41 protein-coding genes (1 of these 41 running past the window's edge) are annotated in these 57,671 nt (G+C 52.9%); 21 read left to right on the forward strand and 20 right to left on the reverse strand.

Annotation, left to right across the window (positions count from 1 at the left end):
• Nucleotides 1–189: 189 nt before the first annotated feature.
• On the reverse strand, nt 190–1,707 hold the full coding sequence (locus tag ACMV8I_RS20230; RefSeq protein ID WP_498866982.1) for an MDR family MFS transporter: 1,518 nt from the start codon (nt 1,705–1,707) through the stop codon (nt 190–192).
• Between the two features lie 83 nt (nt 1,708–1,790).
• Between ACMV8I_RS20230 and ACMV8I_RS20235 the strand changes: the two genes are divergently transcribed.
• Together ACMV8I_RS20235 and ACMV8I_RS20240 are read left to right on the forward strand one after the other, a co-directional pair.
• Nucleotides 1,791–2,492 carry a TetR/AcrR family transcriptional regulator gene (locus ACMV8I_RS20235; RefSeq protein WP_498866983.1) on the forward strand — a complete coding sequence of 234 codons (702 nt, stop codon included), beginning with the start codon at nt 1,791–1,793 and terminating at the stop codon, nt 2,490–2,492.
• Between the two features lie 131 nt (nt 2,493–2,623).
• A complete protein-coding gene (locus ACMV8I_RS20240; RefSeq protein ID WP_498866984.1) occupies nt 2,624–3,826 on the forward strand; it encodes an MFS transporter in 1,203 nt (400 codons plus the stop codon).
• On the opposite strand, the gene ACMV8I_RS20245 is transcribed toward ACMV8I_RS20240, so the two are convergent.
• From ACMV8I_RS20245 to dcp, 3 genes are all read right to left on the reverse strand, one after another.
• Nucleotides 3,823–4,575, reverse strand: coding sequence for an isocitrate lyase/PEP mutase family protein (locus ACMV8I_RS20245; RefSeq protein WP_498866985.1), 753 nt, complete (start codon nt 4,573–4,575; stop codon nt 3,823–3,825). The genes ACMV8I_RS20240 and ACMV8I_RS20245 overlap by 4 nt on opposite strands.
• 15 nt (nt 4,576–4,590) lie before the next feature.
• Nucleotides 4,591–5,649 (reverse strand): bifunctional transcriptional activator/DNA repair enzyme AdaA, encoded by a 1,059-nt coding sequence (locus ACMV8I_RS20250; RefSeq protein WP_498866986.1) that lies wholly within the window; start codon nt 5,647–5,649, stop codon nt 4,591–4,593.
• A gap of 151 nt (nt 5,650–5,800) precedes the next feature.
• Nucleotides 5,801–7,960 (reverse strand): peptidyl-dipeptidase Dcp, encoded by a 2,160-nt coding sequence (dcp, locus tag ACMV8I_RS20255; RefSeq protein WP_498866987.1) that lies wholly within the window; start codon nt 7,958–7,960, stop codon nt 5,801–5,803.
• A gap of 189 nt (nt 7,961–8,149) precedes the next feature.
• Here dcp and ACMV8I_RS20260 point away from each other — a divergent pair, with 189 nt between their 5' ends.
• Nucleotides 8,150–8,806 (forward strand): Qnr family pentapeptide repeat protein, encoded by a 657-nt coding sequence (locus ACMV8I_RS20260; RefSeq protein ID WP_498866988.1) that lies wholly within the window; start codon nt 8,150–8,152, stop codon nt 8,804–8,806.
• A gap of 200 nt (nt 8,807–9,006) precedes the next feature.
• On the opposite strand, the gene mqo is transcribed toward ACMV8I_RS20260, so the two are convergent.
• The 5 genes from mqo to ACMV8I_RS20285 form a co-directional block, all read right to left on the reverse strand.
• Nucleotides 9,007–10,656 carry a malate dehydrogenase (quinone) gene (gene mqo, locus ACMV8I_RS20265; protein ID WP_498866989.1) on the reverse strand — a complete coding sequence of 550 codons (1,650 nt, stop codon included), beginning with the start codon at nt 10,654–10,656 and terminating at the stop codon, nt 9,007–9,009.
• Nucleotides 10,657–10,959: 303 nt separating this feature from the next.
• A complete protein-coding gene (locus ACMV8I_RS20270) occupies nt 10,960–11,733 on the reverse strand; it encodes an anti-sigma factor family protein (protein ID WP_498866990.1) in 774 nt (257 codons plus the stop codon).
• Nucleotides 11,730–12,185: an RNA polymerase sigma factor gene (locus ACMV8I_RS20275; protein ID WP_498866991.1), complete on the reverse strand. Its 456-nt coding sequence runs from the start codon at nt 12,183–12,185 to the stop codon at nt 11,730–11,732. Before ACMV8I_RS20275 ends, ACMV8I_RS20270 begins: the two co-directional genes overlap by 4 nt.
• Before the next feature lie 94 nt (nt 12,186–12,279).
• Nucleotides 12,280–12,816, reverse strand: coding sequence for a tetratricopeptide repeat protein (locus ACMV8I_RS20280; RefSeq protein WP_498866992.1), 537 nt, complete (start codon nt 12,814–12,816; stop codon nt 12,280–12,282).
• 32 nt (nt 12,817–12,848) lie between these two features.
• The gene (locus tag ACMV8I_RS20285; protein WP_498866993.1) at nt 12,849–13,439 is read right to left on the reverse strand and encodes a cytochrome b; all 591 of its coding nucleotides are present in this window, start codon (nt 13,437–13,439) and stop codon (nt 12,849–12,851) included.
• Nucleotides 13,440–13,692: 253 nt separating this feature from the next.
• On the opposite strand from ACMV8I_RS20285, the gene ACMV8I_RS20290 reads away from it, so the two are divergent.
• Nucleotides 13,693–14,439, forward strand: coding sequence for a flagellar brake protein (locus ACMV8I_RS20290; RefSeq protein WP_498866994.1), 747 nt, complete (start codon nt 13,693–13,695; stop codon nt 14,437–14,439).
• A 21-nt stretch (nt 14,440–14,460) separates the two neighbouring features.
• Here the strand turns inward: ACMV8I_RS20290 and ACMV8I_RS20295 are convergent, their stop codons facing one another.
• The gene (locus tag ACMV8I_RS20295) at nt 14,461–15,219 is read right to left on the reverse strand and encodes an SDR family NAD(P)-dependent oxidoreductase (RefSeq protein WP_498866995.1); all 759 of its coding nucleotides are present in this window, start codon (nt 15,217–15,219) and stop codon (nt 14,461–14,463) included.
• Nucleotides 15,220–15,346: 127 nt separating this feature from the next.
• Here ACMV8I_RS20295 and ACMV8I_RS20300 point away from each other — a divergent pair, with 127 nt between their 5' ends.
• The 4 genes from ACMV8I_RS20300 (at nt 15,347) to ACMV8I_RS20315 (ending at nt 19,941) form a co-directional block, all read left to right on the forward strand.
• Nucleotides 15,347–16,246, forward strand: coding sequence for a LysR family transcriptional regulator (locus ACMV8I_RS20300; protein ID WP_498866996.1), 900 nt, complete (start codon nt 15,347–15,349; stop codon nt 16,244–16,246).
• Nucleotides 16,247–16,383: 137 nt separating this feature from the next.
• Entirely contained in the window at nt 16,384–17,508 is a 1,125-nt protein-coding gene (yhjD, locus tag ACMV8I_RS20305; protein WP_498866997.1) for an inner membrane protein YhjD, read from the forward strand.
• A 287-nt stretch (nt 17,509–17,795) separates the two neighbouring features.
• On the forward strand, nt 17,796–19,118 hold the full coding sequence (locus ACMV8I_RS20310) for an MFS transporter (RefSeq protein ID WP_498866998.1): 1,323 nt from the start codon (nt 17,796–17,798) through the stop codon (nt 19,116–19,118).
• Between the two features lie 52 nt (nt 19,119–19,170).
• Complete coding sequence (locus ACMV8I_RS20315) at nt 19,171–19,941, forward strand: CDP-diacylglycerol diphosphatase (protein ID WP_498866999.1); 771 nt, start codon at nt 19,171–19,173, stop codon at nt 19,939–19,941.
• Nucleotides 19,942–20,006: 65 nt separating this feature from the next.
• Here ACMV8I_RS20315 and ACMV8I_RS20320 read toward each other — a convergent pair whose 3' ends face one another.
• Together ACMV8I_RS20320 and pdeH are read right to left on the reverse strand one after the other, a co-directional pair.
• Entirely contained in the window at nt 20,007–22,070 is a 2,064-nt protein-coding gene (locus tag ACMV8I_RS20320; RefSeq protein ID WP_498867000.1) for an AsmA family protein, read from the reverse strand.
• A gap of 106 nt (nt 22,071–22,176) precedes the next feature.
• Nucleotides 22,177–22,953, reverse strand: a complete 777-nt coding sequence (gene pdeH / locus ACMV8I_RS20325; protein WP_498867001.1) for a cyclic-guanylate-specific phosphodiesterase — start codon at nt 22,951–22,953, stop codon at nt 22,177–22,179.
• 286 nt (nt 22,954–23,239) lie between these two features.
• Here pdeH and ACMV8I_RS20330 point away from each other — a divergent pair, with 286 nt between their 5' ends.
• Entirely contained in the window at nt 23,240–23,443 is a 204-nt protein-coding gene (locus ACMV8I_RS20330; protein WP_140474908.1) for a 2-hydroxymuconate tautomerase family protein, read from the forward strand.
• 200 nt (nt 23,444–23,643) lie between these two features.
• Nucleotides 23,644–24,573, forward strand: coding sequence for a 2-dehydro-3-deoxygluconokinase (gene kdgK, locus ACMV8I_RS20335; RefSeq protein ID WP_498867002.1), 930 nt, complete (start codon nt 23,644–23,646; stop codon nt 24,571–24,573).
• 225 nt (nt 24,574–24,798) lie between these two features.
• Here kdgK and ACMV8I_RS20340 read toward each other — a convergent pair whose 3' ends face one another.
• The 3 genes from ACMV8I_RS20340 to ACMV8I_RS20350 all read right to left on the reverse strand — a co-directional run bounded on the left by ACMV8I_RS20340 (nt 24,799) and on the right by ACMV8I_RS20350 (nt 29,756).
• A complete protein-coding gene (locus ACMV8I_RS20340; protein ID WP_498867003.1) occupies nt 24,799–26,289 on the reverse strand; it encodes a M16 family metallopeptidase in 1,491 nt (496 codons plus the stop codon).
• A 335-nt stretch (nt 26,290–26,624) separates the two neighbouring features.
• The gene (locus tag ACMV8I_RS20345) at nt 26,625–27,908 is read right to left on the reverse strand and encodes a dicarboxylate/amino acid:cation symporter (RefSeq protein WP_498867004.1); all 1,284 of its coding nucleotides are present in this window, start codon (nt 27,906–27,908) and stop codon (nt 26,625–26,627) included.
• A gap of 282 nt (nt 27,909–28,190) precedes the next feature.
• Nucleotides 28,191–29,756: an EAL domain-containing protein gene (locus ACMV8I_RS20350; protein WP_498867005.1), complete on the reverse strand. Its 1,566-nt coding sequence runs from the start codon at nt 29,754–29,756 to the stop codon at nt 28,191–28,193.
• Nucleotides 29,757–30,336: 580 nt separating this feature from the next.
• Between ACMV8I_RS20350 and bcsO the strand changes: the two genes are divergently transcribed.
• From bcsO to ACMV8I_RS20395, 9 genes are all read left to right on the forward strand, one after another.
• Nucleotides 30,337–31,071 (forward strand): cellulose biosynthesis protein BcsO, encoded by a 735-nt coding sequence (gene bcsO, locus ACMV8I_RS20355; RefSeq protein WP_498867006.1) that lies wholly within the window; start codon nt 30,337–30,339, stop codon nt 31,069–31,071.
• On the forward strand, nt 31,062–31,865 hold the full coding sequence (bcsQ, locus tag ACMV8I_RS20360; protein WP_498867007.1) for a cellulose biosynthesis protein BcsQ: 804 nt from the start codon (nt 31,062–31,064) through the stop codon (nt 31,863–31,865). The genes bcsO and bcsQ overlap by 10 nt, the downstream gene beginning before the upstream one ends.
• A gap of 30 nt (nt 31,866–31,895) precedes the next feature.
• Nucleotides 31,896–33,995 (forward strand): UDP-forming cellulose synthase catalytic subunit, encoded by a 2,100-nt coding sequence (bcsA, locus tag ACMV8I_RS20365; RefSeq protein WP_498867008.1) that lies wholly within the window; start codon nt 31,896–31,898, stop codon nt 33,993–33,995.
• Nucleotides 33,992–36,496: a cellulose biosynthesis cyclic di-GMP-binding regulatory protein BcsB gene (gene bcsB / locus ACMV8I_RS20370; RefSeq protein ID WP_498867009.1), complete on the forward strand. Its 2,505-nt coding sequence runs from the start codon at nt 33,992–33,994 to the stop codon at nt 36,494–36,496. The genes bcsA and bcsB overlap by 4 nt, the downstream gene beginning before the upstream one ends.
• A 79-nt stretch (nt 36,497–36,575) precedes the next feature.
• Nucleotides 36,576–40,619, forward strand: coding sequence for a cellulose biosynthesis protein BcsC (locus ACMV8I_RS20375; protein ID WP_498867010.1), 4,044 nt, complete (start codon nt 36,576–36,578; stop codon nt 40,617–40,619).
• 18 nt (nt 40,620–40,637) lie between these two features.
• The gene (gene bcsD / locus ACMV8I_RS20380; protein WP_498867011.1) at nt 40,638–41,117 is read left to right on the forward strand and encodes a cellulose biosynthesis protein BcsD; all 480 of its coding nucleotides are present in this window, start codon (nt 40,638–40,640) and stop codon (nt 41,115–41,117) included.
• A 9-nt stretch (nt 41,118–41,126) separates the two neighbouring features.
• Nucleotides 41,127–42,146 carry a family 8 glycosyl hydrolase gene (locus tag ACMV8I_RS20385; protein WP_498867012.1) on the forward strand — a complete coding sequence of 340 codons (1,020 nt, stop codon included), beginning with the start codon at nt 41,127–41,129 and terminating at the stop codon, nt 42,144–42,146.
• Between the two features lie 135 nt (nt 42,147–42,281).
• A complete protein-coding gene (locus ACMV8I_RS20390) occupies nt 42,282–42,533 on the forward strand; it encodes a helix-turn-helix domain-containing protein (protein ID WP_498867013.1) in 252 nt (83 codons plus the stop codon).
• A 151-nt stretch (nt 42,534–42,684) separates the two neighbouring features.
• Nucleotides 42,685–43,782, forward strand: a complete 1,098-nt coding sequence (locus ACMV8I_RS20395) for a glycosyltransferase family 9 protein (protein ID WP_498867014.1) — start codon at nt 42,685–42,687, stop codon at nt 43,780–43,782.
• 84 nt (nt 43,783–43,866) lie between these two features.
• On the opposite strand, the gene dppF is transcribed toward ACMV8I_RS20395, so the two are convergent.
• From dppF to dppA, 5 genes are all read right to left on the reverse strand, one after another.
• Nucleotides 43,867–44,898, reverse strand: a complete 1,032-nt coding sequence (dppF, locus tag ACMV8I_RS20400) for a dipeptide ABC transporter ATP-binding subunit DppF (RefSeq protein ID WP_498867015.1) — start codon at nt 44,896–44,898, stop codon at nt 43,867–43,869.
• The gene (dppD, locus tag ACMV8I_RS20405) at nt 44,888–45,913 is read right to left on the reverse strand and encodes a dipeptide ABC transporter ATP-binding protein (RefSeq protein WP_498867016.1); all 1,026 of its coding nucleotides are present in this window, start codon (nt 45,911–45,913) and stop codon (nt 44,888–44,890) included. Before dppD ends, dppF begins: the two co-directional genes overlap by 11 nt.
• 10 nt (nt 45,914–45,923) lie before the next feature.
• A complete protein-coding gene (gene dppC, locus ACMV8I_RS20410) occupies nt 45,924–46,838 on the reverse strand; it encodes a dipeptide ABC transporter permease DppC (RefSeq protein WP_498867017.1) in 915 nt (304 codons plus the stop codon).
• 9 nt (nt 46,839–46,847) lie between these two features.
• Nucleotides 46,848–47,867, reverse strand: a complete 1,020-nt coding sequence (dppB, locus tag ACMV8I_RS20415) for a dipeptide ABC transporter permease DppB (RefSeq protein ID WP_498867018.1) — start codon at nt 47,865–47,867, stop codon at nt 46,848–46,850.
• 205 nt (nt 47,868–48,072) lie between these two features.
• Entirely contained in the window at nt 48,073–49,680 is a 1,608-nt protein-coding gene (dppA, locus tag ACMV8I_RS20420) for a dipeptide ABC transporter periplasmic-binding protein DppA (RefSeq protein ID WP_498867019.1), read from the reverse strand.
• A 945-nt stretch (nt 49,681–50,625) separates the two neighbouring features.
• On the opposite strand from dppA, the gene ACMV8I_RS20425 reads away from it, so the two are divergent.
• Together ACMV8I_RS20425 and ACMV8I_RS20430 are read left to right on the forward strand one after the other, a co-directional pair.
• Nucleotides 50,626–52,278 (forward strand): ShlB/FhaC/HecB family hemolysin secretion/activation protein, encoded by a 1,653-nt coding sequence (locus tag ACMV8I_RS20425; protein WP_498867024.1) that lies wholly within the window; start codon nt 50,626–50,628, stop codon nt 52,276–52,278.
• A 69-nt stretch (nt 52,279–52,347) separates the two neighbouring features.
• Nucleotides 52,348–57,671 carry the 5' portion of a hemagglutinin repeat-containing protein gene (locus ACMV8I_RS20430; RefSeq protein ID WP_498867020.1) on the forward strand. Its footprint extends 4,672 nt past the window's final position, so the window shows 5,324 of its 9,996 coding nt (coding positions 1–5,324); its start codon is at nt 52,348–52,350; its stop codon lies off the right edge, out of view.

Genomic DNA, 57,671 nt, shown 5'->3' on the forward strand with positions numbered 1-57,671 from the left:
TCTTGTTCGACCGTCTGATCCTTGCGTATTATGACAAAGCAGAACACCAAATCCTTCGTATCGATTAAAGGAAATGTGTTACCTATGTGGCCGGTCAGATCTGTAACCCATGTGACCGGTCTATACCCGACTGCGCCCCTTTTGGTCGATGTGGGCCGACGCCCACGAATTTGAATTTAAATTTAAAACTTACTCCTGTTTTAAAACAGGAACCCCGTTCAACGGCGTATTCTTCATCAACAACGCCAACCCAAACCCAATCACCATAATCACCGCCGCTATCTGGTACACCGAGTGAATAGCTGCCCCGAACGCTTGCAGATAATCGTCACGCAATGCGGCAGGAAGATCATGAATCGTCTGAGGCGCCAGTGAACGCGGCAGTTGAGTTCCTTCAGGGATTAACGCCGTTAGCCTGGTATGCAACACATTGGTGAAAACAGCGCCAAAGGCCGCCACACCTATCGACCCGCCAATCGAGCGGAATAAAGTGGTACTGGCGGTGGCGACGCCAATCATCTTCGGTTCGACACTGTTTTGCACGGCCAGAATCAACACCTGCATCACCATGCCCAATCCCAGCCCCAGGGTGCCAATGTAGATATAAAGCAGGTGCAGCGGCGTATTGAGTTTCAAAGTGCCGAGCAGCACCATGCCGACAAAGGCCACCAGCGTACCGATAATGGGAAAAATGCGGTATTTGCCGGTTTTACTGATCACCCAGCCACTGAGAATCGAACTGACCACGATCCCCCCCATTAGCGGTAACAACTGCATCCCAGCCTGCGACGGCGTAGAGCCTTTAACCACCTGCAAATAGAGCGGCAGAAAAGTAACCGAACCAAACAGCGACATGCCGATGATAAAACCGATCAGACAACTCAGCACAAAAGTGCGCTGGCGGAACAGATTAAGCGGGATGAGCGGTTCAGCCGCCAGAGTTTGCTCATAAATAAAGCCGCCCAAGGCCACCAGCCCAAAAGCCAAAATGCACCACAGCTGGCCGTTGGACCACTCCAGAACAGTGCCCCCTTCGCTGGTGAACAAAATGATACAGGTCAGCGCCGTCGCCAGGTAAAAGGCACCTATGTAATCGATCTCATGTTTAACCCGGCTCTTCTGCGACTGGAATGTCGCGCCAATCACCAGCAGGGCAAGCACGCCGAGTGGCAGGTTGATATAGAAAATCCAACGCCATGAAAAGTGTTCAACCAGGAAGCCTCCCAGCAGCGGGCCTACCACCGTCGCCAGGCCAAAAACGGCACCAAAGAAGCCCTGATATTTGCCGCGATCGGCCGGCGGAATGATGTCCCCGACCACCGCCATGCTCACCACCATCAAACCGCCTCCGCCCAATCCTTGCAGGGCGCGCATTAGGATCAACTGAGTCATGTTTTGCGCTATACCGCACAGTGCCGAGCCAAGCAGGAACAAGACAATCGCCGTTTGCAGCACGATTTTACGGCCGAACAAATCGCCAAATTTACCGTACAAGGGCACGACGATAGTCGATGCCAGCAGGTAGGAAGTCACTACCCATGACAGATCCTCCAGCCCGCCCAGTTCACCAACGATAGTCGGTAATGCGGTGGAGACAATCGTCTGGTCCAGTGCCGCCAGTAACATCACCAGCAACAGCGCGGAGAACAGAATGCGAATAGACGGCGCTTCTTTGTTGGTATGACTTGGTTGGTTCTCGAGGGTCATATGGGGTTTCAGACTTGTAATTAATTAACTAGATAATTAATATACGGGCAACCCTTTCGTCTGGTCAATGGATCACGCTAAATATGACGACGCAAAACGCCGGTAAAAAATCCGAATCTCATTCAGCCAGCTCAGAGCCGAAAAATAACGGACAACGTCGTCCGGGCAGACCATCGGGTTCAGCCAAAAACGTTGAGAAACGTGAACTCCTGCTGGACTCCGCGCTACAACTGTTTGCCCAACAGGGGATCGCTGAAACCCCCCTTAGCGCCATCGCCAAACATGCGGGCGTAACCACCGCCATGTTGCATTACTATTTCAATACTCGCGAACAGCTGCTGGACGTACTGATTGACGAACGTTTTCAGCCAGTACGCGCAGGGTTCACGGACATATTTAATACCCACGCTGAAGATCCGCTGATGGCAATCACTTCAATGGCGCAATGCATGATTGATGCCGCAGTAACATACCCGTGGGTGGCACCGCTGTGGGTGCGGGAAGTAATTAGTGAAAGTGGCCTGCTGAAAAAAAGGATGGAAGCGCGTAACGGCGATGCAAACCGCAAAATCGTGCAGCAGTCGATCGCACGCTGGCAGGCCGAAGGCCGCCTGAACCCGGATATCGATCCGGCCTTACTGTTTATCTCCCTGTTCGGCCTGACGCTGTTCCCGCTCGCTTCAATGAAAATGAGGCAAGGGGCCGCATCGCTCATTACCCCCGACATGCTGCGTAAACATGTCGCCGTTTTACTGTTCCACGGCCTTACGCCGCAGAAATCATAACTCAACCCCATCAGGCAGTGGGAATAGCCGCGCAACTCACTTTATTCCTCATTTTTTGTATCGAAAAATACTGCACAGACTCGACTATTATCAGTGGCTATCCGAAATGTTTTTAAAGGAATGCCTTGAGAATGAAAGGAATGCCGCCCCTGATCCTCGCGCTGCTCACCAGCTCGTTAGTCCTCACTATCGGCCGTGGGGTGACGCTGCCCTTTATTACCATCTATTTGACTGAGCATTATCATTTGCTGCCGGAAAGCGTTGGCGTGATTCTGGGCGCCAGTCTGGCTATCGGTATTCTCAGCAGTCTGTATGGTGGCTATCTGGTGGATAAATTCAGCCACCGAACGCTGATCACCCTTTCCATCTCGCTCTTCTCGCTGAGTTTCTTTCTGCTGCCGTGGCTACCTAATGTCGGCGGGGTACTGATCGTTCTGGCTCTGCTCAATGCCTCTTACGCGCTGCTCAGTATTACCCTCAAAGCCTGTATTGCCAGCTGGCTTCCGGTGGCAAAAAGAGTGAAAGCCTTTTCGATGAACTACACCTTGGTGAATGTGGGTTGGGCGGTGGGTGCGTCACTCGGTGTGTGGCTGGCGAGCTTCAGCCCTGTTTTACCTTTTGTTATCTCCGGCTCGCTGGCATTGATGACCGTGATCACTCTCGCCTGGGGACTCCGCAATATTCCTCAGCACCCGGCTACGCAGGAAACTCAACAAAACGCGCTGCCTAAACTCAATCTTCGCCAGACGCTCAGTATTCTGGCCCATGACCGCAGGCTTATCTATTTCACTCTCGGCAGCACACTTGGCTCGGTGGTGTTCGGCCAGTTCGCCGGCTATCTGTCGCAATATCTGATACGGGTCTCGAACGCCGCGTTTGCGTACAAAATCATCGGGTTGGTGATGATCACTAACGCCGTGATCGTCATCGCCTTCCAGTATGTGTTAAGCAGCAGGATGAAGCAGGCCAACCTGCTGAAATGGCTATTACTCGGCACCCTATTCTTCATCATCGGGCTGTTCGGATTTATGATCGCCGGGCAATCCGCGCTGTTCTGGATAGTCGCCATGGCGATTTTCACTTTCGGCGAGCTGATCGTCATTCCGGTGGAATATATGTTTATCGACTTTATCGCGCCGGAAAATATGAAAGGCAGTTATTACGGCATGCAGAATCTGAGTAATCTCGGCGGAGCCATTAACCCGGTGCTGTGCGGCTTCTTGCTCAGCTACGCCGCCCCACCGGTGATGTTCATCGCGCTGATCGCCGCCGCAATGGGCGGGTTGCTGTTCTTCTGGATGGGTCACCGGCTGGCGGCGCAGGGAGCGCATTAAACTGCGGCGAGCGCCTGTTTTTTGAGATGTGCCATCAACTCAATATAAGGACGCGGGCCGAAGCTTATCCGGCTGACGCCCAACTCAGTAAGCTGCCTGACCGGCGGCGTTAAATCGTTGACCATAATATTGACCGGCAAAGACGAAAACGCACAAAGCTCTGCGATCAGTAGCGGGTCACTTAAACCGGGAACAAAAAAACCACTGGCTCCCGCATCCTGATACGCCATCAGCCGTTTTTTGGCTTCATCCAACATTGCCGGATGTTTTTTGGTATCGGCGGCCTGCAAGAAAATGTCTGTTCTGGCATTGATAAACAAGGCGACTCCCTGAGATTCTGCCACCTTTCGTAGCGTCATCAGCATCTGACACTGCTCCGGGATGGCATTTAATGACGCTAACCCCATGCGCTGATCCTCGACGTTAATTCCTACGGTCCCCGCCTGTAATAATGCCGCAAGATGATCGCACTTGTTCGTGCCATAACCCGTTTCAAAATCCACAGTTAACGGCAGGCTGACCGAAGAAGCGATTCTCTGTACCGTATGCAAAAGAGCAGAAAAGGGCATTTCCTCGCCGTCCTGATATCCCTGCGCCGCCGCGCAAGACCAGCTCCCGGTCGCAATTGCCGTTGCACCTGTCTGCGCAATGACCTGCGCACTGCCTGCATCCCAGATGTTGTAGAGCATTACCGGAGTATGTTTTTTATGCTGCTGTGCGAAATCCAAAGCCTTACTTTGCTGACTCATACTTTGCTCCTTCTTTTACTGGCTCAGCGCCATTCTTCTTTCGTGTTCAATCAACCAACGTTTGCGCCACAATCCGCCACCATAGCCGGTGAGCGAACCGTCTGCACCAATGACGCGGTGACAGGGAATAAGAATCGAAATCTGGTTGGCACCGTTGGCTCTGGCGACCGCACGGGAAGCCGACGCCTGGCCGATATCAGTGGCCAGCGAGGAGTAACTGCGCAATTCACCCAGCGGAATAGCTTTTAATGCGTCCCAGACTTTGCGGGTAAATAAGGACCCAAATTCTGCCAGCGGCGTACTGAACGTCCCCGATGTTCCAGCGAAATAAGCCACGAGTTCACGTTCAACATGATTGACCGGCGCAGTGCGACCGAAAATAATCTCAGAAGAGGTCAGCTGTTTTAGCCGCTCGATCTCATTCGACAATGCAGGCCGGTCAACAAACTCCAGTAAGTACAGCGCATCACCGCTGGCAATCGCCAGCATCGAACCGATCGGCGTGTCCAGCCAGTCAGCTTTCAGAAACTGATGCTTTCTTGCCTGACTGGGATTAAGACCAATTTGACGACTGATTGCTGCCCGAAAACCGCTGCCAGACTCATAGCTGGCGTCAAGTTGCGCTTCTATCACCTGATCACCGCTGGCTAATGCATCAACGCCTTTCCCCACCCTGCGCAAACGGGCCATTTCGAGAAAAGTGATCCCAAACTGACGCTTGAAGGCGCGGCGAACCGTAGACGGATCAACATTCATTCCCTGCACATCACCTTCGCTCCATTTTCTGTTGGGATCCTCTTCCAGCGCCGCCAACAACTTCAGCACCAAGGGGTCTTTTTCACCGCCCTGCATAAGAGGACGACAACGCTTACAAGGACGGTAACCGGCTTCCATTGCGCTAACCATCGATGAGTAAAACACCGAGTTCTCGCGTTTCGGTTTACGCGCAGGACATGTCAGGCGGCAGAAAATGCCCGTGCTTCTCACACCCACAAACGCAAAACCGTCATAGGCGGGATCGCGGGCAATCAGCGCGGCGTAGAGAACATCGTCGTCGGGCAAATCGAATAGCATGATTCAACTCACAGGCTGGGTAGATGAGAAAAAAGGATAGAGGATTTTCAGAAATGGATGCGACGTTTTTCGGGCGTCAATTCTTTGACGGTACAGTAAGGGCAGCATAGGAAAAATAACCACGCCCGGCCTGACACCGGGCGTTTTAGATTTACTCCTCCAGCCCCCGATTCTTCAGCATGGGTTCAATCGACGGAGCCTTGCCGCGCCAGGTTTCATACAGTTTCTCCAGGTCTTCGCTGTTACCACGTGACAGGATCTGGTCGCGGAATTTTTGCCCGTTCTCCCGGGTTAACCCGCCCTGCTCTTCGATACCGACAAAGGCGTCGTCGGCCAGCATTTCGGTCCACAGATAGGCGTAATAACCGGCAGCGTAGCCGTTACCCCAGATATGCTGGAAGTAGCTGGAACGATAACGTGGCGGAACATAAGCGAGATCGATGTTGTCTTTTTTCAGCGATGCCGCTTCGAATTTATCCACGTCCTGTTCCGGTTCGCTGGCGCTCAGGCTGTGCCAGCGCATATCCAGCAGTGCCGCCGCCAGCAGTTCAGTCATCTCATAGCCTTTGTTGAATTTACTGGCCTTCACAATTTTGTCCTGCAACGCCTGAGGCATCACTTCGCCGGTCTGGTAGTGCTTGGCAAAGTGAGTGAACACTTTCGGATCGTTGGCCCAGTGTTCGTTGAACTGCGACGGGAACTCAACAAAATCGCGCGGCGTCGCGGTGCCAGACAGGCTCGGGTATTGCTGATCGGCAAACAGCCCGTGCAGTGTATGGCCAAACTCGTGGAACAGGGTGATCACGTCATCCCACGACAGGAGCGCAGGCTGGCCTGCGGCCGGTTTCTGGAAGTTGGCGACGTTGTAAATCACCGGTTTGGTGCCCAGCAATTTGGACTGATCAACGTAGTTGCTCATCCACGCCCCACCGCCTTTGTTGTCGCGCTGGAAGTAGTCGGCGTAGAACAGCGCCATCGATTTTCCGTCCTGGTCGAACACTTCAAATACCCGCACGTCTGGGTTATAAACCGGCAGATCGTGACGCTCTTTGAAGGTCACGCCGTACAACTGATTCGCGGCGTAAAATACGCCGTTTTCCAGCACGTTATTCAGCTCGAAATAGGGTTTGATCTGCGCGTCATCAAGGTCATATTTGGCTTTGCGCACCTGTTCAGAATAGTGCTGCCAGTCCCAGGCCGCCAGCTTGAAGCCGCCGTTCTGTTTATCAATAAGCGCCTGAATGTCCTGCGCCTCACGCTGTGCCCGCGCCGTCGCTGCCGGCACGATTTTATGCATGAAGTCCAGCGCGGCCTGTGGCGTTTTCGCCATCTGGTCCTGTATTTTCCACGCAGCATACGATGGGAAGCCGAGAATATTCGCCTGCTCTGCCCGCACTTTAGCCAGCCTGGCAATCAATTGGCGAGTATCGTTAGCATCGCCATGTTCGGCGCGGTTAATCGACGCGTCATACAGCGCTTTGCGCGTGTCGCGATCGTCCAGCGACTGCAACAACGGCTGCTGCGTGGTGTTCTGTAGAACCAGTAACCAGGCGTTATCCAGCTTGCGATCTTTTGCCGCCTGCGACGCGGCAGAAAGTTCAGCTTCGCTCAGACCTGCCAGCTGCTTTTGCTCTTTCACCGTCAGACCACCGGCCTTGGTGGCAGCCAGCAGTTTGTTGGTAAATTGGGTGCTGAGGGTGGCGGACTGCTGGTTAAGTGCCTTCAGTTTTTCTTTGTCGGCATCAGAAAGATTGGCACCCGCCAGCTCGAACTCGTTGTATGTCACCTCAATAAGGCGCTGGGATTCAGGGTCAAGTTTCAACGTATTACGCTGGTCATAAACCGCCTTTAGCCGTGTAAACAGCGCGCCGTTCAGATAGATGCTGTCACTCATCGCCGCCAGTTTCGGCGAGGTTTCTTCATCAATTTTTTGCAGGCCGTCGGAGGTATTCGCACCGGTCATCGCACCGAACACATTCATAACGCGGGTCAGCAGATCGCCGGATTTTTCCAGCGCCACATAGGTATTTTCAAAGGTAGGCGGCGCGGTATCGTTGGCGATTTTATTCACTTCTGCCAGTTTCTGTTTAATGCCTTCGGCAATGGCCGGCGCGTAGTCGCTTTCCTGATAGAGATTAAACTGTGGTGCCTGATAAGGCAGCGGGCTGGCCTTAAAGAAAGGATTTTCGGCTTTTTGCTGACGGTTCATGGTCGGCTCCTGCGGAGAGGTTGACGCGGCAACGGGGGTCGCTGCCACGGCGTAGTGACTGCAGGCCAGAGAAATGGCCAGAAAGAGGTTTGAAAGACGCATTGATGGTTTCCTTTGCCCAAAGAAAGAGAAATTCCGTTAAGTGTCTGAGCACCGTTAAGTCTCTGATCATAGTAACAACGGGGGAAATGGCAAAATTTCCCCATAAAAATTGCGGCGGAATGTGTAAAGTCATCACCCACTATGCTGGCCTGATGACGTGGGCAGATAACCGATATAACGGGCAGTGAAATGATAAAAAATCAGGTGTTCAGCGAGCAACGTTTTAACCAGAAGCAGTTCTCTGGAGAAGAGATCCACGACTGTAAATTTCTGCGCTGCTGTTTTGACAGCATAGACTTGTCCGAGACGACCTTCGTCAACTGCATTTTCTATGACGACGAAATGCAAAAAGGCTGCTCGTTTCAAAATGCGCAGCTCAAAGATGCCAGTTTTAAACACTGCGATTTAACCATGGCAGACTTCAAGAACATTCAGGCGCTGGGTCTGGAGATCCGCGAATGCAAAGCCACCGGTGCAGACTTCAACGGGGCCAGCTTTATGAATATGATCACCACACGCTCCTGGTTTTGCAGCGCCTTCATGACCAAAAACAACTTCAGCTACGCCAACTTCAGCAAAGTGATTCTGGAGAAGTGCGAACTGTGGGAGAACCGCTGGACCGGCGCCAACGTACGTGGCACCAATTTCAGTGGCTCAGACCTTTCCGGCGGCGAGTTCACCGAGTTCGACTGGAACGACGTCAACGTCACCCACTGCGACCTCACCAATTCCGACCTCGGTGAACTCAACCTGCGCAAAGTCGATCTCGACGGCGTAAAAATCGACGACTGGCAGCAGAGCCATCTGCTGGAGAAACTGGGTGTGATTGTTATTGTTTCTAAATAATCGCATTCGACGTGAGAATATTTGGCTCACGTTGCATTGTATTTCGACCAGAAGCTCGATTTACGCCCGTGCTTTGTTAAAATGCCGCCTCCCCACACAAAGAAAAACACCCTGTCAGCCTAAGGCTCACAGGGTGTTGATGATGGTCTTATTCCACCGCCCGGTTAAAGGCGATGGTTGTGTTTCTTTCCGTCAGCTATTTACAGCGCGACGTCAGCGACCTGCTTCTGCTCCTGCCCTTTTTTAGGTGCAGAGGAATTGTCCGCAGCCGGTGCCGGTTCGGCCGGTTTTGGCGTTGGGTTATCCAACATCAGTACGCGGCTGGTGTCGCCGAGTTCTTTTTCAGTGGCGTCAACATTGCCGTTCAGCTTGGTGCCGTAAGAGGGGATCATCTCCTTCAGTTTGGCCTGCCATGCTGGTGTGGCGACTTTGTCTTTGAAGACGGTTTCCATTAGGTGCAGCATGATCGGTGCAGCGGTGGATGCGCCCGGTGAGGCACCCAGCAGCGCGGTGATGCTGCCATCTTTTGAGCTGACCACTTCGGTGCCGAGACGCAGAACGCCGCCTTCTTGCTCATCTTTCTTGATGATCTGCACGCGCTGGCCCGCCTCCCACAGTCTCCAGTCTGCTTTTTTCGCATCCGGGAAGTATTCACGCAGCGCATCGAAACGATCGTCGTCAGACAACATCACCTGGCTGACCAGATATTTCACCAGATCGAAGTTGTCGATACCCACATGGGTCATCGGCATGATGTTGGAGAAGTTAACGCTGCCGAACAGATCCCACAGGGAGCCGTTTTTCAGGAATTTGCTGGAGAAGGTCGCGAACGGTCCGAACAGCAGAACCCGTTTGCCATCGAGCATGCGGGTATCGAGGTGCGGAACGGACATCGGCGGTGAGCCAACGGAGGCTTTACCATACACTTTCGCCAGATGACGTTGCACGATTTCCGGGTTGTCGGTCACCAGGAACTCGCCGCCAACCGGGAAGCCACCGTAGTTATCGCCTTCAGGAATACCGGATTTTTGCAGCAGTCTCAGAGACGCACCGCCCGCACCGATAAACACAAACTTTGCTTTAATGACGCTTTCTTTGTCGCCGTTTTTCAGGTCCGCAACCGTCACGTTCCAGGTGTTATCCGGGTTACGTTTGAGTTCACGCACTTCATGACCAAGGCTCAAAGAGAAATTAGGTTTCTTCTGCAAAGAGGCTACCAGCTGACGGGTGATTTCACCGAAGTTCACGTCAGTGCCGATGGGAATACGGGTTGCAGCGACTTTCTGTTTCGGGTCACGGCCTTCCATCACCAGCGGGATCCACTGTTTGATTTCCGCCGAGTCTTCTGAATATTCCATGCCACGGAACAGCGTGCTTTGTTGCAGCGCGGCGTAACGTTTACGCAGGAAGTTGATGTTGTCGTCACCCCACACAAAACTCATGTGCGGCGTGCTATTGATGAAGGAGCGCGGGTTATGCAGCACGCCGTGCTCAACCTGATAAGACCAGAACTGGCGGGAAATCTGGAAGGATTCGTTGATCTCAACCGCTTTAGAGATGTCGATGCTGCCATCGGTTTTTTCCGGCGTGTAGTTCATTTCTGCCAGCGCAGAGTGTCCGGTACCGGCGTTGTTCCAGCCGTTGGAGCTTTCCAGTGCCACGCCATCCAGACGCTCAACCATGTCGATTGACCAATCAGGTTCTAATTCCTGAAGGTATGTCCCCAGCGTCGCGCTCATAATGCCGCCGCCGATCAGTAACACATCTACGGGCTTTTCATCTTCTGCGAACGCTGACTGACTGAAGGCAACCACGTTAAGGCAGAGGATCATGGCGAGTATTTTTCTCATGACGTCTGTTTCTCTAAATGTTTAGTTTTAGTTTTGCAGGTGAAAGCTATCCGGATCTTCCCGGAAAAACGAAATCAACAACAGGATGCGCTGTGGAAGTAAGCGATTCTTTGCACAGCAGATGAAAGGACAATAATGCGGAGTAACGAAAACAGCGGCACACAACGACAAACCAACCACAAATATGTTACCGAATACTCATATTACCGAGATTTCGTAAATATTTTAACATTGTCGTTACGTGCATTAAAATATAGTTTACTGCTTTAAATAATTACATAAGTGAGTGTCGCGGCCTCTTCTTCAGGCAATGTTTGCCCGCAAAACCCCCGCATGCACCGCCATTTCCGCTGCCGGGCCGTGGCCAATTAACATAAAGTTGTAGCCCGCATTGCGCCAGTAAACCACGTTCATCCCCTGTCGAATTTCACTCTCCTGCGGCGTACTTTTCAGGTGTTCGCTGCGGGTAATACAGAACGCCATCGGCCCATAGCCCTCATCGAGATAAGAGATCTGCGCAATATCATACTCGTCGTAATGCAGTATGCGGGCATTCTTCAATGTCGCGCCCGGCAACGCCAGCGCTGCCGTACTTAACACGATGCCCAGCGTGTTTTTCACCCGCGAGAGCTGCTGTTGTTGCTGCTCGGCGGAGTCATTGACGTCCGCCAGCGTCTGCGTGGTATACAGCGACATATAACCGGCAACGTGCTCACGCCAGTTGCTATCGGCACCAGAAAACCGTGCCGAGTAACGTCCGGCGAGCAAGCCGACCGCCAGAAAACTCACCGATGCCGCCAGCAGCCTGCGGCGACTGATTCCGACCGGCCTGGCGGGTTCAGGAATGGCATCGAGCCGTGCCTGTAAATCAGCCAAGGGTGCCTGCGCCAGCATCGGCTCAAAGGCATCGTGGAAAGGTAAACTGCTGTGCGAAAGCAGCGTCAGGCGTTCGCTGAGGATCTCATCCTCCTGCAAACGCCTGACAAACTGTTCACGCTCGGCGCGGCTGAGCTGGTTATCCAGATAAGCCACCAGTACCTCATCAGAGAAAGGAACGGGAAGACACTTTTGCGTCATTTTCTCTCCCCCTGCTGCGCATGACATGACGCAACAGCCGTTTTCGCCAGCGTCTGCCGGGCGGTAGCCAGCCGACTCATGATAGTGCCCACGGGAACGGCAAGAGTATGCGCAGCTTCCTGGTAGGTAAAACCTTCGACGTAAACCAGAAATACCGCATTGCGCTGGGCCTCCGGCAAACTGCCGACCTGTTGCATAACCTGCCGCTGCCAGCGGCTGTCTTCGAAATAGCTGGCTTCACTGAACGAGTCCAGGTCATTAATATCAACAAAACCCTGCCCCTGACGAACCCGCTGCGCCCTAAGCTCATTGACCCAAATGGAATGCAGAATCGAAAACAGCCAGCGATCGATACGGGTTCCCTCCTCAAACTGCGGGCTGCGTTCCAGCGCCCGCACGCAGGTGGATTGAACCAAATCATCAGCCACATCGCGCTTACGCGACAACACCATGCCGTAGCGCCAAAGACGCGCCAGGCAGAGGCTCAGTTGGTGCCGGATTTCAGTGGGCGTGATTTTTCATAACCTCGTCGTCAGTCATAAAACATCAGGATTCAGGATGCCCTGCGATGGCAGCATTAAGGTCGCGATACTCTTCGCAACCGGTACCACAAATGCTTTTGATGGTTGCCAGTTGGGCTTTAGCTAAATCAGGACGGCCTTTGATCATATAGGCTTCGCCAAGGTATTCGCGCACTTTGGCGTAATGACCATCGAGTGCGATGGAACGTTGATAATAGCCGATCCCTTCATCCGTGCGGCCCAATTTGCGCGTCGCGTAGCCACGATAATTCCAGGCTTCGCGGGTATTAGGTTGTTGCAGGGTATCAAGCAGCGTCAGGGCTTCCTGATAACGGCCCGATTTTGCCAGATGGTAGGCGTACTGGGTTTTATCCTGATCGGAGATCATGCTGCCTTTTTCGACCATACAGCTTTTGGTTTTACTGTCGTAAACCTGGCCTTTCGGACAGTCCGGCGTTTTCTGCGCGTCATCGCCCATCGCGCTGGCAGCGTTGGAAAACAGCGACAACCCGGCGACCAGGCACAGCGCTGACAACGTTTTAACGGAACTGATAGTTTTCATGTTGGTGTCCTGAGATTCACTGCGTTGACGGTTTATGAGCGGCCGTGGCTGCCCGGTAACATGCGACGCAGAATGCCGTCGCGTAATACGTAATGATGGAACAGCGCAGCCAGAGCATGAATGCCCGCTACGATGATCAGCGCCCAGGCCACGTAGTTGTGTAACATCCCAAAGGTGCTGGTCATGACGCTGTCGAAATTGAAGACGTCGGGGATCGGGAATAAACCGAAGAAATAGAAAGGCTCAGCCTGCGACCAGCGGAACAGAAAACCGAGCACGATCTGCGCGACCAACAATAAATAGAGCGCCAGATGCGTCAAATGTGAAGCGGCTTTCATCAGCGTCGGCATGGCGATGGGTGCCTGCTTGCTGCGACCCGTGCTGACGGTAAACAGCCGCCAAAGCAAACGCCCGATAATTATCACCGACAGTAAAATACCCATCGAGATATGTACCGATTGCAACCCTTTGCGCAGCGGTGTGCCATGTTCCAGCACCTCCCAAATATGCGCGCTGCCAAACATAAAGATGACAATCAGCGCCGTTGCCCAATGTAAGATGATCGTCAGGCCGTCATAGCGATGACGAAGCGGTAAAGCGGAAGAAGCCGGGTGTTTTTGCATAATTGATGCGTCCGTAAATGTCCTGTTAATAAGTAAACACCTGAGGATGGGCTTTTATTCGATACTTTTGAAAATAAATTTCACGTCGTCGAAGGAAGAACGTTCAGCGGCATGGCGCTAATCCTAAAAAACAGTAATGCTGGAAAAGAGATAAAGCTTCTGCACCGGTTGCCGATAACCGTTTGTGGCCGCTTTTTAAGTCGAATTGAGCTCTGTACAACTAAAATAATAAAATACTGATGAGGTATAGCAGATGAGCGAAGCATCTAAAGAACCATTTGTTCGACGCAATAAGCTGGGGATCCTGGCCGTCCTGCGTGACCTGAAAAAGAAAGATACGCTGGTGATGGTGGCCCACGGACGCGGACAATTTATCAGTAAAATCCTCGATATCCTGCCAGACACCAACCAATTGCTGTTCGATCTGGGCAGCGGCGATTACGATAATCAGCTGGCGAAAGAAGCCCAGACGCTCAACTTTGTCGCAGAGCCCGCGGGGGCGAAAGTGGAATTCACCTGCGGTAAAATTCATCAAGTCACCTGGCAAAATCTGCCAACGTTCAGCTGTGAAATTCCGCCAGAGCTCTATTTTATTCAGCGTCGCGAGTATTTTCGCGTCAACATCCCGCTACAGCCAGCCTATATTTGCAGCGGAAAGTTCCCCGACGCCAGCGACTTTGCTCTTAAGTTGAAGGATATCTCGCTCGGCGGGTTGGGACTGCATGTGGATAAAGTGATGCCGCTGTGCATTGAGTCTGGTGCGGTGATCAAAGATACGGTGGTGGAACTGGCGGAGTTCGGCTCATTCAGGATGGACCTGGAGTTTATCAGTGCGATGGACCGTAAAACAGTGAGTAATAAAGGTGAAACCGTCACCACGCAAAGGCTGAGCTTTAAGTTTCCGTATTTATCGCCCGCGCAGGAACGCGATCTGCAACGGGCGATTTTCGAGCTGGAAAAGCAGCAGAATCAGAAAGCCAGGCGCTTTCAGGGTGACTGATTGAGAAAACCAGGCAAGCCGTTAGATAAACATACCGCCTGACGCTTCCACCCGCTGGGCGTTCATCCAGCGCCCTTCATCACTGAGCATCAAGGCCACCATATCGCCGATGTCGTCCGGCAGCCCAACGCGGCCCAACGCCGTGTTATCAGCCACCATTTTGTTCACTTGCGGGTTATCACGCACCATGCCGCCGCTGAAATCCGTTTCAATAGCGCCCGGCGCGAGCACGTTGACGGAAATTCCCCGCGCACCCAGCTCTTTGGCCTGATATTTGGTCAGCACCTCTATCGCGCCTTTCATGATGGCGTACGCTGATGACCCCGGCAGCGCAAAGCGAGTCAGCCCACTGGAGATATTCAGAATGCGGCCACCGTCAGCGATCAAAGGCAGCAGTTTTTGGGTCAAAAAGAACGGCCCCTTCAGATGGATGTTCATCATCAAATCAAACTGCGCTTCGGTGGTTTCACTAAACAGCGCATGGTTGCCCACGCCCGCATTGTTGACCAGGAAATCAAATGAGTCGCGCTGCCAAACCTGCGCCAACTGCTTTTTCACTTCGGTGATGAACGCATCAAACCCACCGCTTTCTGCCGTATTGAGCTGCAACGCGACGGATTTGCCGCCTTTGGCTTTTATCGATTCGACCACCGCCTGCGCAGCATCCGCTTGGTTGTTGTAGGTCAGAATCACATCAATACCACGCCCGACCAGCTTTTCAACCGCATTTTTGCCTAAGCCACGGCTGCCACCGGTCACTATTGCTATTAGATTGCTCATTTTCATACTCCGTAGTGAATACTGCAGATTTTCTCTGTACGAAATACAGACTATTAGACGACGGCGTAATGATAAAGAGTCCATAATGAGTTTCACTGTCTCAAATTAAACAACAATCTGGCAAAAAATGGATAAAATTCAATCAATGCAGGTGTTCATACGAGTGGCTGAGCTGAGTAATTTTACCCGTGCGGCCGAGAGTCTGGGCATGCCGAAAGGCAGCGTGTCGCGGCTAGTACAGCAACTGGAGACGCGGATGTCGGCACGTCTGCTGCACCGCTCGACCCGCCGCGTGCAACTGACGCAAGATGGCCAGGTGTTTTACGCGCGTTGCAAAGAACTGCTGGCCAATATGGACGAACTTGAATCGATGTTTCAGTCGCACCCGTCGAGCGTGAGCGGGCGTCTGCGCGTAGATATGTCAGTAGCGATGGCACGCGATCTGGTCTTGCCACGGCTGAGTGAGTTTCTCAACCGTTATCCGGCGATTGAAATTGAACTCAGCAGCACCGATCACCGCGTCGACGTGGTGCGCGAAGGCTTTGACTGTGTGGTGCGCGTCGGCGCGATGAAAGACTCGGGGCTTATCGCCCGCCCGCTGGGCGAGTTCAGCATCATCAACTGCGCCAGCCCAGGTTATCTGCAACGTTACGGCACACCTGAACATCCGGACCAGCTGACTCAACATGCCATGGTGCATTACGAGCAAGTCCTCGGTGGCCGGGCAATCGGCTTTGAATATCTGGCAGGTAACGTGCTGAAGGTGGTGAAAACCGGCGGTGCTGTGACGGTCAACAGCACCCAAACCTACTCCTCAGCCTGTCTTGCTGGACTGGGCATTATTCAGGTGCCGCTGACCGGCGTGCGCGAGGCGCTGGCGTCCGGCAAACTGGTGAAGATTCTGCCGCAATTTCTCGCGCCACCGATGCAGGTATCACTGGTCTACCCGCACCGGCTTAACCTGTCCCGACGCGCCAAAGTGTTCATGGACTGGTTGACGGAGATCGCCCGTGACTTTATTGCCTGACCCCTATCGCCTGAACACTAGGTGGGTTGCGGCGGTGTACAATGCGTGAGCAGTCAGGGCTTCCGGAACCGCTACGCCGCCTCTGGCGCGCTATACTGACGACATGGAAAATTTTCAATTAAGGAATGAGTGGATTAATGACGACCACAACAGAAAACAAACCACCCAAGCAGGAAGCTTCCAAGCCGTTGATCACCCTAAAAACCGGTAATCATACGGTGGATAAAAATATCACCCGCTTCTCAAAGCTGATCGCTCGAGTGCAGGCCTGGGGCTGGGTCGCACACCTGATACGTACCACCGAGCGATTTAATGACCGTCTCGGCAGCCAATTCGGTGCCGCCATCACCTACTTCTCCTTCCTGTCGCTGATCCCCATACTGATGGTGTCATTTGCCGCCGCAGGTTTTGTGCTGGCCTCCAATCCGGATCTGCTGGCTGAACTGGTCGGCAAGATAGTTAACGGAATCAGCGATCCAAATTTGGCTAACACGCTAAAAAGCACGGTGAATACCGCCATTCAACAACGCACTGCTGTGGGTTTGTCCGGCTTGCTGATCGCGCTTTATTCCGGCATCAGCTGGATGGGCAATTTACGTGAAGCGATCCGCGCCCAGTCGCGGGACGTGTGGGAGCGTAATCCACAGGACCAGGAGAAAATCTACCGCCGTTACGGGCGTGATTTCATCTCGCTGATCGGTCTGGTGCTGGCGCTGATTATTACACTGTCGCTGACATCGATTGCCGGTTCAGCGCAGAAAACCATCGTCGATGCACTGGGCCTGGGCGGCATTGAATGGCTGCGCCCTGCGCTGACCTTAGTTACACTGACGATCTCGATTGCTGCAAACTACCTGTTATTCCTGTGGATTTTCTGGATGCTGCCGCGCCACAAGCCGCGTAAAAAAGCGTTGCTGCGCGGTACGTTACTGGCGGCAATGGGTTTTGAGGTGATTAAGTTTGTGATGACCATGACCCTGCCCCGTCTGGCCAGTTCACCCTCCGGCGCGGCTTTCGGTTCGGTCATTGGTCTGATGGCATTTTTCTACTTCTTCGCCCGTCTGACACTGTTTGTGGCGGCGTGGATTGCCACCGCACAATACAAGGGCGATCTGCCGATGCCCGATCGCAAATCCAGGGCCGCGGATGAGCAGAAGAGCGCATCAGGAAACAACAGTGAATTCACGCCAGACAACCTTATTGCGCCAGAGGAAATCCATATATCAGCTATTAATTCTGATAATGAGTCTAAAGGGCAGTGATAAACACTAAATATGAGCCTCTGCCATTCTGAAATCCAGAATAACTGACTGAGACTGATCCTTTTCTTTTACGGTTTTTCAGTCAGTTGCTCTGCCTTTAAGCTATTCGACAACGTTATGATTGGCAAAATCCCAACAGAAGGAAACAATCCCCCGATTCGGCGTCAAGTGCCCTAACTCCCCGCTTTCATCGCGTTGTAATACCCTCGTGCTCTGCTTAAGATGCTTTTTCGCTATACATTTATTTACATTAGTTCCCTCTAACTCATTACAAATAAGAAACACTTATGCAAGCCACCCTCACTCCAGAATTAGAAGCTGACGCGAATTTGGTGAGCCAGAACTCCCGCGGCAAAGTCATCGTGGCATCGCTTATCGGTACGGCCATTGAATTCTTTGATTTTTATATTTACGCCACCGCAGCAGTGATTGTTTTCCCACATATTTTCTTTCCGCAAGGTGACCCGGCTGCGGCCACGCTGCAATCGCTGGCAACCTTCGCCATCGCATTTATTGCCCGACCGATTGGCTCGGCGCTGTTCGGCCATTTTGGCGACCGCGTAGGCCGGAAAGTGACACTGGTGGCTTCGCTGCTCACTATGGGGATCTCCACCGTGGTGATCGGCTTCCTACCCACCTACGCGACCATTGGCGTGTTCGCACCGCTGTTGCTGGCGCTGGCGCGTTTTGGCCAGGGTTTAGGGCTGGGCGGTGAATGGGGCGGCGCGGCTTTGCTTGCCACTGAGAATGCGCCACCGAAAAAACGGGCGTTGTACGGTTCGTTCCCGCAGTTGGGTGCACCGATCGGCTTCTTCTTCGCCAACGGTATGTTCCTGCTGCTGTCCTGGCTGTTGAGCGAAGAACAGTTCATCGCATGGGGCTGGCGGGTACCGTTTATTCTCTCGGCTGTGCTGGTGCTGGTCGGCCTGTATGTGCGCGTCTCACTGCATGAAACGCCGGTGTTTGCCAAAATTGCCAAAGCAGGTAAGCAGGTGCGGGTACCGATTGGTACGTTGTTCAGTAAGCATCTGAAAGCCACCGTGCTCGGCACGTTCATCATGGTTGCCACCTATACGCTGTTTTACATCATGACCGTCTATTCGCTGGGTTATGGCACGATGCCGAAACCGCTGGGCCTCGGTATCACCCGTAATGATTTCCTGCTCATGCTGATGATTGGCGTGATCGGATTTGGGGTAATGGTGCCGATTGCTGGTCAGCTCGCTGATGCGTTTGGCCGTCGCAAAACCATGATTTGTATTACGCTGTTGATGATTGTCTTCGCCCTGCTGTTCCCGACCCTGCTGGGTTCAGGTTCTCAGGCGCTGGTGATGGTATTTTTGCTATGCGGTTTTATCGTGATGGGGCTGACCTTTGGTCCGATGGGCGCACTGCTGCCGGAGCTGTTCCCGACCGAGGTTCGCTACACCGGCGCGTCCTTCTCCTATAATGTGGCATCAATACTCGGTGCGTCTGTTGCACCTTATATCGCTACCTGGCTGGCAACCCATTACGGGCTGTTTTATGTCGGCGTCTATCTGGCATCAATGGCAATGCTGACCCTTATTGCACTGCTGTTAATCAAAGAGACCCGCGACCAGTCACTTTAATTGGCCCCGCTGACGCAGTTGCTGCTGCGTCACGTTTCGCGAAGGACACTCCATGCGTTTCTCACGCCGACTGCTTATACCGCTGGTGATATTAGTGGTGGTGATCGCTACCGCCCTGTGGTTCCTGCTGCCCCATAAATCCAATCCCAATGCCTTATGGAATATTATCAGCCAGAAGTGCGTCCCCAATCAACGCGCCAGCAACCAGCCTGGGCCGTGCGCTCAGGTGGATGAAAAACAAGGTTTTGTGGTCCTCAAGGATATTAACGGACCGTTGCAGTATTTGCTGATGCCCACCGCCAAAATCACCGGCATGGAAAGCCCGGCACTGCTCGAAGAGAACACGCCGAATTACTTCAGCCAGGCCTGGGACGCGCGGCACTATATGGCGGATAAGTACGGCAAGGCGATCGACGACAGTAACGTATCGTTGGCGATTAACTCACAATACGGACGCTCACAGAATCAGCTGCATATTCATATTTCCTGCCTGTTGCCGGCGGTGAAAGAGACGCTGGCGAAAGATGCGGGTCAAGTGGGTTACCGCTGGCAGGCGTTACCGGATCAACTGGTCGGCCACACTTATCTGGCGCGAAAAATAGACTCAGCAGAGTTAAATCAGAAAGGGGCTTTCCGCCTGTTGGCAGAAGGCGTTCCGCAGGCGCAGGAGAGGATGGGGCATTTCGGTATGGCGATGGTAAGCCTGTCGGGAGGCCATTTCCTGTTGCTGGCCAGCGAACGCAATCTGCTGAAACTCAATAACGCCTCTACCGAAGAGATCCAGGACCACGACTGCGCAGTACTCAATCCGATGCCAAAGTAACGAACTCACGTCAGCGCCTCCCTTTGCCAGCCGGAGGCGCTAAAAATGGTGCCCACTGAATGAAACTACTTCTGCTTCATCTTCTGCAAAATCGGGCCGCACTGATTTTGTTCATTTTCACTTGGGGAAATCAGCGCCAACAACGCGGCGGCGGGCGCCACGATGGCACCGAGCGCGACGGCGGCGGCACCACGGGCGATTAATGGCCCCGGCTTCACTCCGGCGTCCGGGTTTTTATAAGTCCCGCGCACGTACAGCGGTGAGCGCAGCGTCAGAATACGTACACCTTTGCTCTCAGGATCAATGGTTAAATCCAGTCGTTCAGTCGCCATATTGGTCGTGCCGCTGATGTTAATCACCGCGTTCTCAGTGTCGAACACAAACAGCCTAGGTGATACCAAACCGTTTTTGACACTCACATTGGCCGCCGCACAGTTGATGGCCACTTCGTCATCGCCAAACAGTTTTCCAACCACATAGTTACCCACGTTAAGGCCGGCAATTTCCATCAGCCCACGGCTGATCACTCCATCATTAATCAGCAACTTCATATCGCCGTTGCTACTGCCGAGCAGTTCGGCAACCGAATTACCGGTACCGGACAGCGTGGCGTCACCGTTTAAATCCCCCAGACTGCGCTCCATCGACTCTACGCTCGGCAGCAGCTGCTTCAGCTTCAGTCTGCGGGCATGCATATCAATGCGGCCTTGCATCGGGGATTTATCCCCTTCAAGCCGGACGGTCGAGTTGAGATTGCCGCCTGCCACGCCAAAGCGTAACGGGTCCATCAGGATCACGCCGTTATTGAGTTTTAAGTGCGTACTTAAATCGCTTATTGGCAGGGATTTTCCATGCTCAATACGTTTGGCACTGAATTTCACGTCAGCATCCATCACGCCCCAGCTCTTGGTATCAAACTTCTCAACCGGCAGGATTTTATCCGATGGCTGACGGGTTCTCTCACCGCGTTGGGCTTTTTCTTTATTGGAATCTGCACCGATAAGCGGCGCAAGATCGGCGAAGCGCAGCTGTTTGGACTCAACATTACCGACCAGACCTGGACGTGGCTTACTGGCGGTATAGGTCAGGGAACCATGAATATCGCTGTCGCCAATCTCACCGTTGAAGTTCTGATAGCGGTACACTGCGCCGCCTTTATCATGCAACGTGGCACTCAGATGACCGTCGGTGGAATACGGCGGAGTTTGCGGCAGCAGCACGCCAGTCAGGCCGTAGAGATCGGACAGCGTCTGTCCGGAGAATTTGAGGCGTAAATCCAGACCACCGAGGTTCATCGGGTCGCTCAGGGTGCCCGCCACCACCACGCGGGTGTTGCCGGAACGCACGTCGGCCTGCAACGGGAAGCGTGAGTTCGGATCTTTCAGCGCTAACATACCGCCGATTTTACCGCTTCCGGAGAGCGGTTCACCGTTGTATTTCCCATCCACTTTCCAACCAAAGACGTAGTCCGGCGTTGTCCCGTTATCCGCGCTTTGCTTGTCGCCTTTATTCCCGACCACTTCGGTGAAGGGTAAAGGCTTACCTAGCGGGTCAATCACCGCGTGGAAATCGGCTTTCAGCGGCGCGTCTTTATAGTCAATCTGGCCGCGGTCAAACACAATATCGTTGAGGGTGAATGACCAGGCTGAGGCAGGTTGAGCCGGATCTTGGGTATCGCTGTTAGCCAGATTGAAAGACCAGTTGTTCTTACCGTTCGCCAGACGAATGAGTGACGCATTAGGCTGTTTCAGCCAGATACGCGGGATCAGCACCTCTTTATGGAGTAACGCCAGCGGCGCGATGCTCGCGTCGACGCGTGCCAGCGTGACCATCTGCGCATCTGTTTTGTCGCCCGGTACATCCTGCGGATTACCTAACACGATATCTTCGGCATGAATGTGCGGCCACGGCACCCATGCGCGCCAGCCGGCTTCATCTTTCTGACGTGACCAATCCACACCCAAATTGCCGCGAATGGCAAAGGGACGGTTTAGCTCGGTGGAGACTTTCTGATTAATGGTCGGTTTCAGGCGGTTCCAGTCAAACAACGCGATGAAAATAATGCTGGCGATCAACAAAATAACAATGATACCGACCACCCAACTAACCACTTTACCTGTGCGTGTCATTAGCCTATTCCTATCAGACAATTAACTGATTTATAGAGCTAACCATAGTTGAGTTTGCCGTAGCTTGCATAACTAGCATGAGAGTGAAAAACGAGACAGTGAATATTTAGTCCCTGAAATGAATTGGCAACTGATCGAGTAAATCGAAGGTTTGGGGGCGTGATAAGTAATAACCCTGCGCCGCCAGCGCATCAGAATTGCGTACCATCGACCACTCCTGCTGCGTTTCAACACCTTCGATGATCACGCCTTTACTGTAGCGGTTCATCAGAGTAACCAGCGTGTAGAACAGGCGGGAACCCTCCTCACTTTGGCGCAGCAAAATAAACAGATCACGGGCAATTTTTATGTATTCATAATGCCAGGTGGTGAATGACGAGAAGTTGGCGATACCCTGACCGAAATCGTCCAGCCATAGCCGGTCAGCCTGTTCAATTTGCGACAAAGGAATGCTGAGGGCATGTTCAGCACTTTCGACCAATTCGAATCGTAAATAGGGCATGTTGTTGATCTGCTGTTTCAGCGCGCCATCGACCTGCAAGGCTTCCAACACCTGACCATCTACGTTGATGGACGCCAGCAGGTCATGATCGATAAACAGCTTCTGCGACTGCTGCAACAAATCGAGTTGCTCCTGAACAATCTGCATACGCTTACCTATCGCAACGGCGACAAAGTAATGTTCCGGACAAACAGATTTCTGCGGCTCCGCCGGATGAAAAATCCCGGTCAGCAGCTCAACACCCAGTAATTTGCCGTTGGTTCGGTAAATAGGTTGAAAACGGTACACCCTCTGGCATTGCCGCCAGTAGGACTGTGCCCTAACGCGTTCAATTACAGTGAATGAAGGCGTCATCAGCCCTAACATCATATTTGTTATCATATTTTCCTGCCGCCATGCTTTCTGCTGTCATACTTTCTGCCGCCTAAGTCCGAATCAGGTCATCGGGTACCTGCGGCAAATATTTGCGTGACTACACGCGTAGCCCGGCCCCTGTAATACGTTCGTATTGATATCTATCGGCGAAGCGAGAGGAAACTTTAATCACCTATTGCAAGGGTGGGATAAATAGAGGGCACAAAATGTGCTGGTGATGCTCTGGAAGTTCCGCCGGGCAAGCTTTACAGTGAAAGACTGAACTGAAACTGTGATAAATCCGGAGAAAAACATGCCTTTCGTCAATATCAGAATTACCCGTGACGGTGCCACCGCTGAGCAGAAAAAAGCGCTGATCGAAGGGGTGACCCAGTTGCTGGTTGATACCCTGAACAAAAACCCGGCCACCACCACGGTGATCATCGATGAAGTAGATACCGATAACTGGGGTGTGGGCGGACGTACCGTGACTGACCTGCGCAGTGAAGCAAAGTAAGAATCTGCGCCCCGATTAAGGACATGGCGAAAGCGTAAAAGCTTTCGCTTTTTTATAACTTTTTTCCGCTTTTTCGAGATACCTCGAGAAAAAATAAAACTGCGTTTTAATACTATTGACTGCCCTGCGGCTTGAGAAGAGACTAAGCGTATCGTTTCGCTTATTCCGTTTTCACTTCTCAAGAACATAGGCCCGTTTCAATGACCAGCAAAAACATTGCCGTTATCGGCGAGTGCATGATTGAATTGTCGCAGAATGGTTCATCTCTGCACCGAGGATTTGGTGGTGACACCCTGAATACCTCAGTCTATATCGCTCGTCAGGTTCCTGCAGACGTGCTCAACGTGCATTATGTCACCGCCCTGGGCACAGACAGTTTCAGCAACGAGATGCTGGCAGCCTGGCAGCAGGAGGGAGTGCAAACGGATCTGATCCAGCGCCTCGGTGATAAACTTCCCGGCCTGTATGTGATTGAAACGGACGACACCGGTGAACGCACCTTCTACTACTGGCGCAACGACGCCGCCGCGCGTTATTGGCTGGACAGCCCGCAATCAGCAGATATCTGTAACAAACTGGCCGAGTTCGATTATCTGTACCTCAGTGGCATCAGTCTTGCGATCCTCAACGACAAAAGCCGCGAACGGTTGATGGTTCTGTTGCAATCCTGCCGCGCACACGGCGGCAAAGTGATTTTCGACAACAATTACCGCCCGCGCTTGTGGGCCAGTAAAGAGAAAACCCAGGCCGCCTATAACGCGATGCTTTCGTGTACTGATATTGCCTTCCTGACTCTGGATGACGAAGATATGTTATGGGGCGAAAAGCCTTATGAAGAGGTGATTGCGCGAACTCATGCGTTGGGTGTGAGCGAAGTGGTGATCAAGCGCGGAGCCGAAAGCTGCATTGTGTCCAGCTCTGACGGCAAACAGTATGATATTCCGGCGGTGAAACTGCCGAAAGAGAAAGTCATTGATACCACCGCAGCCGGTGACTCCTTCAGCGCAGGTTATCTCGCCGTCCGCCTGACCGGCGGCAGCGCCGAAGAGGCCGCCAAACGCGGGCATTTAACAGCCAGCACGGTAATTCAATATCGGGGAGCGATCATCCCGGCGGATGTTCGCTTTTAAAAAGCGATGTGGGTTTTTAGCTACTGAGTTGTCAGCCAAACCCCCTCCCAACCTCCTCCTTGGCAGGGGGAGGAGCTAAAAACCAAACCTGAAAGTGGCCCGTTCAGTTCCTTCACCTCTCACGAGGGGAAGGTTGGGATGGGGTGTGGATTTCAGGTACTGAGTCGGCAGCCAAACCTGAAAGTCTCGGTGTGGACCGAAGCCCCTTAATCCGAGCTAATACCACTATTGTGCCGGCACCGCACCCGGTGCAGCCACCCCAGCCACATCGGTCACCATGATGTGGTCATAGGTTTCCTGCAAAGCTTTAACACTCATTTCTGGTTCACCTTTCGGCTGGACCAGTAACAGCGCAGGTTCGCGTGACAACTGCTGTTTCAGTTCTTGATTCAGCGCCGGTAAGGTCAGCGTAGAGAGAAACTCTTGGCGCAGCTTCTGGTATTGCTCCGGGGCGATATCCACTACGCCATTTTGCTGTGAACGCAGTCGCTGGCTCATCAGTACATCGGTATCGGTACGCGCGTAGGTGGCGAACAATTTGCTGAGCTGATCCTTCTTCTGGGAGATCAGAGTATCAAACTGAGCCTGTGACAGGCCGTTATCACGCACTTTGGCTAATTCCTGTGACAGATTTTTCAGCGAGTCGAGCATTTTCTCCTGCGGTGCGTCCATGCGAATGGCGCACTGCGCACGCTGATACTGCACGCGACAGTCAAAACTTAAATTAGGTACTGGCGCATCTGCAGAACGGGCCCTGCCCTCAGGCGAGATTTTCAACGCCTGCTGTAAGTGCCAAAACAGCGCTTCACGCGCCAAATCGCTTCGCCAGTAAGTGCTAAGCGATTGTGAGTCCTGAATCGGCTGCCAGGGCATATCCCACAATAGCGAGAGCTTGTCCTGAGTCAGAGAGTTATCCATCAGCGTCATGGCTTTTGGTGGTAAACCCGACAAGACTGGCAGGTTTTGTGGCGTCTGACGGGTACCTTTCAGCGTGGAAAACGTTTTGTTGATCTGCTCCACCATGCTGCGGCTGTCGACGTTGCCCACCACGTACAACGTCATCGAGTCTGGGGTATACCAATGATGATAAAACTGGCTCAGCGCTTTGACATCCACCGGGTGTACCGGCGGCTGGCTTGGGTCATGACCCAGCAACGTTGAACCGGTCAGACGATAGCGCCACCAGGCATCCTTGGCATCCATTGGCAATGTACCCACTGGATCCTTCGGCATACGTGCAGCATCGATCACCGTTTCCTGGTTAATCACCATGTTGCCACTGGTGGCAGCAAGCCAGACCAGTGCTTGTTTCAGCAGATCAGGCCGGCCGTTAGGCAGACTTATATTGTACATAGTGAAGTCGTACGAGGTGATTGCAGGAGGCAATGGCCGGTCACTATTGATACTTTGCTGCCAGAAAGACTGCAACTGAGAACTATTGAAGCCTTCTGCACGGGTCAGAGCAAGACGGGGAAGAAAGTGCGCAAAGCCAGTTTGCTGGATTGATTCCGCCAAAGAACCGGTATGGACCATGAAACGTAATTCGATGCGGTCACTTGGGCGTTGCGGTGTTGCCAGCATTTGCCAGGTAAAACCATTGTCTAATTTACCCTGCTGCCAGGCCGGATCAGGCTGTAAAGCTTCAGCCTGCGCATTGCCTGCGGCGGCGGCCAGCAACAATCCACCCACGAGTAACCGAATTTTGGTGCCCTGCATGTGAACCCCTACGTAATGACAATCCAATTTTCAATGTGCTTGTCCTGCCGGCGTCTTGCGACCATCCCACAGGATATCAATGTGTAAAAACGAAGACGGCAAAGTTTAGCACTCTGTTAGACCGCACGTTTTTACCGATGTCACCGTTCTCATGAAAATTTTATTGGGAATCACTACCGAAGGGACACCGGGAAGCACATTATGAAGATAATCCGACGGTTACATCAAGTAATCGGTAGATTTAGAGGACAATTAAACGTGAAAAAGGCAGGATTCGGGAATTCCAACCTGCCTTTTAACTCGTTTTGCAGTATTTTTCGGGAAGAGATAATCCGTCAGACTGATTTATCAGCGGCTGTCAGCCCTTTTTGACCGGCTAAAGTGGATTTCAGTTGACCTTCATCTAGTTGACCGCACCATTTTGCCACCACGACCGTTGCCACACCGTTACCCACCAGATTGGTCAGTGCGCGCGCTTCAGACATAAAGCGGTCAATACCTAAAATCAGCGCCAGACCGGCTACCGGCAGGTGGCCGACGGCTGAGAGTGTGGCAGCCAGGACGATGAAACCGCTGCCTGTCACGCCCGCCGCACCTTTCGATGATAGCAACAGCACCACCAGCAAGGTTATCTGATGCCAGATATCCATATGGGTATTGGTCGCTTGTGCAATAAACACCGCCGCCATGGTCAGATAAATTGACGTGCCGTCGAGATTAAAGGAGTAACCGGTAGGTATCACCAGCCCAACGACTGACTTCTTACAGCCCAAACGTTCCATTTTGTCGAGCATGCGCGGCAGCACGGATTCAGATGAAGAGGTCCCCAGCACTATCAGCAGCTCTTCTTTAATGTAGGCGACAAATTTAAAGATACTGAAGCCAGTGAAACGCGCAATCAGCCCGAGAACGACCACCACAAACAGCACGCATGTCAGATAGAAGCAAAGGATAAGCTGGCCGAGCTGCACCAGAGAACCCACACCATATTTACCGATGGTAAAGGCCATTGCCCCAAAGGCACCCAACGGAGCCAGCCGCATGATCATATTGATGATGCCGAAAATGACGCTGGAGAAGCTTTCAATGAAGTTAAAGACCAGTTGTCCCTTATTACCCAGACGATGGAGTGCAAAACCAAACAGCACCGCGAACATTAAGACTTGGAGGATGTTACCGCTGGCAAAGGCTCCGATGACGCTACCTGGAATAATATCAAGCAGGAAAGGAATGATGCCCTGACTTTGGGCCTGCTCGGCATACATTGCCACGGCTTTTGCATCCAGTGCGGCAGGATCGACGTTCATTCCGGCCCCTGGTTGCACCACATTGACGATAACCAGGCCGATGATCAGCGCAATAGTACTGACAACCTCGAAATAGAGCAGAGCAATCGCGCCGGTGCGACCCACGGCTTTCATGCTTTCCATACCGGCAATGCCGGTAACCACAGTACAGAAGATCACCGGAGCAATGATCATCTTGATTAATTTAACAAAGCCATCACCCAAAGGCTTCATTTGCGCACCCAGTTCAGGGTAGAAATGTCCCAATAAAACGCCCAGAGTGATCGCCGTCAGCACCTGGAAATAAAGGCTTTTAAAGATACTTATTTTCATGTGTTGCCATCCTGTAGTAATACAAAAAACCACATTTTTATAATGGTTAATACCCAAAAGCGATAGGCGGGAAAATAACACCGACATAACAAGATGGAAATAACTTGTTTCGTTTTGCAATCTTGGTTGTTTTAAAACTAGAACTGAAACGATTCAGTTAAAAAGTAACAGGACAACGGATACATAAAGAAAGCCAGAATGAAGGCATAAAAGCCGGGGATGGGTTGCGTGTAAGAATGAGGGGGAGTGGAGGTCAGCGAAAGAGCGCTGAAGGCTACAGCGTCAAGAGCCCGTGACTATCTGGTCGCCAAACTGGCGCTCGAACTCAGCCTGCGGCAGCGGGGTAGAAAAGAAATAGCCTTGTCCGAATAAAATGTCATTGTTGAGCAGCCAGCGGCGCTGCGCCTCCGTTTCCACACCTTCGGCAATCAGCTTGATATTCATCGCTTTACCGATAGATGCTACGATGTTAACCATGACGTCATCGTCCGGCAGAGCGCTGACGAAACTGCGGTCAATTTTAATCACGTCAATCGGAAGGCTACGCAGGTGGTTGAGATAATCCAGCCCGGAATAGCCCAAACCGAAGTCACCAAGCTCAATGGAAACACCGACCGCTCGCAGTTCGCCCAGCAATGACAGCGCGCGATCCAAATCTTCGATGCGGGCAGTTTCAGTGATCTCCAGCACCAGTTGGCCAGGATTGATTTTGTAGCGGCTCAGAAGGCTGCGTAGTTCTGGTAGAAAATTTGGCTGCTGAACCTGAATGCCCGAGAGGTTCACGGACAGTGGCAATGTAATACCGCGCTGCTGCCAGCGGGCCAGAACGCTACAACCTAATTCCAGCACCTTGTAGCCGAGCATATCCATCACGCCGATCTCTTCCGCCCGTACGATAAAATCACTTTCCAGCCCGTAGCTGCCGTCAGCCATTTTACGGCGCAGCAGCGCCTCAGCACCCACCACGGCACCGGTCGCCATGTTCACCTGAGGCTGAATAAACAAAGTGAAATCGTTCTGCTTCACGGCGTGCAGAATTTCATCCTCCTGCAACAGTCGCTTTTGAATTTTCTCAGTCAACGCCGGCTCGAATTGGTTACCCTGCTGATTGGCCGAAGGATCCTCTCCCTGAACCCTTTGCTGTGTCTTGTTCCAGTGCAACTGGTTGCGGTTATAGCTGCGGATCAGCATGCCGAATTCATCGTCGTCATGACGCGCAGGCAGGCTCAACTGATGATGGCCGATTTCATTGTCGGACAATGCTTCCAGTTCGCGGGCAATGGCCCGCAGCGGTTTTATCACCAGACGGTTAATGCACCAACTGATGGAAATCGACAAAATCAACGCCAGTAGTAAATAGGTGGTGAGCATGGTGGAGAGCGCACTGATCATAAACTGATACATACGGTAGGGGTCAGCCTGCAACTGAAGATAGGCCAGCGGCTTGGGGTCTGTCGGGCTGGCAGCTGCAGAATAGAGTGGGACCGAAATGGTAACAGGCAAATTAAACCCGCGAATGGCCCATTCAGGAACCGGCCGCCCGGCAGGGAAATGGGTGCTCAACGCAGTGATCTGACTGGGTAATACCACCTCTGCGCGACTAAGAATGCCGACCGGACGCAGCGTGTTAAGAATGTCCTGTGTTTCGTTGAGATCGACGTCCAGAACAGCCTGCGACAATGGCAGCCTGACTGAATGGGCGATATTCTCAAGTTGCTGGGCGTAATCGTCCCTCCGCTGTTGCACAAAGTGAAACAGCTGGATGACAATAAAAATACAGAGGGTGATCACCGCGACGCTGGACACCGCTGCCATCTGCTTAATAGTTAATGAACGCCTGACCCGCAATATAATTCTCCAACACATTCCAACTGATTTTAACCCGCTAATCGTAACAGGTCGGAGGGGGGGAATCCTACCGTGCCACAGTATACCTGATAAGAGAGGGTTATGGCCGCGTCCAAGTGGTTTCGTCTATTAGAACAATGCTTTTATGACAGGAAATTACATGTACGAATTTTCCTAACGCTTTCCAGGCAAATATGAACAACCTTCATGCTGAACTTATGCTTAAAGACGCCCCTAACCCTTCATAGAAATTCTGACTTTAGCAACGCTAAAGCAATCAATATGCTCCCTATCACATTAAAAATGGGGTATTCCCCGTCACTATCCCATTCGGGGAGTAATTCTCTCCGAAAATGCTTTTCTGCCAAACAGTTAACTAAGGTCTATAATGATATGGGCTGATTCCTATTTTTTGTAAATTGTGCTTTATTCTGTACCTTAGCTGATATATTAGGATTATTCCCAATCGCGCCAATATTGATGTGTGAATCTCTTTTTCCCTGAAATTTAGCCACTGATGATCGTTGCCGTCTTCGCGTCCTAAATACTCGGATAAATGTAATCCCACCGGGCAGGTTATATGAATAAATATGACGACATTAAGCGTTTCATTGAAAAGACAAAAACAGAAGACATTGATTACAAAGAAATAAATGAAAAAAACACTGGGAATGGCATGACGGGTTCAATGAACAAATGGGCATTGATTAAACAGGTGTCAGCAAGTGAAGAAGCCCCTGGTATTTTGGAAAACGGCCGCACGACGCAGTCGACACCGCAGGCTATTTCTGCTGCAGAGTTTCAACGCAGCACGCCAGCACCCTATGACCTGTTAAACACGCCGGTTTCAGCACATTCAGCTATCCCGCAGGTGCCAACGCCGTTGAATACTTTGTCTTCATCCACTCCACCTGGTGGTGGAGGCCTGATGGAAGCCCTGCGTGAGTCACTGCCGGTAACGTCTAAACCCCAGCCATTACCGCAGGCCTCGGTGCAGCACAGCACGGCGATGCTGCATGCACAATCAGTCACCCCAGACAGCGTGGGTAGCTTGCTCGACGCGGTAAAAAATGCATTGCCAGCCCGGTCTATGCCAGCGGCCCAGCCTGCAACCACGTCGGCTTCAGTGAGATCTGTCATGGCAGCTACCTCGACTCATCCGGCTGTAACCAACGCCCATGCTGCTGCGACGCCAGCACCGAGCGGGCAATTCCGCCAAATGTTCAAACAAAAAGCCCCGCCCTCTGCTGCCGCTTTATTGCATCGAGATACACCGCTTCAACCCCTGTTAGAGATAATTGCATCATGCCATTAGTTTGTGTGTGTTCCCCGAAAGGCGGGGTTGGGAAAACCACTGTCGCTTCCAATCTGGCTTACTCTCTGGCCCGCAGCGGCAGCAAAGTTCTGGTCATCGACTTTGATGTACAAAACGCCCTGCGCCTGCATTTTGGTGTACCTATTTCGGATACTCGTGGGTTTGTGGCCGGATCAGGAAATGAGTCTGACTGGAGCCAGTTTATCCTCAAAGCGGGGTCGAATACCTTTGTGCTGCCCTATGGTGAGGTGAGCGAAGAGCAGCGACTGGAGTTCGAACATCAGTTGGCCAGCGATCCACATTTTTTACAGCGTGGTTTAAATACCGTACTCAATTATCCGGGTCTGGTGGTGATTGCCGATTTTCCTCCCGGCCCCGGCCCGGCGCTTAAAGCCGTACAGCCTTTGGCTGATTTGCACATAGTGGTCATGCTGGCTGATACCGCATCGTTATCGCTGCTGCCGCTGATGGAAAAAAATAAGCTTATTGGTTCGCCCCTTAATAATAAAAAAGGAGAGTATTACATTGTAAACCAAAGTGATACGCGTCGGACGCTCAGCCGTGATGTTACGCAGTTCTTTGAGCAGCGCCTGAACGAACGATTGCTGGGCACCATCCACAGGGATGAATGTGTACCTGAGGCAAACGCCTCACAGCGCTCTATTATTGATTTTAGTCCGGTATCAGCTTCTGCTTTTGATATTGAACTGATCAGCAAAAAGGTCGCGGCCATTTTAGAGATAAAAGTCGGGGACGGAGAATTGCACGGTTCTCCCAAGCCAAATAATTATTAATAGCTCCAGCAGACAGCGATCCTAAATGCGATGAATAAATTCCTATTCTCCCTGCTCGTCCTTCTTTTATTGCCGGTTGCGGCGGTTATAATCATCGCACCGATGGACAGCCAGAAGCAGTATATATTTGGTCTGATCAGTATAGGGTTATTATTTTTACTCGGCATCAGTAAAAGCCGACGTATCAGCGTAGTCATGGTCATTATGTCCGTGATGATGTCGACCCGATATATCTACTGGCGCGCAACTGAAACGCTGCATTTTAATTCCACCATCGAAGCCATCTTAGGGATCGGATTATTCCTCGCTGAGCTGTATGTCTGGATTATTTTATTACTGGGCTATCTGCAAACCACCTGGCCGCTCAAACGCACCATCGAGCCATTACCGGATGACATCAGTTTGTGGCCGACAGTTGATGTCTATATTCCGTCGTATAACGAAAGCCTCGACGTAGTACGAGATACTGTTCTGGCGGCACAGTGCATTGATTATCCGAAAGATAAAATCAAAATTTACGTGCTGGATGACGGTAAGCGTGACGAATTTGCGGTGTTCTCCGCCGATGCTGGCGTGGGTTATATCACTCGCAATAGTAACGCACACGCCAAAGCTGGCAACCTCAACCATGCCATGGGGCTGACGAAAGGCGAGCTGATTTGCGTGTTTGACTGCGACCACGTCGCCACGCGTGCTTTCCTGCAGGCCACGGTCGGCAGTTTCTTGAAAGATCCGCGTCTGGCACTGATTCAGACGCCACACTACTTCTATTCCCCGGACCCGTTCGAACGCAACCTCTCGGTTGGCCGCTCCATGCCCAACGAAGGCGCGCTGTTCTACGGCCCGGTGCAACAGGGCAATGACAACTGGAATGCTACCTTCTTCTGCGGCTCTTGTGCGGTCATTCGCCGCGTTGCGCTGGATGAAGTTGGCGGATTTGCCGTGGAAACCGTCACCGAAGATGCCCACTCGGCGTTGAAAATGCAGCGTCGTGGCTGGAACACCGCCTTCCTGTCGATTCCGCTGGCGGCCGGTCTGGCGACAGAGCGCCTCGGGGTACATGTGGTTCAGCGTACTCGCTGGGCGCGCGGTATGACGCAAATTTTCCGTGTGGATAACCCGCTGCTGGGCCGTGGGCTCACCTGGCAACAGCGCCTGTGCTATCTCAATGCCATGCTGCATTTCCAGTTCGGGCTGCCGCGCGTGGTGTTCCTGACCGCACCGCTCGCCTTCTTACTGTTTAACCTGAACATTATTTCGTCCTCCGCCAGTCTGATCTTTGCCTATGCGCTGCCGCATTTGGTGATGTCGTTGTATATCAACTCCCGCATGAATGGCCGTTTCCGCTATACGTTCTGGGGCGAAATCTATGAGACGGTGTTGGCATTCCACCTGATCCTGCCGACGCTGGTCACCATGCTTGCGCCCAAACGCGGCAAATTTAACGTGACCGACAAAGGCGGCGTGCTGGACTCTGGTTTCTTCGACTTTCACATCGTTAAACCACATTTGATTGTGGCGATTCTGATGGTCATCGGTATTGGCTACGGTGTGGTACGGGTGGTATTCCATAGCTATTTTAACGTGGATCCCAGCGTTATCGCGCTCAACATTGCCTGGGGCACTTTCAGCGTGCTGATCTTACTGGCAGCAATTGCCGTCGCCAAAGAGACCCGCCAGGTACGTAAAACCATCCGTGTTGAAGCAGCTATCCCGGCGATTATTCATTATGCCAATGGCATCTCACTGCGCACTGAAACCATTGATTTGTCGATGGGTGGTGTGCAACTGGTGACGCCGGATGTGCGTTACCTCGATGAAGAGATCGAAGAGGTCGAAATTCAGCTCTCTTCCGGAGCCGAATGCTTCCCGGTCAGCCAGATAAGCGGCAACAAAGAGCGTCTGCGCCTGCAATTTGAAGACTTGCCGCTGGCGAAACGCCGCGAGCTGGTGCGCGTAGTGCTGTGCCGTGCTGATGCCTGGATTGGTGAAGAGCATCAGCAGGACAACCCGTTCCGCTCGCTACTCAGCATCATCCGCTGCGTGTTTGAGTTGTTCTACAACACCTGGAAAGAACGCCGCGGCAAAAATAGTCCCGCTGACACGACTAGCAAGAGTGAAGCAGCATGAATCGACCACGTAACCTTATGATTACTCGCCGTTTGTCTGCTGTGCCAGGCGCATCGCTGCTCAGGAAAATCACCACAGGTCTGCTGCTGACCTTCAGCAGCCTGCCGTTTACCCATGCGGAAGAAACGCCCGCGCCTGACATAGATCAGGCAACCAGCTTCCCTGCCGCGCCGTCGTGGCTACCACCGACACCGCCGATGCCTTCAACGCCTGCACCAACTCAGACGCCGTCGTCAGAATATATGCCTCAGGCCGATACTACCCCGGCCAATAACAGCGATTCAGTCAATACCTCACCGCTGACCAACCCCGCCGTGCAGGTCGCCGATCCTGTTACCGTGCCTGCGCCGGTGATCCCGCTGGTTCAGCCGGTGACCACCAGCATGACTGTCGCAGAAATGGGCCAGCCAAACGGCCTGACCCTCAGCGGTGGTCAGCTGCAATCCGGTATTATCTTCACCCTGCCCGCTGATGAAGTGGTCACCAGCGCCCATCTTTCGCTGGCTCTGAAAATTTCGCCGGCACTGATTGCCCGCGACACCACGCTGGAACTGATGCTTAACGGCCAGCCACTGGGTAGCCTGCCACTTAACCAGACCGGCAACGGTGGTGATGTGTATCAACTGGACATCCCCTCTGCGATGGTGGTATCCAGCAACAACCTGAGCTTCCGCGTACATGACAGCAACACCATGACCTGCGAGAAAGATCAGTCGGACAAGTATTGGGTCACGATTTTGCCCGCCACCAACATTGCTCTGGAAGGTCAGAAGCTGAATATTGGCCGCAATCTGGGCAACTTCCCCCGTCCGTTCTTTGACAGCCTGCAAATGCAGGAATCCAAGATCACCATGGTTTTTTCTGCCGCAATGAAACCTGGAGATGTCAGCGCTGCTGCGATAGTTTCCTCTTATCTCGGCATGTTATCCGATTATCGTGCCATCGACTTCCCAGTCATTCTGAATGATTTACCTGACCAAAACGGTATTCTGTTTGGCAAACCGGGTGACAAAATTGGTTCACTGACGCTGCCGGCCAGTAATGGTGCATCGATTCAAATCATCGATAACCCAATCAACCCGGTGTACAAACTGTTGCTGGTGCTGGGCAATGACGACAACCAACTGCGTCAGGCGGCTTACCGTTTGATCAGCAGTGGAATGCCGAACAATACCGATCATCTGGATGTGGCTCAGCTAAATATCCCTTCGAGCAAACCTTATGATGCACCACGCTGGATCGACACATCGCGCCCGGTGACGCTGGGTGAACTGGCGGGCAAGGACCCGGATTCGTTGATTTCCAACGGAATTTATCACGACAGTATTCAGGTGGCATTCCGTGCAGCGCCAGACTTATTCATGTGGGATGGTCATAACATTCCGGTGCGCATTGATTATCGCTTCCCGACCGAAAACTGGATTGATGAAGACAATTCAAGGCTGAATATTTCCCTCAACAGCAACTTCCTGCGCAGCCTGACCGTCAACAAAGTCGGTCTGTTGGAGAATATCTGGCGCCGCCTCGGCGGTGACAGCCGTCAGGAACGCTACACCATACAGCTGGCACCCTATCTGATTTACGGGGACAACCAGCTGCAGTTCTATTTCGATATCAAGCCGAAAAAAGACGCGCCGTGCAGCATTCTGACCAGCAATAACATCAAAAGCCGTATCGACCCGAAATCCTTTATTGACCTCAGCGGAAGCTACCACTTCGCCCAGTTGCCTAACCTGTCGTATTTCGTTGGTGCCTCGTATCCGTATTCCAAACTGGCTGACTTCTCAGACACCCTGATGTTGCTGCCGCCGGAACCGACTTCCGTTGAAATTCATACGCTACTGAACCTCGCCGCGCGCGCAGGGAAAGCCACCGGCGTGCCGGTAACTCACGTGCAGATTACCTTTGGTCTGAAAGGTGATGAGCAGGGAAATCCGCTGTTCGATCGCGATATTCTGGCAGTCACCACGCTGGGCGATTCTTCTTTCAACCAGCAGTTATTGGCCAATTCTCCGTTCAGCCTCAACGCCAACTCGATGGGTGTGAAAACGCCGACTGAAGTTGAACGCATTGTGGCCTGGCTGACCGGCGACTGGTATCGCCAGCCGGTGGATGCTGACCGCTATCTGTCGTCAACCGCCGCATGGCGCGGCTTTGTGAGTTACCGCTCGCGCTGGTCCAGCGATCACGTGGTCGTAGTGGCAACCGGGACTGACGACCAGCAGTTACTGAAAATTCATAGCGATCTAAAATTGCCGCAAATTAACGCCAACGTGCGTGGCGATCTGGCGATCATTACCGATGAAAACGGCATCCGCAGCTTCTCCGTCGGCCCGCAATTCCCGACCGGACAAATGCCGTGGTACATGATGGTGCTCTGGTACGCCAGCACGCACATCGTGATCCTGTCGCTGATCGCCACTCTGGTGTCGCTGATGATTGGTCTGAGCTTGTTCGTCATCTTGCGTCGGCATGCGGCCAAACGTCTGGGTCAGAAATGAAACGCCTCATATTAAGAAAAATAACAATGAAGGTAGCCTTAACTCCCGGCTATAACCTGGCGATTACCGGAGCTGGAAAATGAAAAAAAACAGACTGTCCCTGGCGGTGATCAAGGCTATTTATCTGATAGGGATCGCGGGAGCAGGCAGTTTTAGCGCCTCCACCTTGGCAGCGGATACGACGAATCCGGCCATGAAGGCCCTGTTCGATCAGGCGGCTTACTGGCATGACCGCGCCCATGACGACCTGGCTAAAGACGCCTTGCAGAAAGTGCTGCTGGCAGAGCCAAACAATGCGCAAGCACTCTATCTGATGTCGCTATATTCGATGCAGAGCGGCGATAAAACGTCGGCAAACCAGTGGCGCGAAAAACTGTCTGCCGCGTCGCCGGACGATCCGCGTTTAACCTCGCTCAACAGCGCCAAAACCCTGCAGTCCATTCCACCGAACCTATTAAACTCAGCCCGGCAGATGGCGGCACAGGGCAACATCAGTGGTTCACTGGCGATCTATCGCACCATTTTTAATGGCAACCAGCCGCTCGATAGTCTGGCCACCGAATATTACCTGACGATGGCCGGCGACAAGACGCTACAACCTCAGGCGATCGAAGGGCTACAGCAGCGCGTGGCACAGCGCCCGGACGATACATCGACGCGACTGGCGCTAGGCAAAGTATTGACCTATCAGGAGTCAACCCGCCGCGACGGTATTAATCTGCTAGCAAGTCTTGCTGCCAGCAACCAGGAAGCTGATCGTGCAATGCGTCAGGCACTGTTGTGGATGGCGCCGAAAGAGAGTGACCGCAATCTTTATCAGGGCTATCAGGCGCGCCATCCGAACGACACCGCCGTGATGGCGTACTTCCAGAAAAATATCGGCGGCGCGGCTAAAGATCAGGGCTTTACCGCACTGAACAGCGGCGACGTCAACAGCGCGAAAGCCAAGTTTGACAGCGTGCTGGCGGGCGATCCGAACGATGTGGATGCGCTGTCCGGACTAGGCTATATTGCGCAGCGCAGCGGTGATTTTGCAGCCGCCTCACAGTACCTCAGCAAAGCCGCGGCACAGGGCGGCCCGAACAGCGCGCAACTGAGTAATCAGGCGCAGGATGCTGCGTTTTACGCGCAGTTGGCAAAAGCCAAAGAGGCTGCCGGTTCCGGTAGCTACGACGCCGCACTGGCAGCCGTCACGCCGCTGGTACAGGTCGGGGGAGAAAAAGGTCAGTCCGCCGGTTTGCTGCGGGCAGACATTCTGCGCCGTAAAGGCGATCTGTCCGGTGCCGAACAGCAATACGGCACACTTGGCGATAACGCCGACGCCCGCGCCGGACTGTTCTATGTGCTGCGTCAGCAGAACAAAACTGCCGAAGCCGATCAGGTTTTGAAAACGTTGCCTGCTGATATTCAAACCAAGATGAATCCGCCAAAAGCGGTAGATATCATTGAGCCATTACGTCGTCAGGCTGCGCAGGCCGTCGCGAATAACGATCCGCAGCGCGCACTGAATTTACTCCAGCAGGCGCAAGAACGTCAGCCGTCCAACGTCTGGGTGAAACTGGACATGGCGCGCATCCTGCAATCGCAAGGACAGACCGCTCAGGCGCAGTCGCTAATGGCAGCGTCAGGCCGGCCGGGCGCGGGTGCGACAGATCTTTACGCCGCCGCGCTGTTTGCCTCGGAAACCAAAAACTGGTCCACCGCCAGCGCCCTGCTGTCGCGCATTCCGCGTAATAGCCAGACCCCGGCAATGCGTGAACTATCCCAACGAGCCAACTTTAATCAGCAAATGGCCTCGGCCGAAGCCTATTTACAACAGGGCAACAGCGCCGCTGCCGCCAATACACTACGGGCACTGGCGCAAGACCCACCGTCCGCACCGGCCGACGTCGGTACGCTGGCGAAGAATCTTGCCGCGACCGGACAGATACCGCTGGCCGTGCAATTAGTGCGTCAGAACATGCAAAAAGGCGTTCAAGGCAATGCCGGTGACTATGCCGATCAGGTTACGGTGCTCAATCAGGCTGGTCTCAGCAATGAGGCCCAGGCCTTCCTGCAAAATCCGCAAATTCAGTCCAGCACCCCGCCGACCGAAATGGCGAATATGCGCAACGGCTTTGTGATCAATCAGGCCGATCAGCTCCGTGAGCAAGGGCAGTACGCTGCCGCCTATGACAAGCTGGTGGTCGCGTTGCAGGCCGATCCGCAAAACCGCGATTTGATGCTGGCGATGGCGCGGCTGTATCAGTCCGGCAAACTCAATAAACAGGCCGGCCAGGTTTATAACTACCTGATGACCAACGACACACCGACGCAGGATGCCCGCATGGGCGCCATCAACATCGCACTGGGTGAAGGTGATAACCAGCGTGCGCAGGAGCTGATGAACGGTCTGAATGGTCCGCGCACGCCAGACCGGCTGTTACTGGCGGCACGCGTTGCCGAAGCACAGGGCGATCACCAACAGGCGCTGGCGTTGTTGCGTTCTGCGAAAGGCAAGATGATCGGTCTGGAAGGTGCAGACGGCTCAACGCAGATCGCCGGATTGCAGCTGACCGACAACCCATTTATCAACCGCTCAACGCAGGGCACCCGCAGCACCACGCAGTCTGTATATGGCACGGTTATGCCGTGGCAGCAGTCGGATCAGATTTCTGCTACCAGCACCGCCCCACTACCGGGTGCAACGCCGACCGCCGTGGTACAGCGAAATGCCACCGAGAAGCAGATCGACGATATGCTCAATACCCTGCAGGAAAAAACCGCGACCTGGGCGCAGGGCGAGATGTCGATTCGTGGTCGTGATGGCGAAAGCGGCCTGAGCCAGTTGACCGAAGCCAAAGCGCCAATGACCTTCGCCTTCGTGCCGTTTGATACGTCGCGTCTGAGCATCGGCGTCACGCCGGTTTCCCTCAGTGCAGGCAGCCCGTCCGGTACGGGAAATACTAGGTTTGGTCAGGGTGCGCTGTCGAGAGGATATTCCTCAGCTGCGGCGGCATACAACGCGGCAACTGGTGCATCCATTACATCTAAAGATGTTCAAACTTACTTATCAGACCCAAGCAATCCAACCACCACGACGATAAATGGGCAGACAGTTTCAACGTTGGATCAGTATCGCAGTCAGTTGAGCACACAATATGCTGACCAATGCTCATCTGTCAGCAGCAACAGTAGTGCAGAAGTTATTGCTAGTTGTAATGCCTTAAATAGCAGCATAGCTAAATTAAACGGCGTCGATCCAACCACCTATCCAGCAACAGAAGCCGGGAATCAAAAGGCTACCGGCGTGGAGCTCAACTTAGCGCTGACCGGCGAAAGCTATAAAGCTGATGTGGGCAGCACCCCGTTGGGCCAGGATCTGAACTCGCTGGTCGGTGGCCTGCAGTGGGCACCGAAACTGACCGACTTCACTACGCTGACCATGACCGCAGAACGTCGCGCGATCACCGACAGTATTCTGTCTTACGTTGGGACCAAAGATACTTACAGCGGAAATAAATGGGGCCAGGTCACCAAAAACGGCGGTGGCGTCAATCTATCCTACGATGACGGCGATGCAGGTTTTTATGCCGGTGCCGGTTATTACAGCTATCTCGGTAATAACGTTGCCAGTAACAAGTCTGTTAATGCTAACGCTGGGTTATACATTCGTCCCTATCGCTATGATGACCGTGAGCTGAAAACCGGGATCAACATCGGCTACATGGACTTCGACAAAAACCTCAGCTACTACAGCTACGGTCAGGGCGGTTACTTTAGCCCGCAGAACTACGTCAGCGTCTCCTTCCCGGTGGAGTACACCCAGAAGTATGACGACTGGGATCTGAAACTCTCCGGCTCGGTGGGTTATCAGTCCTACTCTCAGGATAAGAGCGCGTACTACCCGAACAACCCAGATTTGCAGAAACAGCTGGAAGATTTAGTCACAGCAGGCTTCGGCACTGAAGCCTATTATCAAGGTGGTACAAAAAGCGGGATTGGCTGGAATGCGGGCGTCGGCGGTAATTATCATCTGAACAGGAATATGCAGATTGGCGGTCAGGTTGGCTACGATACTTTCGGTGATTACAACGAAAGCAAAGCGCAGGTCTACTTCCGTTATCTGATGGGCCAAAATTAAACCCGGTGGAATAAAACCATGCAAGAACAGAACTATACCCAGGTCGCGCAGGAATATTACCGCCAGCGTCACACGACGCCGGGCTGGCAAAGTCTGGTACAGGTGTTATTTTCAGGTATTCTGGCCTCCGCCGACGACGAGGATGGCCGCCGTTTTCTGTCGCTGATGGGCGGTAACCTGGCACGTCAGCATACGTTGCCTGTTTGCGCTACGCTCGGCGAACTGGAAGACAACATCAACCAGGTTCTCAGCCGTTTTGACTGGGGAGTGCTCAGGATTGAGGCGACTCAGCAACAGCTGGCACTGGTACACATCGCCTGGCCAGTTTCCCCGCAGGGGCAGGATGATGAACTCTGGCGTATCGCGCTGATCTCCCTGTTTGAGGGGCTGTATGCGGAGTGGTTGCAGACACAGGGCGGACAGCCCTACGTTCCACTTCGCTGGCAAGAAAGCACACCCGAAGGCGCATTCGTCTTCCGCTATCAAAATGGTTTGTAAGGAATTTCTATGTTGGTATTTCGGCGCTACGGCATCGTGCTGTGGTTCAGTCTGGTTTTCTCGTTTTTCACTACCGCTGTAATGGCTCAAGATCAGGCTCAGGGTTGGTCAGCGTATAAAAGTCGCTTCCTGCTGCCGGACGGGCGGATTATCGACACAGCCAATAAAAACGTCAGTCATACCGAAGGACAGGGTTTCAGTATGCTGTTGGCGGTGTTTAATAACGATCAGAAAACGTTCGACCAGCTTTTTCAGTGGGCCAATAACACCCTTTATCGCAAGGATATTGGCCTCTATTCATGGCGTTACGATCCGAATAACAACGTCCATGTCGCCGATAAGAATAATGCCTCCGATGGCGATACGCTGATAGCATGGGCGCTGCTGCTGGCCGGTGAAAAATGGAATGACCCGCGTTACACCCAGGCATCCGAGAAATTGCAGGCGGCGCTGATCAAACACAACGTGATTGATTATGCAGGCTATAAAGTGATGCTGCCGGGCGTGACCGGGTTTAACCAGACCAGCAACGTCACCCTCAATGCGTCCTACTTCATCTTCCCGGCGTGGAAAGCGTTCTATGCACACAGTCATTTGAAAGTGTGGAAAGATCTGGACGAAAGCGGTACTGCGATGCTCAGCAAAATGGCCTTCGGCGAATTCCGCCTGCCGTCTGACTGGGTAGACATGCAGGCCGATGGCACCATGAAACCTGCGAGCCGCTGGCCAACGCGTTTCAGCTATGACGCTGTGCGTATCCCGCTTTACCTCGGCTGGGCGCATCCCGGCAGTCCGCAGCTGGCACCGTTTATTCTGTGGTGGCAAAAGTCGCCACGCACCGCGACACCCGCCTGGATTGACGTCATGACCGGCACCAAAGCGGACTACAACATGTCGCCAGGCCTGCTGGCTGTTCGTGATTTCACCATGGCCAACCGCAGTGCCATCAGCCCGAATCTGGCACCGAAAGATGATTACTACTCGTCGACGCTGCAACTGCTGAGCTGGTGGGCAAGTCAGCAAAGGTAAGAGGCATTGCAATGAAAAGGCCAGTCAGTGAAAGCTGACTGGCCTTTTTGTTGGCGTTAAAATGACAACTCCATTGCATATATACAATTGATAATTAATTAATTTATTGTATATATGCAATTAAAAGGTCAAGCCATGTGGGATAAAGAGCTAAACATTAAACAGGTAGACAACCTTGTTAATGAAATAAAACCTCGACATAGAGTTAAGCGTCCGCAAAAAGGCTGGATACGACTGTTCAGAACCGCGCTGGGAATGAGCACGCGCGTATTGGGTGAAGGGTACGGTTTAAGCCAGTCGCGTATCTCGCTGATCGAAAAAGGAGAAGCCAAGCCAGGGGTGTTATGCCATAAGGCTACTTGCTTTTTTTTTCACGCCACAGGATAATTTCCGCGCAATTTTTAATTTTTTAAACATTGAGCAACGTCAGGGATAAGAATATGTCCGCATGCAGGAAGCAGGCCACAAGAGCAAATAAATTTATTACTCATTCTCTGATATTGATTAAATTACTCATAACGGTATCAAGGATTAATGAATGAAATATTTCGATTTTAGAAAAAAACACCGAAAACTCAAACAAGATATAAGTAAGATTCGAGTTAATTTTTTGAGATTACGTTCATCAATAAGAAAAAATATATCAAAAAAATCCGACCTCACAGGCAAGCTACAACCAAGGGTTCTCATTCTCAGAACCGGTGATGAGATTGGGGATGCTATAATATCTACGGGATTAGCTAAGAAATTACATGATGCAGGATATCAGGTTAATTTTCTTGCAGGTAAATCAATCGTAAATTTATTTACCTATTCTGACTTCATCAATAAAGTCTTTTTATATGACAGGGAAAAATCTCCCCGACAATTAAAAAGAGAAAAATTTGATATTGTCATTGATTTAAATGATATATTAACCTTCCGCAGGATTAATTTAATTTATAATATCAATGCTAATATGACCATTGGATTTAACAAGTCAAAATATCCAATGTATTCATCATCTATTGATTTTATGGATATTGATATTCACATTACGGAGCGGTATAAGAAAGTATTGGATTTACTGGGTATTGATTCCACCGGCTATGAATATTCGCTGGGCGTTAGTGATCATGATGAGAAAGTCATATCAGAAAAGATGGCATCAGACAGTGTTAAATATTTGGTCGCCTTAAATCCACTGACCAGTTCAGAAGATAAAAATCTGTCAAAAAATCAGGTGGAAAAAATAGTTTCGTTCATTAAGGAAAATTATCACGGCATTGGTATTATACTCATGGGGAAATATGAAAAAATATCAAATTTCCAGACCGATGGGAGCCTTATTTTTCCTGAGAGCACCATTAGCTTTGCCGCGGCCATCGTGAAGAAGGCAGATTTAATCATCACGCCCGATACCTCTATTGTTCATCTGTCACGCGTATTTAATAAGAAAATGGTGGCCATTTATAATAATGGCCGGGTCGAAGAGACCGGATTCCTCGCCTATAACATGTGGCTGCCCGGTTATGAAAATTCGACGGTTATTCGTGTGAACACCCCCAACATTAGTGAGTTTGACACCGCAGAAATTATCCAGAAAGTGAAAGAAATTATTCCTGCCGAGCTGCTTAAACTAAAGATGTCAGCGTGATCATACTTCGCCATTGCTAATAAAAAAACCCGGCGTCATTGCCGGGTTTTTGTTTTTAAAACATCAGATGAAAACAGCGATAACTTACCCCTGCTCTGCCTCAACCAGCGACTGGATCTTGCCCATCTCATCCTGATCAACCGCAAAACAGGCCACCAGTTGGTCGCCATATTGTTTCAACTGCGGCTGGAACTGGGTGCAGGTCGTGAAAGCACGACGGCAGCGAGCGTTGAACGCACAACCGGCAGGCGGGTTGAGCGGGCTTGGCAACTCACCGGTCAGCTTGATGCGCTCCCGGCGCTCATCAGGGTTCAGGCGCGGCGTCGCGGAAAGCAGTGCCTGAGTATAAGGATGAAGCGGATTATTGAAAATGACGTCTTTAGGCCCCTTCTCCACGCAGCGACCGAGGTACATCACCATCACTTCATCGGCGATGTGTTCGACCACCGAGAGATCATGGGAGATGAACACATAGGACAGCCCCAGATCCTGCTGCAAGTCCATCATCAGGTTCAGCACCTGCGCGCGTACAGAAACATCGAGTGCCGATACGGGTTCATCGGCAATAACGACGTCCGGGTCGAGCATCAGGCCACGAGCAATGGCAATACGCTGGCGCTGACCACCGGAAAACATATGCGGGTAGCGATCGTAATGCTCGGTTTTCAGGCCAACTTTCGCCATCATCTCCAGCGCTTTTTCACGACGCTCTTGACTGGTCAGCTTGGTGTTGATCAGCAACGGTTCTTCGAGGATCTGGCCAACTTTCTTACGCGGGTTCAGCGATCCGTAAGGATTCTGAAACACGATCTGGATCTTCTGACGACGCAGCTTTTCAGCCGTGGCGTCAGGCTTGAGCAGATCCTGCCCGCGGTAATAGAGTTCGCCGCCGGTCGGAATTTCAATCATGGTCAACAGGCGACCCAGGGTCGATTTACCACAGCCGGACTCGCCAACCACGGCCAGCGTTTTGCCGCGTTCGAGGTCAAAAGAGACACCGTCGAGGGCTTTCACGGTGCGTTCCGGCGCAAAGAACCCCTTTTTCACCGGGTAATGTTTCTTCAGGTCAATCGCCTGCAACAGAGGCGCTGACTGGGTGGGGTTTTCATGATTCATAGGTAGGTCTCCCGGCATCATCCAGCGGATAATGGCACTTCGACTGACGCCCGTCGGCAAGGTTATGCAGCGCCGGTTCTTCTTTACGGCAGAGATCCGTTGCATACGGGCAGCGCGGATTCAGCAGACAACCGTTCGGACGGTCATATTTGCCCGGCACCACACCCGGCAATGACTGTAGACGCGCTTTATCGGCGGCGAATTCCGGTAAGGAACGCAGCATCGCCTGAGTATAAGGATGGCGTGGCGCACGGAAAATCTCCGTGGCTTTGGCCGACTCAACCACCTGACCGGCGTACATCACGATGATGTGCTGTGCCGCTTCCGCCACCAGCGCCAGGTCATGCGTGATCAGCATCAGCGCCATGTTCTCTTTTTGCTGCAACTCCAGCAGCAACTCAATGATCTGCGCCTGAATGGTCACGTCGAGCGCGGTGGTTGGCTCATCGGCGATCAGCAGCTTTGGCCGGCAGGCGATCGCCATGGCGATCATTACGCGCTGACTCATCCCACCGGAAAGCTGGTGCGGATAGACGTCGAGACGCGAAGCCGGGTCAGGAATACCCACCAGATTGAGCAAATCAATGGTGCGCTGACGACGGGTCTTTTTGTTGCCGCCCTGATGCACCTTGATGGCTTCCATAATCTGGAAACCCACGGTGTAGCACGGGTTGAGGCTGGTCATCGGGTCCTGGAAGATCATCGCGACCTCGGCGCCCACAATCTGGCGGCGCTCTTTTTCGCTCATTCCCTGCAGGTCACGGCCACCAAACTCCAGCGTCTCGGCCATTACTTTGCCGGGGAAGTCGATCAGCCCCATCAGCGCCAGCGAACTGACCGATTTACCTGAGCCGGACTCACCGACAATGCCGATCACTTCGCCCTGCTTCACGCTATAACTGATACGGTCAACGGCGCGGAACGGTGTGCCTTCATCGCCGAAATGCACGGAAAGCTTATCGACGGTCAGCAGCGTTTTGCCGACCGGTATATCTTTAATCAATGTGGTTTCCATCTCTCGTCCCTTACTGCTTGAGTTTAGGGTCAAGGGCGTCGCGCAGACCGTCACCCATCAGGTTAAATGCCAGTACCGTCAACAGGATCACCACGCCAGGGAAGGTCACAACCCACCATGCGCTTTGGGCAAACTGCAATACGTCGGACAGCATAGTGCCCCACTCAGGCGTAGGCGGTTGTGCGCCCATGCCGAGGAAGCCGAGAGCCGCCATATCCAAAATGGCGTTGGAAAAACCGAGCGACGCCTGCACGATCAGCGGCGCTAAGCAGTTCGGTAAAATATTGATAAACATTTGACGGGCCGCACCTGCACCAGCGACGCGCGACGCGGTGACGTAGTCACGGTTCACTTCCACCAACACCGCCGCACGCGTTAAACGCACATAGTGTGGCAAAGCGACGAAGGTCAGGGCCAGCGAGGCATTGACTATCGACGGACCGAAAATCGCCACCAGCACCAGCGCCAGCAGCAGGCTTGGCAATGCCAGCATGATGTCGACGATGCGCATGATCGCAGCATCAATTACGCCGCCGTAGTAACCGGCAAACAGACCGAAAACCACGCCGAGGATCAGCGACAGCACCACCACCAGGCAGCCGACCAGCAAGGAGAGACGCGCGCCGTACATCAGTCGACTGAGAATATCGCGGCCGACGTCATCGGTGCCTAACAGGAATTTCCAGCTGCCGCCCTGCATCCAGACAGGTGGACGCAGCAGTGCGTCGCGGAACTGTTCGGCCGGGGCGTGTGGCGCAATCACGTTGGCGCCAATCGCGAGCACCAGCATGATAATGATGAAAACCAGACCGGTAACGGCCCCTTTATTGCGCTTAAAGTAGTGCCAGAATTCGCGCAGCGGCGGCATCGGCGTTGGCGCAGCCGTCACTATTTCATTAGCGACGGGCTCTGTAACGTGTGACATGTGCGCCCCTTATTTCCTGTGGCGAATACGCGGGTTGACCACACCGTAGAGCACGTCTACCAGCAGGTTAACCACGATAATCATGATAGCGACCAGCAATACGCCGCCCTGCACGACCGGATAGTCGCGGCGTTGTAGTGCGTCGATAAGCCAGCGGCCGAGGCCCGGCCAGGAGAAGATGGTTTCCGTCAGGATCGCGCCCCCCAACAGCGTACCCACCTGCAGACCAATAATCGTCACCACCGGCAGCAGCGCGTTACGCAGTGCGTGGACGACAATCACCCGCATGCGGCTAAGGCCCTTGGCGCGCGCGGTACGGATATAGTCTTCACCCAGCACTTCCAGCATGGAGGAGCGGGTCATACGCACGATAACGGCCAGAGGAATAGTGCCGAGCACCAGAGCAGGCAAAATCATGTGCATTACGGCATCTTTGAAGTCGCCCGGCTCGCCCCAGATCAGCGAATCGATCAGCATAAAGCCGGTCAGTGGCATGCTGTCATCAAGGAACACTGTATCGCTTATTCGCCCCGATACGGGCGTGAGATTAAGCTGCACCGAGACCAACATGACCAGCATGATGCCCCACCAAAATATCGGCATCGAATAGCCGGTCAGCGAGATGCCCACCGCGGTGTGGTCGAAGATGGATCCGCGTTTAACCGCCGCCAGTACTCCCACAGGAATACCGACGATCACCGCGAAAATCATGGCGCAGATGCCTAGCTCCAGCGTGGCTTTAAAGCGCGGCACAAACTCTTGCCAGACCGGAATACGGCTTTTTAACGACACGCCTAAATCACCGTGCAGCACGCCGTTCACATAGTGGAAATACTGTTGATAGAGAGGCTTGTCCAGCCCCATTTCTGCCATCAACTGAGCGTGGCGCTCAGCAGAAACACCGCGTTCTCCGGCCATGATGGTCACCGGGTCGCCTGGGATCATATGCACGAATGCAAAAGTCAGCAAAGTTATGCCGATAAACGTTGGGATAACTAAACCCAAACGTCGGAGTATGAACTGAAACATATCCCGTACTCTCTGTATAAAATGCCCGGAAAACCGTAGCTCGCCGGGCTTATTGATAGCTCACAAAACTATATACCGCTGAACTAAAAGACGTAGTGAGCGCTCAGCGAGCAAGGCGGAGGAGCGCAGCAATTGAGGCATACCATCAGGCAGGCGAAAATTGCGAGCACCGCACAACACAGCTCCCTGTGCGCTCAGTAGTCGATCACTCCATGCTGACGTTTTCGAAGTGATGTTTGCCTAGCGGGTCGACGACATAGCCTTTAACTTCTTTACGCACTGGCTCATACACGGTGGAGTGAGCGATGATCAGCGCAGGTGCCTGGTCATGCATCACTACCTGAGCTTGTTGGTACAGCGCAGCACGTTTGGCGTGATCGGATTCGGCACGGGCTGGCTGAATCAGATCTTCAAACGGCTTGTAGCACCAGCGTGAATAGTTAGAGCCATCTTTTGCCGCCGCACAGCTGAACAGGGTGGCGAAGAAGTTGTCCGGATCCCCATTGTCCCCGGTCCAGCCCATCATGACAGACTGATGCTCACCGGCTTTGGCACGTTTCAGGTACTCGCCCCACTCGTAGGTCACGATGTTGGCTTTAACGCCGATTTTCGCCCAGTCAGACTGAATCATCTCAGCCATGCGACGTGCGTTCGGGTTGTACGGACGCTGAACTGGCATTGCCCACAGATCGATAGTGAAACCATCGGCATGACCGGCTTCTTTCAGCAATTCTTTAGCTTTGGCCGGATCATACGGGTAATCCACCACGTCTTTATTGTAGCCCCACATGGTAGGTGGGATCAGGTTTTTAGCCGACTGGCCAGCACCCTGATAAACCGCTTCGATGATGGCCTGTTTGTTCACAGCCATAGTCAGTGCCTGACGCACTTTCACTTCATCCAGCGGTTTCTTCTCAACGTTGAAGGACAGATAACCCACGTTCAGACCTGGCTGTTGCATCAGGTTGATGGTTTTGTCTTTCTTCATTGCTGCAATGTCAGCCGGGTTCGGGTAAGGCATCACCTGACACTCATTTTTCTGCAATTTCGCATAACGGATAGACGCGTCAGGCGTGATGGAGAAAACTAAACGGTCGATTTTCGGCTTGGTGCCCCAATAGCCCGTGAACGCTTTGTACAGAATGCGCGAGTCTTTCTGATATTGCAGCAGCTGGAATGGACCTGTACCGATTGGATTTAAATCCACTTTCTCCGGCGTGCCCGCTTTCAGCATGTTGGCCGCGTACTCACCCGAGAGGATTGAGGCAAAATCCATACCAAGGTCGGCAAGGAATGGGGCTTCCGGGCGGTTCAGGACGAACTGAACGGTATTGTCATCAACTTTGACGATCTTGCTAATCAAGTCGCCCATGCCCATGCCTTCGAAGTATTCGTAGCTGCCGCCAGAAACACCGTGGTATGGGTTGTTTTTGTCTAACTGGCGCTCAAACGAGTACACCACGTCATCGGCGTTGAAATCACGGGTCGGTTTGAAGTCTTTGCTATCCTGCCATTTCACACCTTTGCGCAGATGGAAGGTATAGGTTTTGCCGTCAGCAGAGATGTCCCACTTTTCAGCCAGACCTGGCACCAGTTCAGTGGTACCGATTTTGAACTCAACCAGACGGTTATAAATTGGCACGGAGCTGGCGTCGTAAGTGGTACCCGAAGTGAATAACTGCGGGTTGAAGCCTTCAGGAGAGCCTTCAGAACAATAAACTAACGTCTTTGCCTGCACGCTGGCCGCCACGGTCAGCGCAATCAGGCCAATACCGAATTTCAGTATCCCCGCTTTGCTCAAGGAAATTGTCATCGCTTTTGCTCCATTTATTAATGGTGATGTGGATGTGTGTGTGGTGTTTGCAGCTCACGCCACCCTTTAGTTTTTATTGACGGGTAGCTGTGTTGCCCAATTCGCTGCGGAAAGTTTTCTCAGAAAAGGGAGGAACGCCTCGGAAGCGCTTTTTTCAGGTGAATTCCGTAAATTTATCGTTACGGGTAATCATCCGAAAAATCTTCTGGTCTGACTTCGGGCTATCAATTTGGCAACTCTGAAGGATGACGTCAATATAACCAACAGGCATTTACAAAGACTGTGAGTAACAGCAAACAAACATAAAAAAACACTATCTTTAACAACTGCAGCATGAATGTTCAGCTTATAGAGACTAAGTCAACACATTCAGCTTTGTTATGGGTTACTTTCAGATAATTTGCTCATTTAAAATCCACAAAAATTAATTGCAAAATGATGAATATATAAACGGTTATTTCTCATAACAGGGTCAAAAGCAGCGGAAAATGCTGGAGAGTCAACCGAAATGGATCATGCAAGGGCTACCGTTTTGGCCTTTTTGAGGTGTATAAGCGCGCTAAAATAGGGCTCTCGCACCACCATGATGCATAAGCGCGATCGCCACCCCATAAGGGCCCACGCGTCATGCAAGTTCAGCCTTCTTAAACCCTCGTTGTCGCAGGTCATTGCCAATATTCCTTTCTATCAAGTATTATCCGAAACGAGCACTTTTTGCCCAGTAAGATAAAAAGCATCATTTTGATGCCTCTCTGACAAGGGCTGTTTGATGACGGCAATGGATTTGTCTCGTCATCAATACCCCTCCACGCACGCAGTGCTGATGGGTATTGACTATTTTATACTGATTTGAATTTACTAAAGGTTACAGGGATGAACCGTAATAACGACCACTGTCTGGCGCTGTGTTTCAAGACCAGCCTCTTCTGCTTTGCCATACAACCTATGGCCCCCGTTTTAGCCAATATGCTTGTGTCGTCTTTGTCGCAGAGCGCGGCGACCATTGATGCCCAGGAGCAAATCCGGCAGCAGGAGCGTGAGCGGGCCTTACAGCAACAGAATACCCCGCAAAACGATATTCGGATCGCGCGACCCGGCATCTCGTTGCCTGATTACCCCGCTAATGAATCCCCATGCTTTACGATCAATACCTTTACATTAACCGGTGATTCAGCCAGCCGTTTCCAATGGGCGCTCGACGCGGTGAAAGAGGCAAAAGGTCGTTGTCTGGGCTCACAAGGGATCCTGCTGACCATCAATAAAGTCCAGAATGCCATTCTGGAAAAAGGCTATGTCACCACGCGCGTCATGGCACAGGAGCAGGATCTCACCCAAGGGATTTTTACCTTGATAATGCAGCCCGGCCGCATAGAGCAGATCCGTTTTGTCGACTCTGTCTCTTACCGCGCAAGATTGTGGAATGCCCTTCCTGCCAAATCAGGAGACATTCTTAATCTGCGCGATATCGAACAAGCACTGGAGAACTTTAAACGCGTCTCTAACGTTGATGCCGACATCAAAATTGTGCCCGGTCAGCAAGAGGCAACCAGCGATCTGCTGATCGCCTGGAAAGAGAGCCGCCCCATTCATCTCAGCCTCGGGTTAGATGATAGTGGGGCCGACAGCACTGGCAAATATCAGGGGTCAACCACCCTGGCCATTAATGCGCCTTTTGCTCAGAACGATCTTTTCTATGCCAACCTGGGCAGAAGCCTCTTTCGCGATGGGCCCTATGACAGCCGCTCGAATACCGTTAACTACAGCATTCCCGTCGGTTACTGGGGTTTTTCAGCCAATTACAACGACTATAATTATCATCAGAATATCGCTAATGCCAACGAGACCCTCACTTACAGCGGCAAAAGCGAAAATGCACAATTCACCGTTTCCCGCTTGTTGTTTCGTAATCAGGCACACAAAACCACCCTCAATATTCGCGCCTATCGCCGCCACTCAACTAATGCAGTCAATGGGATTGAGATTGAACAGCAGCAGCGCCGCACGGCTGGCTGGGAACTGGGGCTTAATCAACACAGCTATCTGGGTAATAACACACTGGATGCCAACCTTAACTGGCGCCGGGGAACCGGAGCATTTGGGGCCATGCCTGCACCCGAAGAGGCCTATAACGGTGGCACATCTCGCCCCAGTATGTTGATGGGAGATATCAGCCTGAACGTGCCTTTCCCAGGGTTCAACCAAGACTGGCGCTATAACACCAGCCTGCGCGGACAGTGGAGCAATAAGCCGCTCACCCCACAAGATCGCCTGGCGATGGGCGGGCGCTACACCGTACGAGGTTTTGATGGTGAACAGAGTTTATCCGGTGAAAAGGGTCTGATCTGGCGTAACGAACTGGCCTGGAATATGTTTGCACGTGGTCATGAACTCTACTGGGCAGCCGACTATGGTCGCGTAGAAGGGCCGGGAACCCGTTATCTGGTAGGGAAGCAACTAGCAGGCAACGCAATAGGTCTGCGCGGGGCATTATGGCAGCGCCTGAGCTATGACTTGTTTGCTGGCGTCCCGCTCTACAAGCCGGAAAATTTCCATACCTCTGGCGTCACTACCGGTTTTAGCATCAATCTGCAAATCTAGCGGTAAATGCAAAAGAGAACAGGCAGCCCTTTGGGCTAAAGGGATCAACTTCTAACACGGACGTTATTCATGAACAAACATTGCTACCGCATTATCTTTAGCCGCTCTCAGGGTGAATTAAGAGTGGTCTCTGAACTGGCCCGCAGTGGTAGCACTATGCCAGGACAAAGCCGCACAACCGGCGGTCCGACGCGGCTGTGGGTGACACTACGTCGTTCAATGTGGCTCATTGGGCTGGCTTTATTTGCCGGGCCCGCGATAGCCAACGGCATTATTGCCGACGGCCAGCTCGCACCCGCCCAGCGTCCGGAAGTGATCAGCACCCAAAATGGGCTGCAACAGGTCAATATCAACGCACCCAATCAGGCCGGTATTTCGCACAACCAGTACCAGCAGTTTGATGTTAGCCAGCAAGGGGCAATCCTCAATAACTCGGCGGTGATGACCTCCACGCAGTTAGCCGGTGTCATTCAGGGAAACGCAAAACTCAATCCAAATGCCGCCCCGGCTAACGTCATCATCAATGAAGTCAACAGCAACAATCCCAGCCAATTACGCGGTTTCCTCGAAGTGGCTGGCGGCAAAGCTCAGGTCATTGTCGCCAACCCATCCGGCATTCTGTGCGACGGCTGTGGCACCATCAATGCAGGTCGCATGACGCTCACCACCGGTAAACCACAGCTCAATGCCGACGGCAGTCTGGCGGGATATCAGGTCGAGCGCGGACTTATCAGAATTGAAGGCGGCGGGCTGAATGGTGACTCACGTCATGATACTGAGTATGTCGATATTCTGGCCCGCGCGGTGGAAGTAAACAGCGGTATCTGGGCCAAAGAGGCAGTATCCGTGGTCGCCGGCCGCAACCAGATCAGTGCCGATGGCAAAACTATCACCGCCCTCGCCGGTGGTGATAGCACACCTGAAGTGGCCATTGATATGGGCCAAATGGGCGGTATGTACAGCGGCTCTATCCGAATGATCGGCACGGAAGCGGGGGTCGGTGTCCGCAATCAGGGGGGCCAGCTTCAGGCAGATAAAACCATGACCGTGAGCAGCGAAGGGAAGCTGGTTTGGCAAACGACGGCCACGGAACCCAACACACAGGCCGGCGGAGACATTACCTTAACGGCCAGAGACAGCGTTGAACACCATGGCAAACTTTATAGCGGTGGCGAGCTTACCGTGCAAAGCCGTCAGGGCGGGATCACACAGTCCGGCACCCTGGCCGCAGCCCGCAATGTCCGGCTTGAGGCTGCGCAAGATATCGAGAGTCGCGGGCATCTTTTGGCAGGTAGCAATGTGAACAGTACCCTGCTCCGCCCGGCTGATTTAACCCTCAACACGCAGGGGGATATTCGTGCCAGCGGCAGCCTGTTGAGCCAGAATAAGGTCAGCGTAACGGGTCGTCGGGTAGATTTAAGCCAGAGCCAGTTGGCGGCTGAGCAAGCGGTGCTGACTGCGCAGAGCGGCGGTGTGACCCTGCAACAGGCGCAGGTGGACAGCCAACAATTTATCGTCAACAGCCAGGGTAATCTGGACACCCAACAGGCCCAAATTCGCGCCGGGGTCTGGAAAATCAACGCCGATAGCCTGTTCAATCAGGCCGGTGTCTGGTCACAGGTGGGCGCCGGTGAAAGCCGTTTCAATCTGACGGGCGGGCTGGATAACAGCGACGGCAGCATCGAAGTACAACAACTCAGCTTTAACGCTTCTACCTTAAATAATCTACGCGGCCGCCTGGTGGCATTAGATGGCACGGCGCAGCACTGGCGCGTGAGTGGCTTACTGACCAACCCGTTCGGATTAATCGGCACCAACGGCGGCCTGCAACTGGATACCGGCACGTTAGATAACCAGGGCGGTACGTTGCAAAGCCAATCCTCTCTTTCAGTGATGGCACAGCACGAGGTCAACAATAGCCAGGGCAAGCTGCTGTCCGGTGGCAATCTGTCACTGAATGTTCAGGGCGCACTCAACAACCAGACCGGAGAGATCCGTGGTCAGAACCTTCAACTCACTACGCAAGGTCTGAATAATGCGCAGGGGTTATTGGTCAGTCAGGAGCGATTACAGCTGGATACCCGCCAATCCATCGATAACCAACAAGGTCTGATAGAGGCCGGTGATGCACTGGATATCAGCACCGCAGGGAGTTTGGATAACCGCAACGGCACCGTGGTAGGCGGGAAACAGGCCAGCGTCGTGGCAGCTACTCTGGACAACGCGGCAGGCAAGCTACAGTCAGGCGGCGAACTCACACTCAATACCTCTGATAATGTTAATAATCAGGCGGGTACCCTGACGGCGCAGCAGAATCTCTATTGGCAAGGTGGCGCACTCAGTCTGTTCAATAATGATGCGGGCACTCTGTTAAGCGGTGGCGCGATGTCGCTGCGCGGCGGTCAGTTGAACAACCGTCAACAAGGGCTGATACAGAGCCAGCAGGCGCTCACCCTGAACCTTGATGGTACGTGGGATAATCAGGGTGGAAAGCTGGCCAGCGGTAGCAGCAGCACCTTGCGTGCACTTAGCCTGATCAATGCACAGGGGGAAATTCAGTCACTGGGTTCTCTGGATATGCAGTTCACCCGCGCACTGGATAACCGCAATGGCTACATCATCAGCCAGCACTCTCAACACTTGCAGGCACAGAATATTTTTAACGGTCAGGGATGGATAGGCAGCCTGGGAACACTGACCGCCATCAGCCAGAGTGTTGAGAACGCCGGGGGTGAAATCGTCAGCCAGCAGGATGCTGAGCTGATGGTGAACCATCTGAATAACCAGCAGGGAACGCTGCAATCAGCGGCCAGTCTGGTGCTACGCACGGTGCAGGACGTCTACAATCAGGGCGGTAAAATCAGTGCACAGGCGCGCCTGTGGTTACAGGGGCAGACCGATGGCACCGCGGCTGGCGTGTTACATAATGCGAACGGCCAACTGCTGGCAGGAGAACAACTGCGCATTCAGGCTCAGGGGATTGATAACCAGCAAAGTGGTCTGCTTTACAGCCAGAAACAGCTGCAACTCACCCTTAGCGAGGCGCTGGATAATCGCCTGGGCAAACTGCAAAGTGGCGAAGGGATGCAATTCAGTGCCGCTCAGTTGCTAAATGCACAAGGGGTGATTGACAGCCAGCAGCAGCTCAGCCTGCAGGTTTCCGGCCTGGTGGATAACACGCAAGGCACATTGCGCGCCAATCAGGCCTTACAACTTTCAGCCGCTCAACTGCTGAATGCGCAGGGTGTGGTAAGCAGTTTAGGAAGCCTGTCGCTGACGGCCAACCAGTTAGATAACCACACCGGTACGCTGATTAGCCAGGGTGCGGGGGATTACCATTTCGTCTCGCTCAATAATCTGCAGGGTAAAGTCCACAGCGGTGGCATGCTCTCACTGGATGGCAACGGCATCGATAATCAGGCTGGGCAGCTGGTGGCCACTCAGGCGCTGAATATCAACAGCCATAACCTCGATAACAGTCATCAGGGGATCATCAGCAGTCAGGACGCATTGACGCTATATACCGGGCAATTAAATAACCGGGACGGCGGCCTGCTGATCGGCACGACGCAGACCGACCTGAGCGCCAGCGCTCTGGATAACACCGCCGGTCGGGTGCAGAGCACGGGCACCTTAACCTTGTCACAGCTGGACTGGCTGGATAACCGCCAGGGTGCGATTTTATCCAATAATAACCTGAGCATCAGCGGCGGAACCGCTCCGGCACTGGACGTATTCAATCAGGGCGGCAATATCCAAAGTGGCGGAGCGTTAACGCTCGCCGCCCGGACGTTCGATAACCTTGGCGGAACGTTACTCAGCCAACAGGCCTTGCAACTGACGGTCGATCAGGATTACACCCACCGAACCGGGGACACGCTCAACAGTAACACCGCCGTCACTCTGCGTGTGGCGGGCGTGCTGACGAATCTGGCGGACTGGCTGCTGCCGGGCGATCTCACTCTCTACAGCACCCAACTGAACAACCTGGCAAGTCTGGTCGGCAATACGCTGCATCTGACGACGGGAACGCTGCTTAATCAGGGGCGTATCGAAGCCGATACCCTGACTATCGACAGCGATAACCTGGATAATCAAACCACGTTGATGGCCGATAACCTGACCGTCAACAGCCGGATCATTGACAACCACGGTCGCGAAGCGCTGATCGCTGCGACGCAAAATATCAGCCTGATGACCGGCGAACGGCTCACCAACCGCGATGGCGCGCTGATTTACAGCGGCGGGACCTTACAACTCTCCAGCGGAAACCTGATTGAGAACCTGGCCAGTCATATTGAAGCAGAGGGGGATCTCACCCTGACGGCCCGTCGTTTTGATAACCTGCGTGAAGGGCTGGACATTACGCGCGATGCAGAAACCAGTGACTACAAATGGCACCGCTACAACTACTACTGGCGCTCGTTTGGTGAGGATGTGAATACCGATGTCAGCACCATGGCGCCGACCACCCAGCAGCTGACGTTCCGCGATGACGCGGCGGCTGAAAGTAACCCGTATGGCACATTACTGAACATCGACGCCGCCGGTAAGCGGGCGGAAGTACGCGTGAAAGATAATACCGGACAACTCGTCAGTCTGTGGGTCAACTATCTCGCCCTGATCCCCAATGCCGATGGCAGCTATGCTATGACGTTTTACGACGTGCGCGGCTGGAACCAGGACGTTATCCCAACCCCTTATCAAAACTCCTTCCGCCGCGAACATGATATCGGGCAGGCTGTGGTGTGGGATCCAGAACGATTCCTTGATATTGCCAACGCACCGTTGGTGAGTGACTATAACAACCTGCGTGAACGCACGGTGACCGGCACGGTGACGACGGACAAACTGGTGTCTGCCGGCGTCGGTGCGTACCTGTTGTCCGGTGGCAATATGGTTTTGCATATTGCGGAGCAATTGCTTAACGACGCCAGCACCATCAGTTCCAACGGCAACCTGACGATTGACGGCACCGCTAACATTATTAACCGGGGTTATTCAGTCAATGAGCGGCGACAAGAGGTGATTTTCGATCACTATGATCGTGCCGAAGGACACTGGTATCCGACGAACAGACTGGATCAAACCACCGCACTGACCACCATTGACGGTGTGATCAGCGGATATGGCAACGTGACTATCGGTGGCGCGCATCTTGAAAATACCACCGTCAATCAGGCGCAAATCAGCAGTGTGGAAGCGGCGCAAAAAGCGGCTGCCGCCGAGCGTGCCGAGTGGGAGCGTAACCCGCTCGGCGTGGATATCGCCGTAGGCGACTGGCAGCCGGGTGATACCGGTCTGGCGCAAGGCACCGGGCCTCTGACGCCTGCTGAACTGGCGCTGACCGACAAGCAGCATCTGGCCAACGTAGCAACAACCATTCCCAACAA

The organism is Ewingella sp. S1.OA.A_B6 (assembly GCF_049889095.1).
Taxonomy (GTDB): Bacteria; Pseudomonadota; Gammaproteobacteria; order Enterobacterales; family Enterobacteriaceae; genus Ewingella.

Excerpts from the sequence above, each read along its gene's own strand:
- ACMV8I_RS20230 (WP_498866982.1), bottom strand. The coding sequence starts at position 1,707 with ATGACCCTCGAGAACCAACCAAGTCATACCAACAAAGAAGCGCCGTCT.
- ACMV8I_RS20235 (WP_498866983.1), top strand. The coding sequence starts at position 1,791 with ATGACGACGCAAAACGCCGGTAAAAAATCCGAATCTCATTCAGCCAGC.
- ACMV8I_RS20240 (WP_498866984.1), top strand. The coding sequence starts at position 2,624 with ATGAAAGGAATGCCGCCCCTGATCCTCGCGCTGCTCACCAGCTCGTTA.
- ACMV8I_RS20245 (WP_498866985.1), bottom strand. The coding sequence starts at position 4,575 with ATGAGTCAGCAAAGTAAGGCTTTGGATTTCGCACAGCAGCATAAAAAA.
- ACMV8I_RS20250 (WP_498866986.1), bottom strand. The coding sequence starts at position 5,649 with ATGCTATTCGATTTGCCCGACGACGATGTTCTCTACGCCGCGCTGATT.
- dcp (WP_498866987.1), bottom strand. The coding sequence starts at position 7,960 with ATGCGTCTTTCAAACCTCTTTCTGGCCATTTCTCTGGCCTGCAGTCAC.
- ACMV8I_RS20260 (WP_498866988.1), top strand. The coding sequence starts at position 8,150 with ATGATAAAAAATCAGGTGTTCAGCGAGCAACGTTTTAACCAGAAGCAG.
- mqo (WP_498866989.1), bottom strand. The coding sequence starts at position 10,656 with ATGAGAAAAATACTCGCCATGATCCTCTGCCTTAACGTGGTTGCCTTC.
- ACMV8I_RS20270 (WP_498866990.1), bottom strand. The coding sequence starts at position 11,733 with ATGACGCAAAAGTGTCTTCCCGTTCCTTTCTCTGATGAGGTACTGGTG.
- ACMV8I_RS20275 (WP_498866991.1), bottom strand. The coding sequence starts at position 12,185 with ATGGTGTTGTCGCGTAAGCGCGATGTGGCTGATGATTTGGTTCAATCC.
- ACMV8I_RS20280 (WP_498866992.1), bottom strand. The coding sequence starts at position 12,816 with ATGAAAACTATCAGTTCCGTTAAAACGTTGTCAGCGCTGTGCCTGGTC.
- ACMV8I_RS20285 (WP_498866993.1), bottom strand. The coding sequence starts at position 13,439 with ATGCAAAAACACCCGGCTTCTTCCGCTTTACCGCTTCGTCATCGCTAT.
- ACMV8I_RS20290 (WP_498866994.1), top strand. The coding sequence starts at position 13,693 with ATGAGCGAAGCATCTAAAGAACCATTTGTTCGACGCAATAAGCTGGGG.
- ACMV8I_RS20295 (WP_498866995.1), bottom strand. The coding sequence starts at position 15,219 with ATGAGCAATCTAATAGCAATAGTGACCGGTGGCAGCCGTGGCTTAGGC.
- ACMV8I_RS20300 (WP_498866996.1), top strand. The coding sequence starts at position 15,347 with ATGGATAAAATTCAATCAATGCAGGTGTTCATACGAGTGGCTGAGCTG.
- yhjD (WP_498866997.1), top strand. The coding sequence starts at position 16,384 with ATGACGACCACAACAGAAAACAAACCACCCAAGCAGGAAGCTTCCAAG.
- ACMV8I_RS20310 (WP_498866998.1), top strand. The coding sequence starts at position 17,796 with ATGCAAGCCACCCTCACTCCAGAATTAGAAGCTGACGCGAATTTGGTG.
- ACMV8I_RS20315 (WP_498866999.1), top strand. The coding sequence starts at position 19,171 with ATGCGTTTCTCACGCCGACTGCTTATACCGCTGGTGATATTAGTGGTG.
- ACMV8I_RS20320 (WP_498867000.1), bottom strand. The coding sequence starts at position 22,070 with ATGACACGCACAGGTAAAGTGGTTAGTTGGGTGGTCGGTATCATTGTT.
- pdeH (WP_498867001.1), bottom strand. The coding sequence starts at position 22,953 with ATGATAACAAATATGATGTTAGGGCTGATGACGCCTTCATTCACTGTA.
- ACMV8I_RS20330 (WP_140474908.1), top strand. The coding sequence starts at position 23,240 with ATGCCTTTCGTCAATATCAGAATTACCCGTGACGGTGCCACCGCTGAG.
- kdgK (WP_498867002.1), top strand. The coding sequence starts at position 23,644 with ATGACCAGCAAAAACATTGCCGTTATCGGCGAGTGCATGATTGAATTG.
- ACMV8I_RS20340 (WP_498867003.1), bottom strand. The coding sequence starts at position 26,289 with ATGCAGGGCACCAAAATTCGGTTACTCGTGGGTGGATTGTTGCTGGCC.
- ACMV8I_RS20345 (WP_498867004.1), bottom strand. The coding sequence starts at position 27,908 with ATGAAAATAAGTATCTTTAAAAGCCTTTATTTCCAGGTGCTGACGGCG.
- bcsO (WP_498867006.1), top strand. The coding sequence starts at position 30,337 with ATGAATAAATATGACGACATTAAGCGTTTCATTGAAAAGACAAAAACA.
- bcsQ (WP_498867007.1), top strand. The coding sequence starts at position 31,062 with ATGCCATTAGTTTGTGTGTGTTCCCCGAAAGGCGGGGTTGGGAAAACC.
- bcsA (WP_498867008.1), top strand. The coding sequence starts at position 31,896 with ATGAATAAATTCCTATTCTCCCTGCTCGTCCTTCTTTTATTGCCGGTT.
- bcsB (WP_498867009.1), top strand. The coding sequence starts at position 33,992 with ATGAATCGACCACGTAACCTTATGATTACTCGCCGTTTGTCTGCTGTG.
- ACMV8I_RS20375 (WP_498867010.1), top strand. The coding sequence starts at position 36,576 with ATGAAAAAAAACAGACTGTCCCTGGCGGTGATCAAGGCTATTTATCTG.
- bcsD (WP_498867011.1), top strand. The coding sequence starts at position 40,638 with ATGCAAGAACAGAACTATACCCAGGTCGCGCAGGAATATTACCGCCAG.
- ACMV8I_RS20385 (WP_498867012.1), top strand. The coding sequence starts at position 41,127 with ATGTTGGTATTTCGGCGCTACGGCATCGTGCTGTGGTTCAGTCTGGTT.
- ACMV8I_RS20390 (WP_498867013.1), top strand. The coding sequence starts at position 42,282 with ATGTGGGATAAAGAGCTAAACATTAAACAGGTAGACAACCTTGTTAAT.
- ACMV8I_RS20395 (WP_498867014.1), top strand. The coding sequence starts at position 42,685 with ATGAAATATTTCGATTTTAGAAAAAAACACCGAAAACTCAAACAAGAT.
- dppF (WP_498867015.1), bottom strand. The coding sequence starts at position 44,898 with ATGAATCATGAAAACCCCACCCAGTCAGCGCCTCTGTTGCAGGCGATT.
- dppD (WP_498867016.1), bottom strand. The coding sequence starts at position 45,913 with ATGGAAACCACATTGATTAAAGATATACCGGTCGGCAAAACGCTGCTG.
- dppC (WP_498867017.1), bottom strand. The coding sequence starts at position 46,838 with ATGTCACACGTTACAGAGCCCGTCGCTAATGAAATAGTGACGGCTGCG.
- dppB (WP_498867018.1), bottom strand. The coding sequence starts at position 47,867 with ATGTTTCAGTTCATACTCCGACGTTTGGGTTTAGTTATCCCAACGTTT.
- dppA (WP_498867019.1), bottom strand. The coding sequence starts at position 49,680 with ATGACAATTTCCTTGAGCAAAGCGGGGATACTGAAATTCGGTATTGGC.
- ACMV8I_RS20425 (WP_498867024.1), top strand. The coding sequence starts at position 50,626 with ATGGCCCCCGTTTTAGCCAATATGCTTGTGTCGTCTTTGTCGCAGAGC.